This window comes from Paenibacillus sp. BIHB 4019 (assembly GCF_002741035.1).
In the GTDB taxonomy this organism is placed as follows: Bacteria; Bacillota; Bacilli; order Paenibacillales; family Paenibacillaceae; genus Pristimantibacillus.
Map to the genome: position 1 here is coordinate 173,015 of NZ_CP016808.1, position 57,537 is coordinate 230,551.

The 57,537-nt window shown below is 49.6% G+C and carries 53 protein-coding genes and 2 riboswitches (2 of these 55 only partly in view); of the genes, 14 read left to right on the forward strand and 39 right to left on the reverse strand.

Going from position 1 to position 57,537, the window contains the following annotated elements:
- The 7 genes from BBD42_RS00740 to metA all read right to left on the reverse strand — a co-directional run.
- On the reverse strand, positions 1–622 hold the 5' portion of the coding sequence (locus tag BBD42_RS00740) for a response regulator transcription factor (RefSeq protein WP_099516585.1). It extends 62 nt beyond the left edge of the window; only the first 622 of its 684 coding nucleotides appear in the window; its start codon is at positions 620–622; its stop codon lies off the left edge, out of view.
- A 165-nt stretch (positions 623–787) separates the two neighbouring features.
- The gene (locus BBD42_RS00745; protein WP_172455346.1) at positions 788–1,729 is read right to left on the reverse strand and encodes a putative sporulation protein YtxC; all 942 of its coding nucleotides are present in this window, start codon (positions 1,727–1,729) and stop codon (positions 788–790) included.
- A gap of 105 nt (positions 1,730–1,834) precedes the next feature.
- Positions 1,835–2,824 (reverse strand): DMT family transporter, encoded by a 990-nt coding sequence (locus tag BBD42_RS00750; RefSeq protein WP_056039542.1) that lies wholly within the window; start codon positions 2,822–2,824, stop codon positions 1,835–1,837.
- A gap of 132 nt (positions 2,825–2,956) precedes the next feature.
- A riboswitch (FMN riboswitch) is annotated at positions 2,957–3,105 on the reverse strand.
- Positions 3,106–3,457: 352 nt separating this feature from the next.
- Positions 3,458–4,594: a cyclic dehypoxanthinyl futalosine synthase gene (gene mqnC / locus BBD42_RS00755; protein WP_099516587.1), complete on the reverse strand. Its 1,137-nt coding sequence runs from the start codon at positions 4,592–4,594 to the stop codon at positions 3,458–3,460.
- Between the two features lie 293 nt (positions 4,595–4,887).
- The gene (locus BBD42_RS00760; protein ID WP_099516588.1) at positions 4,888–6,060 is read right to left on the reverse strand and encodes a trans-sulfuration enzyme family protein; all 1,173 of its coding nucleotides are present in this window, start codon (positions 6,058–6,060) and stop codon (positions 4,888–4,890) included.
- Positions 6,061–6,064: 4 nt separating this feature from the next.
- Positions 6,065–7,228 (reverse strand): PLP-dependent transferase, encoded by a 1,164-nt coding sequence (locus BBD42_RS00765; RefSeq protein WP_099516589.1) that lies wholly within the window; start codon positions 7,226–7,228, stop codon positions 6,065–6,067.
- A gap of 26 nt (positions 7,229–7,254) precedes the next feature.
- On the reverse strand, positions 7,255–8,172 hold the full coding sequence (gene metA / locus BBD42_RS00770; RefSeq protein WP_099516590.1) for a homoserine O-acetyltransferase MetA: 918 nt from the start codon (positions 8,170–8,172) through the stop codon (positions 7,255–7,257).
- Positions 8,173–8,273: 101 nt separating this feature from the next.
- Positions 8,274–8,380, reverse strand: a riboswitch (SAM riboswitch).
- Between the two features lie 387 nt (positions 8,381–8,767).
- Here metA and corA point away from each other — a divergent pair.
- Entirely contained in the window at positions 8,768–9,703 is a 936-nt protein-coding gene (corA, locus tag BBD42_RS00775) for a magnesium/cobalt transporter CorA (RefSeq protein ID WP_056039516.1), read from the forward strand.
- A gap of 490 nt (positions 9,704–10,193) precedes the next feature.
- On the opposite strand, the gene BBD42_RS00785 is transcribed toward corA, so the two are convergent.
- Entirely contained in the window at positions 10,194–11,447 is a 1,254-nt protein-coding gene (locus BBD42_RS00785; protein WP_237163314.1) for an MFS transporter, read from the reverse strand.
- Between the two features lie 249 nt (positions 11,448–11,696).
- Between BBD42_RS00785 and BBD42_RS00790 the strand changes: the two genes are divergently transcribed.
- From BBD42_RS00790 to BBD42_RS00800, 3 genes are all read left to right on the forward strand, one after another.
- On the forward strand, positions 11,697–12,599 hold the full coding sequence (locus BBD42_RS00790) for a LysR family transcriptional regulator (RefSeq protein ID WP_099516592.1): 903 nt from the start codon (positions 11,697–11,699) through the stop codon (positions 12,597–12,599).
- A gap of 37 nt (positions 12,600–12,636) precedes the next feature.
- Positions 12,637–13,446 carry a histidinol-phosphatase gene (locus BBD42_RS00795; protein WP_099516593.1) on the forward strand — a complete coding sequence of 270 codons (810 nt, stop codon included), beginning with the start codon at positions 12,637–12,639 and terminating at the stop codon, positions 13,444–13,446.
- 274 nt (positions 13,447–13,720) lie between these two features.
- Positions 13,721–14,575, forward strand: a complete 855-nt coding sequence (locus BBD42_RS00800) for an EamA family transporter (protein WP_099516594.1) — start codon at positions 13,721–13,723, stop codon at positions 14,573–14,575.
- A 141-nt stretch (positions 14,576–14,716) separates the two neighbouring features.
- Here the strand turns inward: BBD42_RS00800 and BBD42_RS00805 are convergent, their stop codons facing one another.
- On the reverse strand, positions 14,717–15,115 hold the full coding sequence (locus BBD42_RS00805) for a DoxX family protein (protein WP_099516595.1): 399 nt from the start codon (positions 15,113–15,115) through the stop codon (positions 14,717–14,719).
- A 203-nt stretch (positions 15,116–15,318) separates the two neighbouring features.
- Between BBD42_RS00805 and BBD42_RS00810 the strand changes: the two genes are divergently transcribed.
- Complete coding sequence (locus BBD42_RS00810; RefSeq protein ID WP_099521378.1) at positions 15,319–15,627, forward strand: winged helix-turn-helix transcriptional regulator; 309 nt, start codon at positions 15,319–15,321, stop codon at positions 15,625–15,627.
- A gap of 295 nt (positions 15,628–15,922) precedes the next feature.
- On the opposite strand, the gene sdhB is transcribed toward BBD42_RS00810, so the two are convergent.
- Genes sdhB through BBD42_RS00825 form a run of 3 tightly spaced genes read right to left on the reverse strand, consistent with a single transcriptional unit; the run spans position 15,923 to position 19,143 of the window.
- The gene (gene sdhB, locus BBD42_RS00815; protein ID WP_056039506.1) at positions 15,923–16,687 is read right to left on the reverse strand and encodes a succinate dehydrogenase iron-sulfur subunit; all 765 of its coding nucleotides are present in this window, start codon (positions 16,685–16,687) and stop codon (positions 15,923–15,925) included.
- A 2-nt stretch (positions 16,688–16,689) separates the two neighbouring features.
- A complete protein-coding gene (gene sdhA, locus BBD42_RS00820; protein WP_056039503.1) occupies positions 16,690–18,447 on the reverse strand; it encodes a succinate dehydrogenase flavoprotein subunit in 1,758 nt (585 codons plus the stop codon).
- Between the two features lie 24 nt (positions 18,448–18,471).
- Positions 18,472–19,143 carry a succinate dehydrogenase cytochrome b558 subunit gene (locus BBD42_RS00825; protein ID WP_099516596.1) on the reverse strand — a complete coding sequence of 224 codons (672 nt, stop codon included), beginning with the start codon at positions 19,141–19,143 and terminating at the stop codon, positions 18,472–18,474.
- A 216-nt stretch (positions 19,144–19,359) separates the two neighbouring features.
- Here BBD42_RS00825 and BBD42_RS00830 point away from each other — a divergent pair, with 216 nt between their 5' ends.
- A complete protein-coding gene (locus BBD42_RS00830) occupies positions 19,360–20,250 on the forward strand; it encodes a LysR family transcriptional regulator (protein ID WP_099516597.1) in 891 nt (296 codons plus the stop codon).
- A 65-nt stretch (positions 20,251–20,315) separates the two neighbouring features.
- Here the strand turns inward: BBD42_RS00830 and BBD42_RS00835 are convergent, their stop codons facing one another.
- Positions 20,316–20,978, reverse strand: coding sequence for a potassium channel family protein (locus BBD42_RS00835; protein WP_099516598.1), 663 nt, complete (start codon positions 20,976–20,978; stop codon positions 20,316–20,318).
- An 18-nt stretch (positions 20,979–20,996) separates the two neighbouring features.
- Positions 20,997–22,340, reverse strand: a complete 1,344-nt coding sequence (locus BBD42_RS00840; RefSeq protein ID WP_099516599.1) for a TrkH family potassium uptake protein — start codon at positions 22,338–22,340, stop codon at positions 20,997–20,999.
- Positions 22,341–22,681: 341 nt separating this feature from the next.
- Here BBD42_RS00840 and BBD42_RS00845 point away from each other — a divergent pair, with 341 nt between their 5' ends.
- A complete protein-coding gene (locus tag BBD42_RS00845; RefSeq protein ID WP_099516600.1) occupies positions 22,682–24,304 on the forward strand; it encodes a CPBP family intramembrane glutamic endopeptidase in 1,623 nt (540 codons plus the stop codon).
- 91 nt (positions 24,305–24,395) lie between these two features.
- Here the strand turns inward: BBD42_RS00845 and uvrC are convergent, their stop codons facing one another.
- Complete coding sequence (uvrC, locus tag BBD42_RS00850; protein ID WP_099516601.1) at positions 24,396–26,429, reverse strand: excinuclease ABC subunit UvrC; 2,034 nt, start codon at positions 26,427–26,429, stop codon at positions 24,396–24,398.
- 169 nt (positions 26,430–26,598) lie between these two features.
- Here uvrC and BBD42_RS00855 point away from each other — a divergent pair, with 169 nt between their 5' ends.
- A complete protein-coding gene (locus BBD42_RS00855) occupies positions 26,599–26,745 on the forward strand; it encodes a YqzM family protein (protein ID WP_099516602.1) in 147 nt (48 codons plus the stop codon).
- Positions 26,746–26,961: 216 nt separating this feature from the next.
- Here the strand turns inward: BBD42_RS00855 and BBD42_RS00860 are convergent, their stop codons facing one another.
- The 12 genes from BBD42_RS00860 to BBD42_RS00915 all read right to left on the reverse strand — a co-directional run bounded on the left by BBD42_RS00860 (position 26,962) and on the right by BBD42_RS00915 (position 39,802).
- On the reverse strand, positions 26,962–27,198 hold the full coding sequence (locus tag BBD42_RS00860) for a YezD family protein (protein ID WP_099516603.1): 237 nt from the start codon (positions 27,196–27,198) through the stop codon (positions 26,962–26,964).
- A gap of 40 nt (positions 27,199–27,238) precedes the next feature.
- Positions 27,239–28,120 carry a sulfate ABC transporter permease subunit CysW gene (gene cysW, locus BBD42_RS00865; protein ID WP_099516604.1) on the reverse strand — a complete coding sequence of 294 codons (882 nt, stop codon included), beginning with the start codon at positions 28,118–28,120 and terminating at the stop codon, positions 27,239–27,241.
- Positions 28,121–28,125: 5 nt separating this feature from the next.
- Positions 28,126–28,992 carry a sulfate ABC transporter permease subunit CysT gene (gene cysT, locus BBD42_RS00870; RefSeq protein ID WP_056039478.1) on the reverse strand — a complete coding sequence of 289 codons (867 nt, stop codon included), beginning with the start codon at positions 28,990–28,992 and terminating at the stop codon, positions 28,126–28,128.
- 43 nt (positions 28,993–29,035) lie between these two features.
- Positions 29,036–30,130, reverse strand: a complete 1,095-nt coding sequence (locus tag BBD42_RS00875) for a sulfate ABC transporter substrate-binding protein (RefSeq protein ID WP_099516605.1) — start codon at positions 30,128–30,130, stop codon at positions 29,036–29,038.
- Between the two features lie 401 nt (positions 30,131–30,531).
- Positions 30,532–31,461, reverse strand: coding sequence for an ABC transporter ATP-binding protein (locus BBD42_RS00880; RefSeq protein WP_099516606.1), 930 nt, complete (start codon positions 31,459–31,461; stop codon positions 30,532–30,534).
- Complete coding sequence (locus BBD42_RS00885) at positions 31,462–32,529, reverse strand: ABC transporter ATP-binding protein (RefSeq protein WP_099516607.1); 1,068 nt, start codon at positions 32,527–32,529, stop codon at positions 31,462–31,464. It lies immediately after the preceding gene.
- A 16-nt stretch (positions 32,530–32,545) separates the two neighbouring features.
- The gene (locus BBD42_RS00890) at positions 32,546–33,463 is read right to left on the reverse strand and encodes an ABC transporter permease (protein WP_099516608.1); all 918 of its coding nucleotides are present in this window, start codon (positions 33,461–33,463) and stop codon (positions 32,546–32,548) included.
- 2 nt (positions 33,464–33,465) lie between these two features.
- Positions 33,466–34,401, reverse strand: coding sequence for an ABC transporter permease (locus BBD42_RS00895; RefSeq protein WP_046228634.1), 936 nt, complete (start codon positions 34,399–34,401; stop codon positions 33,466–33,468).
- A 178-nt stretch (positions 34,402–34,579) separates the two neighbouring features.
- The gene (locus BBD42_RS00900; protein WP_099516609.1) at positions 34,580–36,250 is read right to left on the reverse strand and encodes a peptide ABC transporter substrate-binding protein; all 1,671 of its coding nucleotides are present in this window, start codon (positions 36,248–36,250) and stop codon (positions 34,580–34,582) included.
- Positions 36,251–36,880: 630 nt separating this feature from the next.
- The gene (gene dnaI / locus BBD42_RS00905) at positions 36,881–37,837 is read right to left on the reverse strand and encodes a primosomal protein DnaI (RefSeq protein ID WP_056039460.1); all 957 of its coding nucleotides are present in this window, start codon (positions 37,835–37,837) and stop codon (positions 36,881–36,883) included.
- A 19-nt stretch (positions 37,838–37,856) separates the two neighbouring features.
- Positions 37,857–39,365, reverse strand: coding sequence for a replication initiation and membrane attachment family protein (locus BBD42_RS00910; RefSeq protein ID WP_099516610.1), 1,509 nt, complete (start codon positions 39,363–39,365; stop codon positions 37,857–37,859).
- Between the two features lie 149 nt (positions 39,366–39,514).
- The gene (locus BBD42_RS00915; RefSeq protein ID WP_056039452.1) at positions 39,515–39,802 is read right to left on the reverse strand and encodes a YuiB family protein; all 288 of its coding nucleotides are present in this window, start codon (positions 39,800–39,802) and stop codon (positions 39,515–39,517) included.
- A gap of 162 nt (positions 39,803–39,964) precedes the next feature.
- On the opposite strand from BBD42_RS00915, the gene hemQ reads away from it, so the two are divergent.
- Positions 39,965–40,711: a hydrogen peroxide-dependent heme synthase gene (gene hemQ, locus BBD42_RS00920; protein ID WP_099516611.1), complete on the forward strand. Its 747-nt coding sequence runs from the start codon at positions 39,965–39,967 to the stop codon at positions 40,709–40,711.
- A gap of 98 nt (positions 40,712–40,809) precedes the next feature.
- Here the strand turns inward: hemQ and BBD42_RS00925 are convergent, their stop codons facing one another.
- Together BBD42_RS00925 and BBD42_RS00930 are read right to left on the reverse strand one after the other, a co-directional pair.
- Positions 40,810–41,076 (reverse strand): hypothetical protein, encoded by a 267-nt coding sequence (locus BBD42_RS00925; protein WP_056039445.1) that lies wholly within the window; start codon positions 41,074–41,076, stop codon positions 40,810–40,812.
- Positions 41,076–42,269, reverse strand: a complete 1,194-nt coding sequence (locus BBD42_RS00930; protein WP_056039442.1) for an NAD(P)/FAD-dependent oxidoreductase — start codon at positions 42,267–42,269, stop codon at positions 41,076–41,078. Before BBD42_RS00930 ends, BBD42_RS00925 begins: the two co-directional genes overlap by 1 nt.
- Before the next feature lie 279 nt (positions 42,270–42,548).
- On the opposite strand from BBD42_RS00930, the gene BBD42_RS00935 reads away from it, so the two are divergent.
- Entirely contained in the window at positions 42,549–43,565 is a 1,017-nt protein-coding gene (locus BBD42_RS00935; protein WP_099516612.1) for an NAD(P)/FAD-dependent oxidoreductase, read from the forward strand.
- A gap of 116 nt (positions 43,566–43,681) precedes the next feature.
- On the forward strand, positions 43,682–43,921 hold the full coding sequence (locus BBD42_RS31490) for a hypothetical protein (protein WP_150131491.1): 240 nt from the start codon (positions 43,682–43,684) through the stop codon (positions 43,919–43,921).
- 4 nt (positions 43,922–43,925) lie between these two features.
- Here BBD42_RS31490 and sda read toward each other — a convergent pair whose 3' ends face one another.
- The 3 genes from sda to BBD42_RS00950 all read right to left on the reverse strand — a co-directional run bounded on the left by sda (position 43,926) and on the right by BBD42_RS00950 (position 47,092).
- Positions 43,926–44,069 (reverse strand): sporulation histidine kinase inhibitor Sda, encoded by a 144-nt coding sequence (sda, locus tag BBD42_RS00940; protein ID WP_056039437.1) that lies wholly within the window; start codon positions 44,067–44,069, stop codon positions 43,926–43,928.
- Between the two features lie 314 nt (positions 44,070–44,383).
- A complete protein-coding gene (locus BBD42_RS00945) occupies positions 44,384–45,058 on the reverse strand; it encodes a YheC/YheD family protein (RefSeq protein WP_099516613.1) in 675 nt (224 codons plus the stop codon).
- Between the two features lie 126 nt (positions 45,059–45,184).
- Complete coding sequence (locus tag BBD42_RS00950) at positions 45,185–47,092, reverse strand: beta-L-arabinofuranosidase domain-containing protein (RefSeq protein WP_237163315.1); 1,908 nt, start codon at positions 47,090–47,092, stop codon at positions 45,185–45,187.
- Between the two features lie 139 nt (positions 47,093–47,231).
- Here BBD42_RS00950 and BBD42_RS00955 point away from each other — a divergent pair, with 139 nt between their 5' ends.
- The gene (locus tag BBD42_RS00955; protein WP_099516614.1) at positions 47,232–48,101 is read left to right on the forward strand and encodes a helix-turn-helix transcriptional regulator; all 870 of its coding nucleotides are present in this window, start codon (positions 47,232–47,234) and stop codon (positions 48,099–48,101) included.
- 214 nt (positions 48,102–48,315) lie between these two features.
- Here BBD42_RS00955 and BBD42_RS00960 read toward each other — a convergent pair whose 3' ends face one another.
- The 3 genes from BBD42_RS00960 to BBD42_RS00970 all read right to left on the reverse strand — a co-directional run bounded on the left by BBD42_RS00960 (position 48,316) and on the right by BBD42_RS00970 (position 52,185).
- Positions 48,316–49,341, reverse strand: a complete 1,026-nt coding sequence (locus BBD42_RS00960) for a dienelactone hydrolase family protein (RefSeq protein WP_099516615.1) — start codon at positions 49,339–49,341, stop codon at positions 48,316–48,318.
- A 254-nt stretch (positions 49,342–49,595) separates the two neighbouring features.
- Complete coding sequence (locus tag BBD42_RS00965; RefSeq protein WP_099516616.1) at positions 49,596–51,767, reverse strand: DNA topoisomerase III; 2,172 nt, start codon at positions 51,765–51,767, stop codon at positions 49,596–49,598.
- Between the two features lie 97 nt (positions 51,768–51,864).
- Positions 51,865–52,185 carry a YnfA family protein gene (locus tag BBD42_RS00970; protein WP_099521380.1) on the reverse strand — a complete coding sequence of 107 codons (321 nt, stop codon included), beginning with the start codon at positions 52,183–52,185 and terminating at the stop codon, positions 51,865–51,867.
- A gap of 154 nt (positions 52,186–52,339) precedes the next feature.
- Between BBD42_RS00970 and BBD42_RS00975 the strand changes: the two genes are divergently transcribed.
- Complete coding sequence (locus tag BBD42_RS00975; RefSeq protein ID WP_172455347.1) at positions 52,340–53,491, forward strand: metallophosphoesterase; 1,152 nt, start codon at positions 52,340–52,342, stop codon at positions 53,489–53,491.
- A 153-nt stretch (positions 53,492–53,644) separates the two neighbouring features.
- Here BBD42_RS00975 and BBD42_RS00980 read toward each other — a convergent pair whose 3' ends face one another.
- The 4 genes from BBD42_RS00980 to BBD42_RS00995 form a co-directional block, all read right to left on the reverse strand.
- Positions 53,645–54,193 (reverse strand): hypothetical protein, encoded by a 549-nt coding sequence (locus tag BBD42_RS00980; RefSeq protein WP_099516617.1) that lies wholly within the window; start codon positions 54,191–54,193, stop codon positions 53,645–53,647.
- A 25-nt stretch (positions 54,194–54,218) separates the two neighbouring features.
- Complete coding sequence (locus BBD42_RS00985) at positions 54,219–55,037, reverse strand: substrate-binding periplasmic protein (RefSeq protein ID WP_099516618.1); 819 nt, start codon at positions 55,035–55,037, stop codon at positions 54,219–54,221.
- 37 nt (positions 55,038–55,074) lie between these two features.
- A complete protein-coding gene (locus BBD42_RS00990) occupies positions 55,075–55,938 on the reverse strand; it encodes an SDR family oxidoreductase (protein ID WP_237163316.1) in 864 nt (287 codons plus the stop codon).
- 244 nt (positions 55,939–56,182) lie between these two features.
- Entirely contained in the window at positions 56,183–56,986 is an 804-nt protein-coding gene (locus BBD42_RS00995) for an alpha/beta hydrolase (RefSeq protein ID WP_099516619.1), read from the reverse strand.
- 226 nt (positions 56,987–57,212) lie between these two features.
- Between BBD42_RS00995 and BBD42_RS01000 the strand changes: the two genes are divergently transcribed.
- Positions 57,213–57,537: the start of a copper amine oxidase N-terminal domain-containing protein gene (locus BBD42_RS01000; protein ID WP_099516620.1), read on the forward strand. The gene runs 872 nt beyond the window's last position; only the first 325 of its 1,197 coding nucleotides appear in the window; the start codon lies at positions 57,213–57,215; the stop codon falls past the right edge of the window.

The window sequence follows — 57,537 nt, forward strand, 5'->3', positions numbered from 1 at the left end:
GATCGTACGCGGCAAAACGCTCCCTCAGACGTTTAACATGCGTATCCACCGCCCGTTCGTCGCCTTCGTAATCGTAGCCCCATATTTGCTCAATTAATGCATCGCGCTTGAACAGCTTGCCCGGATAGCTTGCCAGCAAAAACAGCAGCTCAAATTCCTTGAGCGGTATGGACTCACTTGAGCCCGTATCCTTATAGCGGATTTGATAGCTTGTTTTATCGAGCGTCACTTGGCCGAGCCTGACGATTTGCGAAATTGAAATCCGGTACCGTTTCAGCAGCGCCTTCACCCGCATGACCAGCTCCATCGGGTCAAACGGCTTCACCATATAATCGTCGGTGCCCAGCCGGAACCCTTTTATTCGCTCTGGCGCCTCCCCTTTGGCGGTAATCATCATAATCGGCTTGTCCCCCGCTTCCCGCACCCGGCGGCAAAGCTCCCAGCCATCCATCTTCGGCATCATGATGTCCAGAATAATGAGATCCACCGGCTGATTGCAAAAATAATCCCATGCATCCGCTCCGTTGCCTTGCTCTATAATATCCATGCCTTCATCCTCCAAATACAAACGGAGCAGCTGGCGGATATGCGGATCGTCATCTACTACGAGTATGGTCGTCATGCGGCTACCTTCTTCCCGATTTTAAGTACAGTTCTATGTCATAGTGTAATACACTTTTTTGTATTTTTTATGTATTGGAAGTGAAAAAAACTCGCCGTTGATCGGCGAGCCTGCAGCTAGTTTATTTGGCTAGTTCATCATGCGGATTCATATTGCTGATTTATTTTAAGGCTGGGTAACACCATCATTCCATCCCCCCATTGCGTGGGAGCACAACACACAATCACTGCACACCGACACCCGGTTGTCAAAAATCGTTTCAATCGTCCGGATAACCTGCATATCGACATGCTGCGTATGAACGACAATTTGCTTCGGTGATGCAGCAATTAGCGAGCTGATGACCATATCCTCAATGTTCATTTCCGTTTCCAGCATTTCGGCTACCAAGCGATCGGAATGCGGCTTCGGCTCAAACAATTGGAATTTGTCATTATACAAAATAAATTCATGGTTGCCTTTATGAACCAAATGGACCATGGCGACCTTCGATTGCTGCAGCCCCACAAAATATTTGAGCAGCGAAATAAACTCCTGATATTGCTTATCCAGCACATATTCATCCAAGGCATATTCCACAATATCGCCTAGCTCGTGTCGATATCCATGAAGCCTGAAGGTGGCGATACCGCCAAGGTCGAGCTGTGTATTTTCACTTAAATACAGTTCGATTTCCTCGGCCACCTTAAGCTTGCGGCGCTTTCTGTCCGCATCCAGAAACTTGGCATTCAACCCATCCAGATCGGTATCCTGCATCAGCTGGCTGCAATATTTTTCGATAACGGAGATGTCTGTGGAATGACCGCCCTGATATTTTTTCTTAATAATGCTGATAAGCATTTCCGATTCCAAATTGGTTACAACAAATTCAGCAAGCGCTTTGGCTGCGCTGTGGTACAGCATTTCTCCATGCTTATTCAGTTGAAAATAAGGCGTTGCCGACTGGCACATAATGGTGCCCGCAGGCTGCAGCTCGAACTGCACCAAACGCTCCTGCGATGCTGATTCAATATGTAGATCCTCATTCGTATATTGCGCCATTAAGGCCGCTAATCCAGCCGCCGTAGATTGAAGCTTGGAAGGCAGCGTAACGGTGAATAGTTCCATAAAAAAGCCAACCCCTTTCATTCCCCTCTGAACAGTATATGGTGCACGAAGCAACGATATACGATGAAGACATTGGGAATGAAGGGGGTTATAAATGTGCTGCATTTAAGCGGCAGCTTGTGGCTGCTGAACAGCCTGTTCATTGCTGCTGCGGCTCATAAGCCATAAGGTCAGCCAAATGAGCAGGAAGCCGCTAAGCTGCCCTAACGTCAGCGTCTGGCCAAATACGAGCCAGTTAATCAATACGCCGACGGCAGGGAAGGAAAGCTCAGCAAGCGTCGCGTATACAGCTTTAGTCGAGGAAAGCCCTTTGTAATACAGCAGCATGCTGATTAAGCCAGGGAAAAAAGCTTGAAACAATAAATTGACGGCAATGAGCGACAATTGGCTGCCCTCGGCATTGAGGCTCCATGCGTCGCCGCTTGCCAGCAAAATGACGCTGAGCAGCGGCAGCGCAAGCAGAAACCTGAGAGACGTCACAATGGAAAAGGACAATTTCTTTTGCAGCAAATATTTGCCCATGACGGTCGAGCCGCCCCACAAGGCCGCCGCAATAATCGAGAACAGGCAGCTGAGCAAAGCAAGGTCATGCAGGCCGACTAGCGGCGAGCCGAACCCGAAGGTCAGCAAATAGGTGCCTGCGAGCGCCGCCAGCAAAAAGACGAAAAACTTCCGCGGCAGCTTTTCCTTCAGCAAAACTCTGGCGAGCAAAATCGCAAATAACGGCTGGAGCTTCTGAAGCAGGAGCACCGCATTCGCGCTGCCATGCGAGAAGGCTGCGGTGAACAGCACCGTCGCTACAGCTGAGCCGCCCCAGGAAATGAACAGCAGCGCCCCGATGACGCCAATGGACAGCTTGCCGACTAATGTACGGCGGAATTTAAACAATACGGGAACTGCGTAAAAAGCGAGCAAAATATGCTCAATAAATACAATTTGTGCCGAGGTAAAGCTTTTGAGCAATAAAATTCGAAACAGCGGGTCAAGGCCCCAAAGTGTCGCGCCAAGCGCCACATACCATATCCCGTTAATGCCCGCAATGCGTGATGTTCGCCAGCCCGCTTTCTCGCTAGCCAGCTCTAATGTGTTCTGCAATTCAAAAACCTCCTGAGAAAGTTTTGAATTGAACCTTCTTTTCACTATGAAAAAGAAACAATGCCCCTGTCAGCAATCTGACAAGGGCATCATCAACAAACCTGTTAAATGATTATCATTTAACAAGCTGGTTCTGATCTTCTCCCGTCCGGACTATACCGTCGGCTCTGGATTCTCACCAGATCAGTCCCGGCTGCAAGCAGCTAGGAGTCGCGGGCTCTGGATGCTCCGAACGCATCCTTACCGCCGGTAGGGAATTGCACCCTGCCCTGAAGATTCATATTCGATTAAATCGTATTGTAACACAAAAGATTACAGTTTGAATAGTCTATTTGGTTGGAAAATTTGCATTTCCGATTAAATTTTTATTTTTCCGACCTCTTTTCTTGGTTTTCATCTATTATTCGACCCAATTTCTAACCAACCTTCATCCGTTCCTCGTCCCTTTGCTTTAACTTTGCAAGCAGAAAGTCATGCTGAATGCTGACTTCCTTAATGATGCTTCTGCCAAATGCTGCTATAGCGTCACAAAAAACGCTTGTCTACTATCTATCCTTTAACGGATAAAATAGTAGACAAGCGTTATTAACTTTAATTATTGAAAATAGCTCCGAATTAGCTGTGCACTAAAACCTAATTTTGCATTACAAAATCCTGCTCAGCCTTATCGCTTTCATTGTACATCCTTAAAATTTCATAGCGCGTATTGCGCTGCGCCGGAACTTTGCCCGCTTCGCGAATAAGCTTCAAAATCAGCTCAATGTTGACCTTATGCGTCGTACCCGCAGCGGACACTACATTTTCTTCAATCATTGTGCTGCCGAAGTCGTTGCAGCCATAGGCCAGCGAAAGTTTACCCATGTCAGGGCCCATCGTTACCCACGATGATTGCAGGTTGTCAATATTGTCGAGGAAAATGCGGCTTACCGCGACAATTTTCAAATATTCCTCCGGCTTCGCTTTCTCCATCGGCATTCTCGTATTGTCTGGCTGGAACGGCCAGGAAATAAAGGCTGTAAACCCTTCAGAGTCGTAGCCATTCGCTTTGCATTCATCTTGAACGTCACGAATGCGCAGCAAATGCAAGGCGCGCTCCTCCATCGTTTCTCCAAAGCCATAAACCATTGTAGCCGTCGTATTCATGCCATGACGATGGGCCGACTTCATCACGTCGATCCAGTCCGTATAAGAGCCCTTCTTGCGGCTGATTTTACGGCGTGTGCGGTCATCGAGGATTTCCGCGCCGCCGCCTGGCAGCGAATCCAGTCCCGCCTCATGCAGCTGGCGAACAACCTCATCCAGCGACAAGCCCTCTGATACTTCCTTCATCTTCTGTATTTCGGCAGGCGAGAAGGAGTGCATCGTAATGTCCGGGAAGCGCTGCTTGATTTCCTTCAGCAAATCCGTGTAATAAGTAAAAGGCAGATCCGGGTTCGTTCCGCCCTGCATCAAAATTTCGGTTCCGTTAACGTCAATCGTTTCTTGAATTTTGTTCATAATCGTCTCGTTATCAAGCACATAGCCCTCTTTGGAGCCTGGGGCACGATAAAAGGCGCAGAACCTGCAATAAACGTCGCACACATTCGTGTAGTTGACGTTTCTTCCTACAACGAAAGTCGTTACAGGCTCGGGATGCTTGCGCAGCATAATTTCGTTTGCCACTTTACCCATTTTCTCAATCTCGTCGGATTCGAACATAATAATACATTCTTCCAAGCTGATTCGTTCACCCCGCAGGGCCTTATCCAATATCTGGTCCAACGTTGCCATTACGCAAGACCTCCTTATCTATAGCTGTAGTTTTGATGTTGCGCTTTTTTTCACAAACTAATGAAGTATAGATTAATTTTATCATACTAAGCACTAATTCGTCATCTTTCGTTTACAGGCCATTACAGCCGCCGAGGTGAAACGGCTTTCGCCGTCCTCTGGCGGCGCGGCGCGTTTCATTCCGAGAAATATAGAGAAAGGATGGGAAAATCCTATCCTTCCCTATATTTTAAAAAGGAAAAACACGGCTTGTCAGTAATGACAGCCGTCTTTTCCTCCACTTTACGAGGTAGTTAGCCGCGCAAAGCCTGATCCAAATCTGCGAGTAAATCGTCGATATGCTCAAGGCCTACCGAATAACGGACAAGACCGTCCGTAATGCCGCGTTCATGGCGCACTTCCTTCGGCATTGCCGCATGCGACATCATCGCCGGATACGATAAAATGCTTTCTACGCCGCCTAGGCTGACAGCTACAAGCGGCAGCTTCACACGGCCAAGCATTGCTTTCGCCCGCTCGCCGCTGCCCACATCAAAGGACACGACTGCGCCATAGGCGGAGCATTGCTGTTCATGAACCTCACGGCCCGGATGATCGGCCAGGCCAGGATAATAAACCTTCGTCACTTCTGGATGGTCATTCAGCCATTCCGCCAGCTTGCGCGCGCTGCGCTCGCTATGCTCCATGCGCGCTTGCAGCGTCTTAATGCCGCGCATAAGCAGCCAGCACTCATGGGCGCTCAGCACGGCGCCGAGGCCATTTTGCAGCTGATACAGCCTGCGTCCCAGTTCTGGATCAGCCGTTACAGCAAGGCCCGCAAGCACGTCGCTATGCCCGCTCAGAAACTTAGTCGCGCTGTGCACGACTATATCTACGCCAAGCTCTAGCGGACGTTGGTAATAAGGCGTCATAAACGTATTGTCCAAAATCGTCAGCAGGTTATGCTCCTTCGCCCACGAAGCCACCTCCGATATGTTGGTGATTTTCAGCGTCGGGTTGGAAGGGGTCTCCATAAATACCGCCTTCGTATTCGCTTTATAGGCCGCTTTAACAGCTGCAAAATCCGTCATATCGACAAACGTCGTTTCCATGCCTAAACGGTTCAGCACTGTCGTAAGCAGACGGTATGTACCTCCGTACACATCCTCTGTCACAATTACATGGTCGCCCGCCGACAGCAGCAGGAACGTCGTTGAAATCGCCGCCATTCCCGATGCAAAGGCAAAACCGCGAGTACCGCCCTCCAGCAGCGCAATTTGATCCTCCAGCGCCTGCCTTGTCGGATTGCCGGACCGGCTATAATCGTAAGGCGGATTTTGCGTCAAATCGCTCTGATGGAACGTAGATGCCTGAAAAATCGGGGTACTGGATGCACCCGTCTGCTCATCAAATGATCCTTCAAAATGCAGCAATTTCGTTGCAAAATGACGCTTGGCATATTCCTCTTTGTTATGTCTGTCGCTCATGCTGCTATACCTCCCCAATCTCTTGCTTAGCTGCGGCAAGCGCCTGCTCCAAATCGGCAATCAGGTCATCTGCATGCTCAATGCCAACGGAGAAGCGAAGCAACTTATCATCAACGCCGACAGCACGGCGAATTTCTTCAGGAATATCGGCATGCGTCTGCACAGCCGGATAAGTCATCAGCGATTCAACGCCGCCCAGGCTCTCAGCGAATGCAATCAACTGGATATGGCGCAGAATGGGTTCAATGTAACGGGCATTCTTCACGCGGAAGGAGAAAATGCCGGTATTGCCCGACGATTGGCGGTTTTGCACCTCATGTCCGGGATGATGCGGCAAAGCTGGATAATAAACCTCTTCAATAGAAGGATGCTCCAGCAAGTAGTTGGCGATTTTAGTTGCATTATACTCATGACGCTCCATTCGCAGCGCTAATGTTTTCATGCCGCGCATTAACAGCCATGAGTCCTGCGGTCCGAGAACGGCGCCAATGGAGTTATGCAAAAACGCCATTTCCTGCGACAGCTCTTGTCCCTTCGTCACAATAAGGCCAGCGAGCACATCATTGTGGCCGCCCAAATACTTAGTCGCGCTGTGGACAACGACGTCTGCCCCCAGCTCAATTGGACGCTGGAAAAACGGCGTCAGCAGCGTATTGTCTACAATTGTCAGCAGTCCTTTGGACTTCGCCCATGAAGCGACACGCTTGATGTCGGTAATCATCATTAACGGATTGGTTGGCGTCTCGATTAGAACCGCCTTCGTATTCGGTGTACACAGCTCGCTCATCGCATCAATATCGTTCGTATCCACGTAGGATGCTGTAACGCCATATCTCGACATAATCTTCTCTAGCAGACGGTAAGTCCCGCCGTACAGATCAAGAGATACAATCAAATGATCGCCTTGGTGGAACAGGCCGAATACCGTTTGCAAAGCGGCCATGCCTGAGCTGCATGCGAAACCAGCATCGCCAGATTCAAGCTTGGCAGCTGCCTCTTCCAATACGGCACGGGTTGGGCTTTTTGTACGAGCGTAGTCAAAGCCTGTGCTTTGTCCAAGCTTCGGATGGCGGAATGCCGTCGCCTGATACACGGGGAAGCTTACGGCTCCGGTTTCCGTATCCTTTTGCGAACCAATTTGCGCTAATTCACTTTCGATTTTCAACATGGGCTATTGCTCCTTCTATTATATAGTTAGATGTTTGCTCCCAAATCAAATGGCGTCTGCTGGTACACATAATAGTTGAGCCAATTCGAGAAAAGCAGATTCGCATGCGCCCTCCACGAGGAGTACGGTATCGCTTCCGGGTTATCACCCGGGAAATAGTTTTTCGGCAATGCAATGTCGAGCCCTTTCGCCTTGTCGCGGTCATACTCGTTTTTCAGCGAGAAGGGATCATATTCCGAATGCCCGCTGACAAAAATTTGACGGCCATCCTTGGAAGCGACAATGTAAACGCCCGATTCCGACGATTCCGACAAAATTTCCAGACGTTCAACCTTCTCTATATCTTCACGGCGCACTTCCGTATGACGGGATTGCGGCACGAGGAACGCTTCATCAAAGCCGCGAAGCAGCTTGACATTCTGTTTCTCAATCGTATGATGAAACACGCCGAAAATTTTATCATCCAATTCATATTTCGGAACGCCATAATGATGGTAAAGCCCTGCCTGTGAGGCCCAACATATATGGAAGGTCGAAGTAACCCGCCGTGCGCTCCAGTCCATAATGTCCTTCAGTTCCTCCCAATAATTCACGTTTTCAAAATCAAGATGCTCGACAGGAGCGCCTGTAATGATTAAGCCATCGTAAAATTCATGGGAAATTTCGTCGAACGTTTTGTAAAAAGCATGCAGATGCTCGTAGGACGTATTTTTAGACGTATGCGTCTTCGGACGAAGCAGCACAACCTCCACCTGCAGCGGCGTGTTGCCGATCAAGCGAAGCAGCTGGGTTTCCGTCGTTTCTTTCTCAGGCATTAAGTTCAAAATCGCTATACGCAGCGGACGAATATCCTGATGATAAGCAACGCTTTCGTCCATAACGAAAATGTTCTCACTGTTTAATATTTCTTTGGCTGGCAAATGGTCGGGAACTTTAATTGGCATGCAGAATCACTCCTTTAATGAGATTATCAGCATTCCCAAATATAAAAAGACCCTTTCTGTCGAGAGAAAAGGTCGTTTGCTCAAAAAATAAGCGTTCGCCTCTCTCATCTCTCAGAAACATCGAAATGTCTCCGCAAGAATTAGCACCGTGCTTACGCCGGTTGCCGGGCTTCATCGGGCTAGTCCCTCCGCCTGCTCTTGATAAGAAAGTAGTTCTATTCAATTATGGAATTGCTGCTTATAAGCCTACTTTAATGGATTCGGGCATGCGCGTCAAGCCTGTGAACTGCATATAGTATCGAAGGCTGATCTTTCGGCTGCATTTACGGTTTTTTCGCTTGAATGTAAAGCTGCTGCGGGAGTATACTAGACAAGGATTGAAACGCTGAGTGAAAATATTGGTGTTTTTTATCCAAAAATTCACATGATAAAGGAGTGCATACGGACATGGAAGGCGACCGACCAAGGCCTGAACACAACCGAATATGGCGGCTGCCCAGCCACTGCGTAATGCGCCCTGTTTTTCTATAATTAACAGTGCTCTGTGCAAGCGGCAAAGGCGGCCTCCTGTCCATTTCAGAGAGGAGATGCACAGATGAAAATCCGTCTGGTTAACAACGGCTTGTTTACCCCTATTGAAGATATTGCTGATACGCTCATTCCATCGCCGGAGGGCTTTTATTGGATTGATGCCGATGTGGAGGATTTGGCTGTATTGCAGCCGCTGTTCCACATGCATGACCTCGCGGTAGAGGATTGCCTCACCGAGGAGGAGCAGCGTCCAAAAATCGAAATTTATGAAAGCCATTATTTTATCGTTATTAACAGCATTCGTTTTGATGATGAGGAAATTTTCCTGCGCGCGCTGAACATTTTTCTCGGCCGCCATTATATTATTACCGTTACGAAGCAAAAGATTAATGAACTGCGCTCCCTGAAGCCTGTCCTGTGGGAGCAGGAAGTCAGCCGCCCCGATTATTTTTTATACAATCTCGTCGATATCGTCGTCGATAACTACTTCCTCGTTGCGGATCGAATTGATACGCGGATCGAAACGCTCGAAGAAGATATACTGATGCACACGAAAAAATCGCACCTGAACGAAATTATCGGCTTGCGCGGTGAAATTTTGTGGCTCAAGAAGGTGCTTGGCCCGCAGAAGGACGTTATCGCTACGCTGAACAAACGCGATCTTAAGCTGATTGATGATCAGCTGCAAAAATATTTTAGCGATATTTATGAAAATGCCGTCAAAATCGCCGAGACATTCGATACGTTCCGCGAGCTGATGGGCAACTTGCGAGAAGCTTACCAATCCAGTATATCGGCGCGAGCCAATGAAATTATGCGCGTGTTTACCGCGATGACGACGATATTCATGCCGCTGACCTTCATAACCGGTATTTACGGAATGAACTTCGACTTTATACCCGGCCTGCACATGCGAGGCGGATCGTATATTTTGCTCGGCATTATGCTTGCGCTGGGCTTTGGGATGTTTTTTATTTTCCGCAAAAAGGAATGGTTGTGACCGTAGGGTACAACCATATAAATGCTATTAAGACCTTGTCGTAGAAGCCTGATGGAAAAGATCCGTCGCTGCGTAAAAAGTTTGGATTCCGGTCGCTGTTGCCTCTGCATTTTTCTGAATAATACCGCGCTGCGGTAAAAATGCAGATGCAAAGGCGAACGCTGCGCTCCTCCATCTCAAACCTTTTACTCCGCTCGCCTTTTCCATCAGGCTTCTACTTTTTTACGGCTTAAAAGCTTTTATTTGCTTTTGTTCCGGTTATTTATGGAGTGCATTTGCTTTTTTTACATAGGCTCATGGCCAACCTCGATTACAAAGCCATCGTACAAACACCATTTTTATGCTTTAAACTCCCTCCTGCTATGGAAAAATCATCGTGTCATGAATGTGTACTTAACTTTAGTTCTATAAAAGTTAGAACTGTTTGAAAATAAAACGCGAAGCCCGGCGGCCACTCCTCATCCTTGGATTAGCGCCGGGCTTCGTATGTTCACGCTTCAGCTGCCCCATCATCCCCTGCCAGCGCCTCTGCTCTGCCCTTCGTCAAATTGACGAACATAAGCAGCACAATGCCGATGACGAATAACGCAATTAGCGAGAGGATGGCAATACGGGTAGAGCCTGTAACCGTCGCGACCACCGAGAACAGCAGCGGCCCTACGACGGAGGAAAACTTGCTGGACAGCGAGAGAAAGCCAAAAAATTCACCCGACTTGGACGGCGGCACCATACCCGAATAAATGGAGCGGGAAATGGCCTGGCTGCCGCCCTGCACGACGCCAACCATAATCGCGAGCAAATAAAAATGCAGCGAAGTTGTCATAAAATAACCTAAAATGACAATAACGACATAGAACCATAACGACACATATAACAGCTTTTTCGAGCCAAAACGCGCGGCCAGTCTGCCAAATACAATCGTGCACGGAAAACCGACAAACTGCGTAATTAATAGCGCCTTGATCATATCATCCGTATTAATGCCGATCCCTTGGCCATAAATCGTTGCCATGATAACAACCGTATTAATGCCATCGTTGAAAAATAAAAACGAAGCCATATATTTAAGCAGCTCCGGATATCGCTTAAGTGTCCGCAGCGTCCCGCGCAATCTCGTGAACCCTTTGCCAAGAGCTGTGCCAAAGCCAACTTTGACTTTTTTCACAGGCTCCTTGACCGAACGAAGCAGCGGAAGCGAGAACACCAACCACCAGATGCCAACCGTAATAAACACCATTTGGGTCGCGAAGGTTTTGGTAGGAAAACCGAACAGCTCGAAATTTTGAATCATTAAAATATTAACGAGCAGCAGCAAGCCGCCGCCCATGTAGCCATAAGCGTAACCCTGGGCGCTCACGACATCTCTGCGCTCCATCGGCACGCCATCTGCCAGCAGCGCATCATAGAAGGTATTTCCTCCTGCAAACCCCATTGTTCCAATTATGAGCAGGATAGAGGCGAGCAGCCAGTCCCCTTCGCCAACAAAAGCCATCGCTGCACAGGATGCGGCTCCCATTAGCATAAACATCGTTAAAAATTTGATTTTGGAGCCCATATAATCGGCAACTGCGCCCAAAATAGGCGACAGCACCGCTACGAACAGCATCGCAATGCTTTGGGTGTATCCCCAATAGGCTTCCGCCTTCGTACCTGATAAATTAGACGCTGCCACACCTGAATAAAATATGGGCATGACAGTCGCCATCATCGTCGTCGCAAACGCCGAATTGGCCCAGTCGTACATGAGCCAGCCTCTTATTGCTTTCCTGTCCAGTCGTAACGCCTCCCTAAATATGTACCTTCGTCCAACACACTTCGACAACGCCACTTCATATCCTCTTTAAATAATACGTAAAGCTTCTTCTCCTTTTTGCCGTCGTGCCGGATTTGCTTTATAATAGTAAGCAAAGCTATCACGAGGAAAGGCATCTACGCCTGCAAGCCTATTTCAATAAGCGTGTAATCGCTTCATTTAACCTGGAGGGGGATTGTAGTGAATATTAGCCAACTTGAAACACTCCTCACCATTTCCAAAACGATGAGCTTCCGCAAGGCGGGCGAGCTGCTAAATTTGACTCAGCCTGCTGTATCCGCACAAGTCAAAACGCTTGAAGAGGAATTCAAGACGGTTCTGATTGATCGCAATCAGCCTGTGACCCTCACCGACCATGGACAAGTTTTTCTGGAGCATGCCGAGAAAATTTTGCTTATTGTTGAAGAGCTTAAAGCTAAGCTTTCAGACCTCAATACGACGCCTCAAGGCCATATTTTGCTCGGGACGACCTCTTCCATTGCGATTCAAATTTTGCCGCGGGTGTTATCCTACTTTCAAGACCAGTTTCCGCTGATCAAAACAACGATTCATACGATGCCATCATCGCAGGTGACCGCAAGCGTCGAAAATGGCACAATTGACATTGGTATTTCTTATTTATTTGAGAAAAATCCAAACCTGCACTCGTCCACTCTTTATTACGATACGTTTGAGCTTGTTGTATCTCCGGAGCATCCGCTGAGCGATTTGAAGCATACTACCGTAGAGGCACTCAAGGATATTCCTATGATCATGCTTGCACCTGACACACTAGGACGGCGCTTCGTGGACAAAATTTTTCGCCAGTACAACATTCAGCCGAACATTATGATGGAGCTTTCGAGCAGCGAAGAGGTTAAGCGCATGGTTGAAATTAATCTTGGCGCCGCCGTCGTCTCCAAGCTGTCCATTGCCGAGGAGCTGCGGCGGGGCTCGCTCAAGATGATTAAGGTGAATGAACTCGAAATCAGCCATCCGGTCGGCGTCGTCTACAAGTCCGGGAGATATTTAAATACGGCGATGCAGCAGTTTTTAAGCGATCTCAAGGGCATGCCGGAGCATCAATTTATTAGCAGCGAATAAACTGACAGCGCATTTTCAACTCAAGGAGGAAACAGCTATGAAATTTGATCTGCACACCCATCACGAACGTTGCGGCCATGCCGACGGAATGATTGAAGACTACATTATTGCCGCTTTGGACAGAGGTTTGCAGGCCATCGGCATTTCTGATCATTCGCCTTATTTCGGTCACAAGGACGACCGTCCTTTTCCCGGCATCGCCATGGCTCAATCCGAATTTGACAACTACATAAAGGAAGTACTCGAGCTTAAAGCAAAATATGAGGGGCGCATTGAAGTACTGCTTGGCATGGAGTCAGACTTTTTCCCTGAACGGCTTCCTGCTTATCGCGACGCCTATGAAGGCGTACCATTCGACTACATTATCGGCTCTGTCCATCAAGTAAGCGGAGTGAGCATTTTTAATCGCAATCGCTGGGAAAAGTTGACCGAGAAGCAGCAATTTGAGGATAAGCGCCGTTATTATGATTTGATCAGCCAATCGGCGCGCAGCGGCATGTTTGATGTGCTGGGACATATAGATGCAATGAAAGGTTATTACCCTGCTTTTTCGGATATTAAAGCCGATGCCGAAATTGATGATACGCTCCGCGTCATTGCCGAAAACGACGTTTCAATTGAAATTAATACGTCCGGCAGCACAAAATATGTAGGCGGCTGGTATCCGTCCGATGAAATTTTGGAGCGTGCCCATCATTTCGGCGTTAATGTGACCTTCGGCTCCGACGCTCACGTTCCAGCAAGGGTCGGGGATGATTGGGATCGCGTCAGCAAGCGCCTCAAGGAAATTGGCTTCAAAAAATGGGTGTTCTACCGCCAGCGCAAGCAGATCATCGTACCGCTATAAGCTGTCTGCTTATGGAATCTGCACAAATTCATGCTGCTTTGCTGTTTATCAGCAGAGCAGCCTCTTTTTTTGTATGGAGAACGTATGCGGAATGCCGCCATCGAACCAATGGACAAAAAAAGTGGACCTGCACCGAGCGCAGGTCCGAATTCGATATATTAAAAGGGGGTCTTGTTTATTATAATAACCGAGTATTGTAATAGGGGTATAACAGAATCATTTCATTTGTGTAACAAATGCAACAATACCGCAAACAATCAGGGAGTTGAACATCATGTGGCTAACGGTTGCCATCTCTAGCGCCATTTTATTCGGATTAGCCGGCTGGTGGATGAAAAAAAGCCAGATGAGCGGCGGTACGACCTCGGCGCTGCTGCTTGGGCTTTACGCCTCTGGTACAGCCGGGTTTGGCGTGCATGCCGCGTTTGAGGGATCGCTCGCTTCGTTAGCCGATTACCGAATCTGGATTGCAGGAGCAATCATTGGTGCAGGCTCGGCCATCGGCAACGCGGTCTTTATGAAGGCGCTGGACTATGGTCCGGCAAGCCTGACCTCTCCACTGACAAATATGAACATCGTGCTCGTCGTTGCATTAGGCACGCTTGTATATAAGGAACCTTTGCATTTTACGCAAGCTTGCGGCATTTTGCTGCTGCTGCTTTCCGTTGTACTCATTTCTTATAAAAAACAGGTACAAGCCGCTCCTGCCCAAAAACAGTGGTTTTTCTATGTTGGCGCTGCGGTCGCCTTCTTCACCTTCCGCAATGGCGGGCTCAAGGTGACGGAGGAATGGGGATTATCCAGCGCGCCGATTTTATTCGTGGGCTATTTGCTGTCTTTTCTATGGTTCGCCTTGTTGAGCAAAGAAAAAAACAGCAGCAACCGCAAGCCCGCCTATCGGACAGGCTTGCTTTACGGACTGCTCGCTGGCCTCTTCTCCTACGCCGGACTCCAGCTTTATGCAACTGCGCTGGCAACGGGGCCCGCTAATCTAGCCGCGCCGATCTTCGCCACGAACAGCCTCGTCGTCGCGGCAGGCGCCATCCTGATTTACAAGGAAAAACTAAATGCCGCCCAGTGGGCGGCATTCGCATGCATGATGATCGGGCTTGTTGTCATCCGCTTATAGCGGCTGGCAGCAAGCTTTTTTTAAATATAGGAAGTTTATGGTTTCGCCATACTTTCTCTATATTTCTCGGACTGAAACGCGCTACGCCGCCAAAAGACGGCGACAGCCGTTTCACCTTGCAATACAGAACTGCTTCTTCCCTTATTTAAGCAAGGCGTCGATGGACAATTCTCCTGCACCGGTCAAAGCAACACCGACAAATACGGCGATAAGCACCAGATTATATTCATAGCCGTTCTGTGTTGACCACAGCCCATTTACGCCATGCACCTTCACAATCGCCATAATCATTGGGATGATCAGCAGCACCGCGCCAACCCATGTCCACAGGCCTGCTGCAAACAACAAGCCGCCTACCGCTTCGCTTAATCCTGCTGCCAATGCCATCAGTACGCCTGGCTTAACGCCTATCGAATCCAGCCATCCCCCAGTTCCTTTCAGACCATAGCCACCGAACCATCCAAACAGCTTCTGCGCTCCATGACCAACCATCAACAAGCCTAATACTACCCGAATAATCAATAATCCTGTGTCCAACATTTTAACCTCACCCTTCGTCTTTTGTTTGTTTTCACAGCTGCAACACTTGCTCGCTGCGTTTCATGTACCCATCTTAATATATAAACTAACTTTTGTAAAGTATATATTTAAAATAAAGTTAATTGGCGATTTGGTGTTTATATGCACTTACTTTTCCAAAGTAGATATGTTATAATGGGTTAAGAAGAAACGGGGTGATCAGGTTGGATTATTCAACAATGTGCCCAAAGTATGAAGCAGCGGCCGAAATTTTAGGCAAGAAATGGACCGGTCTCATCATTCGGGTGCTACTAGCTGGACCAAAGCGGTTCAAGGAGATCAAGGAGCAAATTCCGGAGATGAGCGACAAGATGCTTACCGACCGGATGAAGGAACTTGAACAACTTTCCATTATTAAACGAACAGTGTATCCAGAGATGCCTGTTCGCATTGAATACGAATTAAGTGACAAAGGCCATCATTTGCAGCCTGTCATTGAATCGATTCAAAAGTGGGGCGAAGAGTGGCTGTAACAAGCCAGCTTTAAGAGCTACTAGTAGGAAATGCATAAAGGCAGCAAAAAAGAACCGTGAGAGCGGTTCTTTTTTGCTGCCTTTATATCGTATTCGCGGCTGAACATTGACAAGTGCCATAATCTCTTTTATTATTGATACTGATTATCATTATTATACAAGGTGAAACGGCTGTCGCTATTCTTTGGCGCGGCGCGTTTCAGTCCGAGAAATATAGAGAAAGGATCAGACAATCATATCCTTTCCTATATTTAATTAAAAAAGCCTTCCACCGCTCAGGTGGAAGACCATATATTTAAAATCCAAGCCATTTTTTGAACAGATGCTTCGTTGTATCTTTGTTGATGGCCGCAATTGACGTCGTAAGCGGAATGCCTTTCGGACAAGAGCGAACACAGTTTTGCGAGTTGCCGCAGCCCTCGATGCCGCCATCCTCCATCAAGGCTTCCAGACGCTCTTCCTTGTTCATTTCTCCCGTAGGGTGAACGTTGAACAAGCGAACCTGAGAAATAGCCGCTGGGCCAACAAAGCTGTTGCGATCGTTGACGTTCGGGCAAGATTCCAGACATACGCCGCACGTCATGCACTTGGACAGCTCGTAAGCCCACTGACGCTTCGATTCAGCCAGGCGCGGGCCAGGACCTAGATCATAAGTGCCATCGATCGGAATCCATGCCTTAACGCGTTTGAGGGCGTTAAACATGCGCTCGCGATTGATGACAAGGTCACGGACGACTGGGAAAGTGCGCATTGGCTCCAGACGTACCGGTTGCTCCAATTGATCGATCAGGGCGCTGCAGGCTTGGCGCGGCTTGCCGTTAATGACCATAGAGCAGGCGCCGCAAACTTCTTCCAGACAGTTGGATTCCCAGCATACTGGAGCTGTATTGCCGCCATCCGCCATCGTCGGATTACGCTGAATTTCCATAAGTCCGCTGATGACGTTCATATTCGGGCGATACGGAATTTCAAATTCCTCTTTGTAAGGCGCAGACTCCGGTCCATCCTGACGGGTAATGATGAACTTAACGGTTTTTGTAGCAGTAGTCGTATCAGCCATCTTTATTCTCCTTTCTTCTTGTTCGCTGTGTAGTCACGTTTACGCGGTGTAATCAGGGAAACATCGATGTCCTCGTACGAAATTTGCGGACCTTCCTTCGTCCAAGTCGCAATCGTTGATTTCATGAACTTCTCGTCATTGCGCTCTGTGAAATCCGGCTTGTAATGCGCGCCGCGGCTTTCGTCACGGAGCAGGGCACCCAAGGTCATAGCTTCGGACAGCTCGAGCATGTTCCATAGCTGACGAGTGAAAGCAACGCTTGAGTTGTTCCATTTCATCGAGTCATTGATGTTGATATTGTTGTAACGCTGCTTGAGCTCTTTGATTTTGTTAATCGTTGCTTCAAGCTTGTCATTGAAACGAACAACCGTCATATTGTTGGTCATCCATTCGCCAAGCTCCTTGTGCAGGACGTAAGCATTTTCTGTACCGTTCATGGCAAGAATGCTTTCGTATTTATCCGTTTGGCGTTTTTGCTCACGGTCGAATACGGAGGAAGCCACGTCAGCGGAAGCTTTCTTCATGCCTTTAATGTACTCTACCGCTTTCGGTCCTGCGACCATACCGCCGTAGATCGCCGACAAGAGCGAGTTCGCACCGAGACGGTTAGCGCCATGGTATTGATACTCGCATTCGCCTGCTGCAAACAATCCAGGGATGTTCGTCATTTGGTTGTAATCTACCCACATGCCGCCCATCGAATAGTGAACCGCAGGGAAAATTTTCATCGGCAGCTTCCGAGGATCATCGCCCATAAACTTCTCATAAATTTCGATGATTCCGCCGAGCTTCACATCAAGCTCCTTCGGATCTTTATGGGAAAGATCAAGGTAAACCATGTTTTCGCCATTGATGCCGAGCTTCTGGTCGACACAGACGCTGAAAATTTCACGAGTCGCAATATCACGCGGCACTAGGTTGCCGTATGCCGGATATTTTTCCTCAAGGAAGTACCAAGGCTTGCCGTCTTTGTAAGTCCATACGCGGCCGCCTTCGCCACGAGCTGATTCGGACATCAAGCGCAGCTTGTCATCGCCCGGAATCGCAGTTGGGTGAATTTGAATAAATTCGCCGTTCGCATAATTAACGCCTTGCTGATACACCGCACTTGCTGCTGTACCTGTATTAATAACCGAGTTCGTCGTTTTGCCAAAAATAATGCCAGGACCGCCAGATGCCAATATAACCGCATCGCCTACGAACGTTTTCACTTCCATCGAACGCAAATCCTGTGCAGATACCCCGCGGCAAATGCCTTCATCATCCAGAACGGCGCCAAGGAATTCCCAGTGCTCGTATTTCGTTACGAGGCCGGCTGCTTCCCAGCGGCGAACTTGCTCATCCAAAGCGTATAGCAACTGCTGTCCAGTTGTGGCACCTGCAAATGCTGTACGGTGATACTGTGTGCCTCCGAAACGGCGGAAATCCAGCAAGCCTTCCGGCGTACGGCTGAACATAACGCCCATACGGTCCATTAAGTGGATAATGCCTGGTGCTGCTTCACACATTGCTTTAACAGGAGGCTGGTTAGCGAGGAAGTCTCCCCCGTATACCGTATCGTCAAAATGCTCCCAAGGCGAGTCGCCTTCACCTTTTGTATTTACCGCTCCGTTAATGCCGCCTTGTGCGCAGACGGAATGGGAACGCTTCACCGGCACGATCGAGAACAGATCAACGTGCATGCCAGCTTCTGCTGCTTTTATCGTAGCCATAAGTCCGGCTAGTCCGCCGCCTACGACAATTATTTTATTGTTAGCCATCACGCTTCACTCCTTGTCTTCAAACTATCCGATAGTATTCCAAGCCAATGCGAGATCGGCTGCTTCCTTGAATTCGTCGCCGCGGAAGGCAACAAGCGAAAGAATAAACAATGCTGCTACGACTACAAAAACACCCATGCATACAATGGATGAAATCCGTTGTGCACGAGGCCCTACTGTAATGCCCCAGCTAATCAAAAATGCCCAAAGGCCATTAGCAAAGTGGAACGTAGCTGCCAGTACTCCGACCACATAAAATACAAAATAAAGCGGATTAGTCGCAATATTGTGCATTGTGGAGCCTAGCTCTTCATGTGTGATGTAACCCAAGTACACTTGAAAACGGGTTTGGTATACATGCCAGAACACGAAGATAAACGTGATAACACCCGTTATACGCTGTGCTGTAAACGCCCAGTTGCGGCCGTACTTGAAACGACCCAGGTTGCTGTCTGACTGATAGGCTACATATAAGCCGTACACGCCATGGAAAAGCAGCGGGAGGTAAATACCGAAAATTTCAAAAATCGGCAGCAATGGCAAGCTGTTAATGAGACTAACGCCGCTGCTGAACCCCTCTGCCCCCCTCTCGAACGATTGATAGTTCGTAAGCGCATGCACAACGATAAACATTCCAAGCGGAATGATACCAAGCAGCGAGTGAAGCTTACGGGAAAAATACGAATTTCCTTTCATGCCTTTGTGTCTCCTTTCCAGACTGTGGTTACGCTTTCCTCAAATGCTTGTCTACAAATCATTCTACATTTTACTCTTCGGTTCTTTCTCCGTCAACAAAAGTTGACACAGTTTAGTCACACTTCCCATCGTACTCCTTTTCGGCTTATAATGGAATTGCTTATTTTTTATAATTTGTTATAACCATTTAACATAAGCGGACTGGAGCTGGCTTTAATGATAGAAGAAATGCATATGTTTGCCGCCATCGTAGAGCAGTCCAGCATGAACAAGGCTGCAGCGCTGCTTAACCTGTCCCAGCCTGCCCTCTCCCGTAAAGTAGCCAAGCTTGAGCAGGATATCGGCTCGCAGCTGTTCCGGCGCATCGGCAAGCGGCTGGAGCTGACACCGATCGGCCAGATGACCTATGAATACGCACTGGAGCTTCGCCAGCTTCACCGGCGCTACCTGCAGAAGGTGGCCGATTATGAGTCGGCAGGGCGGACCTCCATTACGATTGGAGCGAGCCTGACGACGCTGCAAACGACGCTTCCCGATTTTATCAAGGCGCTCAATAGCAGCCATCCTGAATTCGATATTAAGGCGGTCACGGGCAAAACCCATGAAATTGTTACTTATGTAAGGGAAGGCAAAGCCGATATCGGCATTGTCGCCTCACGGATTGAAGATGCCCAGCTGCACTGCGTCCCGCTGTTCGAGGATCATCTGCTGCTTGTCCTGCCAAAAAGCATGGTGGTGACAGGCAATGGCATGCTCGGTATCCAGGACCTCAACAGCTTGCCGATTCTCCTCTTCTCCAAAGGAACCTGGTATCGCATGCTAACCGACGAGCTGTTTGCCAAATACAATCTCCAGCCAGATGTGCGCATGGAGATTGACTCTTTCGAGGCGATCGTCCGGCTTCAGCACACTTGCCGGGCTGCGACGCTGCTGCCCCAATCCTATGTGCGAGAACAGCTGCTGGCCGACAATGACCTCACCGTCATTCCGATCAGAGAGCTGGCGGAGACGAAGCGCACAACTTCGCTCATTCATGCCGACCCGGCCCAGCTGCATCCAGCCGTCCGTCTATGGATTGAGGAGCTTGCTTCCCGTTCAAAGTCCTAAGCAGCGAAACAACAAGAAGACAGCAGCGCAGGTGCGAATAACCGCATGCGCTGCTGTCTTTATTGTCACCTTGTTGCTTCCTCTTCAAACTGCTCAATCTGCTCATTCGTCCCGATAATGACCATAACATCACGCTCGTGCAGCACATCGGTTGCCGTCGGGGCAATAATAATGCCGTTTGGCTTATTAATCGCTACAATGCTGCACCCGAAGCGGGCGCGCAGGTCGAGATCGCTGAGCGTCTTGCCATGCAGTTTGCCCGTGACGACAATCTCGGCAATCGTATAATCTTTGGACAGCTCAATATAATCAAGCAGATTCGGCGATACCAGCTGATGTGCGACTCGAATGCCCATATCCCGCTCCGGATAAATAATGCGGTCCACGCCGATTTTTTCCAATACGCGCCCGTGCAGCTCGTCCACCGCTTTTGCCACTACGGTCTTAACGCCCAAATCCTTAAGCAAAATCGTCGTCAAAATGCTCGCTTGAATATCATTGCCAATCGCTACAACACCAACATCAAAATTCCTTACGCCAATCGAGCGCAGCGTCTCCTCGTCTGTGCAATCGGCTGATACGGTATAGGTGAGCTCATCGCTCAGCTCCTGAACAGCTTCCTCATCCTTATCAATGCCTAGCACCTCATAGCCTAGCTGAATTAACTCTCTGCCCAGACTTGAGCCGAAACGCCCAAGCCCCACGATGACGAACTGGTTCTTTTTCATAATAACTCCGTGTTTCCCCTATCCAATTGTAATTTTGCCCTCGGGATACCGGTAAAGCTCCTTGCCCGCTTTCGGATTGAGCGCATAAGCAAGCGTCAGCGGGCCTAAACGACCAGCGAACATCGTAATAGAAATGATTATTTTCCCGAAATCGCTCAGCTCTGGCGTTATGCCCATCGACAAGCCAACCGTCCCGAAGGCGGAGGTTGCTTCAAACAAAATTTTAATAAACCGCTGATCCTCGGTGGCGGATAATAGCATCGTTACGACGACGACCAGCGCCAACGACAGCATCGTAATCGTAAGCGCCTTGAGCACCCGCTCCTTGCCGAGGCGGTAGCGGAACAGTACAATGTCCTCTTTCCCCCGGAACATCGCGACAACCGCCCCTATGAGCGTCATAAACGTCGTCGTTTTGATTCCGCCCCCCGTTGAGCCGGGAGATGCGCCGATAAACATTAATATAATGGTGAAAAATAAAGTCGCCTGCCGCAAATCGGCATAGTTCAGCGTATTAGCCCCCGCCGTCCTCGGCGAGACGGACTGGAAGAAGGATGCCAGAATTTTCCCGCCCCAGTCGAGCGAGCCAAGCGTCAGCCCATTCGAAAATTCAAAAATAAATATAACGACCGCTCCAACTGCGATGAGCGAGCCAGTCATCACCAGCACCACCTTGCTGTGCAGGGACAGCCCTTTGCGGCGGCGGAATTCCAGCAAATCCGAAATAACGATAAAACCGAGGCCTCCGGATATAATAAGCAGCATGGCAGTCAGGTTCACAACCGGATCATCCACATACGTCATCAAGCTGTGATAGTCGCCAAAAATATCAAAGCCCGCATTATTGAACAGCGAGATGGCGTGGAACCAGCCGAAATAAAATGCCTTGCCGAGCGGCATATCGGAAGCGAAACGCAGCGTTAGCAGCAGCGTGCCGACGAACTCAAAGGACAACGAATAGACAATGACCTTGCGTATGAGCCGAATAATGCCTTCCATGCTGCCTTGGTTCATCGCTTCTTGCAAAATAAGCCTTTCCCGCAGCGAAATGCGCTTTTTCAGCACAAGCGCGAACAGCGTGCCCATCGTCATAAAGCCGAGCCCGCCAATTTGAATGAGCAGCATAATAATAACCTGACCGGCCACCGAAAAATAAGTGCCAGAATCCACAACTACAAGCCCCGTCACGCTAGTTGCCGAGGTAGCCGTAAACAAAGCATCCAGGAAACGCAGCCCGCTTCCGTCAGCCGATGCAAAAGGCAGGGATAGCAGCAGAGCTCCCAGCATAATAATAATCGCAAAGCCAACGACCAATATGCGTGGCGGAGACCATTTTAATAACGAAAAAAACGAAATGTTCATTGCATCCACCTTCATATTGCCTATTATTCTATTCACTTGAAGCAGCTGTATTTGCAATTTCCATTACACATGACTTAACGATTATAAGCTTAAAGCGCACTGTGTATAAAACAGCCTTTTGCAATAAAAACAGCTGATTTCATTCAAAAACAGCCCTGCGAGGAAGATAGCCGCCCATTAGCTTGCCGGATATCGTTATTTCTCTGTTTTATGAATGCGGACAACGCTGACAAGCCGCCTAAAGGGTAACCAAGCTGTTAGATTGGCGATGATATGGTTTAATATGGTATCGTATGAGTACTATGCTTAATTTTTCGATTAAACAGAAATTGAGGTGAGTTATGGTTGAATTTATTGCCCCACGCGAGTGGAAGAAATTTGTATGGGCCGCCGTTATTAGCGCTGTCGTTTTTATATTTTTGCAAATCATCCCTATGCTTGGCGGTCCAGATTCAGGCGCATCGGAATCACAGGGCAACGTCATTGGCAATGAAGCAGCCCTGCAAAAAGCAACGGAATTTGCCGCCATGCAATTCGGCGTTAACGTTACGGATGCTCATACAGTTTATCAAACGGACAGCGATGAAACCGGCTATTTGATCAAGGAAAAGCTGTACGAGGATTATGCGTCCAAATATATGCAGCAGTTTCCGCTCGACACCTATCAAACGCAAGTAACGCTCGATAATGGCAGCACCGCGTTCGTCTACCTCCATATGCAAAGCGGCAGCGTTGTCGCTTGGAATCTCATTGGAGCAGGCTCGGGCGTGAACACCATTAAAGGACAAAAGCAGCTTCTCGATGCAGCGGCCAGCTTTGCGACTACGCAAGGCTTTCAAGCCAAAGATTTGAATGACGCTGCCGTCAACTCGCTTGGTCAGGTCGTCATTCACCCAACAGGGTATGCAGCAGGCAGTTCGCAGCTTGAGCTGCGTGTAGGCTTTAGTCAAAATGGCGACAAAACCATCGTTTCGACTTATAAGCCAGCCTTTATTCCGCCTGCAGACTATGTAGCCAATATTGAGCAGCAAAAAAGCACGGCCGACGCTTTATCGTTGATCAGCCTCATTTACATGACTTTCATTACGCTGGTGCTAGCTATTATCTATGCGATATTATACCGCCGTCATACGACATTCAAACGCGGGATCGCCATCAGCCTTATTTTCACCGTTTTTTATATTATTAACAATCTAGGCATTATGGACGGCGTCATTGCCCAGCAAGGCGAACAGATAATGGGCGATGCCCAAGTGTCCTTTATGGCATGGTTTACTGCGCTTCTGCTCATCCCGGTTGGAGCAGCCGTCTATTTCTCCTTCGTGGCCGGTGACGGCATGTGGCGCTCGTGGAAACGTCCGATATGGCCAGGCTTCCGCGAAAAAAATTACGGCGAGCATGTTTGGCGCAGCATGGGACTCGGTTATTTGATCGCCCTTATTTTGCTAGGCGTGCAGTCGGTCATTTTTCTAGTGCTTGAAACGGCGATCGGCAGTTGGAGCACTAGCGATGCGACCCAGTCTCCCTACAACATCAAATGGCTGTGGCTCATGCCGATGCTGGCTTGGTGCGCTGCGATTTCCGAGGAAGCCATTTACCGGTTTTTCGGCATTGCCTTGTTCCGCAGATGGTTCAAAAATATTTATGTCGCCGCCTTGATTCCGACCATCTTGTGGGCGCTTGGACATGTCTCCTATCCAATCTTCCCATACTACACCAGGCTGATTGAGCTAATTATTATTGGGATGATTTTCAGCTACATTTTCCTGCGCTACAGCCTCATTACCGCCATATTCGTTCATGCGATATTTGATTCGCTGTTAATGGGCTTCTCGCTCATTTCTGTAGGCGGTGCTTTAAATATCGGAGCAGCCATCTTTTACGCAGTTCTGCCCGTTCCCATTGCCTATATCATTCGGTTATGGCATCGTAAGAAAAACGCCTGGCAGCGTCCTTCCTATTAGACGCCATCGTTTTGGCGAAACGTATAGAGAAAAGATGAGAACATTCATATCCTTTCCTATACGTCAAAAAAAGGAGGAAGGCCGCCGCAGCTTACGGCGACGCCTCCTCCCCAAGTGCCGCAATAATTTGGGCGGCAAGCTTATCTCCTATTGAAAGAGGCCGGAAATCTTCCACCGTGGCCTCTTTTATTTTTTTGATGGAGCCAAAATGCTTAAGCAGCAGCTTGCGCCGCTTCTCGCCAATACCCGGAATAGCATCAAGCTGCGAGACGACCATCGACTTGCCGCGCTGCTCGCGGTGGAACGTAATCGCGAAGCGGTGAACCTCGTCTTGTATGCGCTGCAGCAAATAAAACTCCTGGCTGTCGCGCGGCAGCGGAATAATTTCAGCGGGATCGCCGGTCATGAGCTGGGCCGTTCGGTGTTTGGCATCCTTGACGAGACCGCATACCGGGATAAACAGGTTCAGCTCATTTTGCAGCACATCAATCGCTGCGGAAATTTGCCCCTTGCCGCCATCGACGACGATCAGATCCGGAGCAGCCAGCTGATCCTTGAGCACGCGCTCATAGCGTCTGCGAATGACCTCGCGCATCGTCTCATAATCATCTGGCCCAACGACCGTCTTGACCTTGTATTTGCGGTATTCCTTGCGATCCGGCTTGCCGTCCGTAAATACGACCATAGCCGATACAGGATTCGTACCTTGTATGTTGGAGTTGTCAAATGCCTCAATTCGGGTAGCCTGCGGCAAACCAAGCCATTCGGCCAGCCCTGCCGCCGCCTTGACGCTGCGCTCCTCATCCCGCTCGATGAGCCGGAACTTGTCGGCAAGCGTTACCTTGGCATTCTCGGTCGCCATCGAGACGACCTCGCTCTTGCGTCCGCGCTGCGGCAGCAGCACCTTGACCTTAAGCCAGTGGTGCAGCGCAGCAGCGGCCTCCTCCGCAACGGACAGCTCCTTCTCTTTGGTCGGCTGGGCTTCTTCTTGCGACTCTTCGTCAATTACAACGATTAAGCTTGCTGCATCAACCATATCCTTTGCTGCTTCATTTGCGCTTGGCGCTGCTTCCTGGTCAAGCTGGGCTGCGGCCGTCTCCTGCTTTCCTGCTTCCTGCTTGCCCGCTGCCTGTGCGCTCTCCGCCTGCTCTGGCGGCAATGGCAGCAAAATCTGCTTCGGCAGCGCAGGATTTTCACTGTAGTATTGGGTTACAAAGGTCATAAAATCATCGTACTCTTCGCCATAATAAGGGAAGGTCGTACCATGGCGCTCAATAAGCTTGCCTTGGCGCATATAAAGAATTTGGACGCACATCCAGCCCTTCTCGACCGCATAGCCGAAAATATCGCGGTCCAAGGCGTCTGACATCGTAATTTTCTGCTTCTCCATTACCGCATCTATTGCAATAATCTGGTCGCGGTATTCCTTCGCCCGCTCGAACTCCAGCTGCTCGGCGGAAGCCTCCATTTTGCGCTGCAAATCTGCCCGCACCACATCATGGCCGCCATTGAGAAAACGGGTAATTTCCTGAACCATCGCCTCATAGGTGCCGGGTTCAATCTCATATTCACAAGGCGCAATGCATTGCCCCATGTGATAATACAAGCATACCTTGTCGGGCAGCGTCTTGCATTTGCGCAGCGGATACAGCCGGTCCAGCAGCTTCTTCGTCTGCTGGGCCGCATAAGCATTCGGATAGGGGCCGAAGTATTTCCCCTTATCCTTGGCCATTCTGCGGGTTACCTCGAGTTTTGGATGCTGCTCATGCGTAATTTTTATATAAGGAAATGACTTGTCGTCCTTCAGCAAGACGTTATATCGCGGATGATACTGCTTGATAAGATTGCACTCCAGAATGAGCGCCTCCATGTTGCTTTTCGTCAATATAAAATCAAAATCGCGGATTTCCGCAACGAGGCGCTGCGTTTTGCCATTATGAGAGCCATTGAAATACGAGCGGACGCGATTTTTTAATATTTTGGCTTTGCCGACGTATATAATTGTGCCTTCGCCGTTTTTCATTAAATAGCAGCCGGGCTGGTCCGGAAGCAGCGCTAGCTTATGACGAATTAATTCTGCTGCTTCAGCCGGGCTGGCCGCCTGTTTCCCCTCATGCTGATTCATTTCCAAACCTCCCTTGCGGACATTTGTTCCCATGCCTTATTGTAACATAGATTGGTGCCGGCAGCCGAGTCCTCAAGTTTACAATAGTTGCCGTGTTTTGCTTTACAATTATTCGGATAGTTGGGTATACTGTTGATAGCTAAATCGTTTTCAAGGGAGGACGCTTGTTATGGAGAACGTTAGAGACCCGCGCGAGCATTATAATGAAGAACCGCGCCACGACTTGATGGACGTAGTGTTCGGCTTCGGCGGCATGCTCGGTCTAATGACTGTCATGTTTGCTGCTGCTGTTATCGTGAAATTTATCATTTCGTAAACAAATAGCAAGCCTCGCCTCGCCGTTCTTTGGCGGTGCAGCGCGTTTCATTCCGTGAAATATAGGCCATTTATAAGAGAGAAACTTATAAATGACCTATATTAAAAAAAGAACCTTCGTGTCCGTTTCTAAGCGGATGATTCGAAGGTTCTTTCTCTTTATATGGCCGTTTTGTCATGGCTCAGCTCGCTCAAGGGCGAACGGCTTCCGCAAAATTCAGGCTGATTGGTGCTTGTTGCTGCTATTATTGTGGCTATTGCTTGCCTGCTGCTTGACGCTTTGGGATTCCTGCTGCTTGCTGGAGGGCTGATCGTAGCGCGTCCGCTCGGTCCGGTCAATCTGGACGATTCTGCCGTCATGCACCGTAATATTCACACTTCCATATTGCAGCCCGCCCACCTGGTCCGCAATCCGCTTAAGCCACTGCTGATCGATTTCCAAAGGTTTTGCCATTGTCTACTCCTCCTTTTTCTAATTCACTTTATCGTAAGTGTCAGACATTTTGGGCAGAAGCCCGCCTGTTCATTTGCCATTCCATCAGCGACTTGACGATAAGCGTAATAAACGCCAGCATGACGAGCAGCGATGCCACGGCAAATGAAGCTGAAAATTGGTACTCATTGTACAAAATCTCAATATGCAGCGGCAGCGTATTTGTCTGTCCGCGAATGTGGCCTGATACGACAGACACCGCTCCAAACTCGCCCATCGCCCGGGCATTACATAAAATAATGCCGTACAATAAGCCCCACTTGATGTTCGGATAGGTGACCCGCCAAAAAATTTGCCAGCCCTTTGCGCCAAGGCTTGCCGCAGCTTCCTCTTCTGTGACTCCCTGCGCCTGCATGAGCGGTATAAGCTCGCGGGCAATGAATGGCACCGTTACGAATACCGTCGCCAGCACAATGCCCGGCAGCGCGAAGACGAGCTGAATGCCATGGGAATCGAGCCAAGGGCCGAAGAAGCCTTGTGCGCCAAACATTAGAATATAGATAAGTCCGGAAATTACCGGAGATACGGCAAACGGCAAATCAATGAGCGTAATTAAAAACTGCTTGCCGCGAAAACGGAATTTGCTGATCGCCCATGCAGCGGATATGCCAAACAGCGTATTCAGCGGCACGGCGATTACGGCCACGAGCAAAGTCAGTCTCAATGCCGATAAAGCATCAGGATCGGTGATCGCGGCACGATAAACGTCAAAGCCCTTCTTAAACGCTTCAACAAATACAGAAACGAGCGGCAGCAGGACGACCAGCGCAAGGAAAATAAGCGCTACCGTTATGAGTACAACCCGCACGATTGCCGGTTCCGTAATATGCTTAGGCCGCTTGGAGGCCTCGCTCGATAAATGCGTTGTAATTGCTCCAGCCATCTTGCTTAGCCTCCTTCTACGACGCGGCGGTTAATCCGCCACTGCATGAAATTAATGAACAGCAGCAGCAGGAACGAAACGACGAGCATAACGAGCGCGATTGCGGTAGCCCCTGCGTAATCAAACTGCTCCAGCTTCGTCATAATGAGAAGCGGGGCGATTTCGGTTTTCATTGGCATATTGCCAGAGATGAATACGACGGAGCCGTATTCCCCAATTCCGCGAGCAAAAGCTAAGGCGAAGCCCGTAAGCAGAGCCGGCATCAGCTCAGGCAAAATCACTTTCCAAAAAGTTCGCATCCGGTAGGCGCCAAGCATAACCGCGGCCTCTTCTATTTCTTTATTGAGATCCTGCAGCACAGGCTGCACCGTACGAACGACGAAGGGAATGCCGATAAAGATAAGGGCTATAGTAATGCCCAGTGGCGTATAGGCCACCTTGAGCCCGAGCGGCTGGAGCAGCTTGCCTACCCAGCCATTCGGCGCATAAATGGCCGTCAGTGCAATTCCCGCTACCGCTGTCGGCAACGCGAATGGAAGATCAACGAGGCTGTCGATAAATTTTTTGCCGGGAAAACGGTAGCGGACCAGCACCCATGCAATGAGCAGGCCGAACACCATATTGACGGCTGCGGCGCTGAAGGCGGTGAAGAAGCTGATGCGATAAGAAGCCAGAACCCTTGGATTCGTTACCGTGCCCCAAAATTCGGCAAAGCTGAGTCCTGTCGTCTTAATAAATACGCTGGCCAGCGGGATTAGAACGATCAGGCTCAAATACACAATTGCAAATCCCATTGATAGGCCAAAGCCGGGCAAAACGTTTCGCGCTTTGCCGCCTCTGCTCCTTCCTTTGCTCCTACTGGAACCTTTCATGTGAAGTCAGCTCCATTCCACAATTTGCTGTGCCTAGCGATCATTACGAGCCTGGCGTGTAAATCTTCTCGAATATGCCGCCCGCATTAAAATGCTTCTCCTGCGCCACTTTCCAGCCGCCAAAATCTCCGTCGATCGTCAGCAGGTCCAGCTTTTTGAACGTATCTGCATATTTAGCCGCAATTGTCTCATTAATAGGACGGTAGTAATTTTTAGCAGCAATCTCTTGGCCTTCATCCGAGTACAAATACTCCAGGTAAGCTTTGGCTACTTCTGTCGTTTTATTGGCCTCGGCATTTTTATCAACGACCGCTACAGGCGGCTCCGCCAAAATGCTGACCGAAGGATAGACAATCTCGAATTGGTCAGGGCCAAGCTCCTTGATGGACAGGAACGCTTCATTCTCCCAAGCCAGCAGCACATCGCCAATTCCTTTTTCTACAAAAGTCGTTGTCGCTCCGCGAGCACCTGTATCGAGTACGGGCACATGCTTGAACAGCTGGGTTACGAACTCCTGCGCTTTCGCCTCGTCATTGTTGTTTTGCTTCAGCGCATAGCCCCATGCTGCAAGATAGTTCCAACGGGCTCCGCCCGACGTTTGCGGGTTTGGCGTAATCACTTCTACACCGTCTTTAATCAGATCATTCCAATCTTTAATGCCCTTCGGGTTGCCCTTGCGTACAAGGAACACGATTGTTGACGTATACGGCGAGCTGTTATGCTCGAATTTGGATTGCCAGTCTGCACTCAGCAGGCCCGGCTCCACCAAGGAATCAATATCGTAGCCAAGCGCCAGCGTGACGACATCTGCTTTCAGACCGTCAATGACTGCGCGGGCTTGCTTGCCTGATCCGCCATGGGACTGGCTAATCGTTACGTCCTGGCCGGTTTTATTTTTCCAATACGTTGAAAAAGCTTTATTATACTCCTCGTACAGCTCACGAGTTGGGTCATACGATACATTTAACAGCTTGACTGGTTCTGCTGGCTTCTCTCCTGCGGCGCCCGCTTCTGTTGATGCAGCTGGCGACTCTCCTGCTCCTGCTCCAGTTCCCTGGTTGCCTCCGTTTGCTCCGCAAGCGGATAAGATGAGCACCAATACGAGCAATAATGAAACCGACCATTTCCCCTTTAACATAAATCCTCACACCCCTGATTTTTTTCTTTTTGCTCCTGCAGTCCTGGATAAATGAGTAATGTTTTGCCGCCGGTGGTCCGGTAGATAAAATATTATTCCTACCCGCTTAGTTGGTTATGGAAGGATTCTACCAGCGGGATTTTGTTTAGTCAATAGCGTTTTCGAAATTAGGTTTATGAATTGATGTTAAAACCATTTTGGTAAAAAGATTGCTTTTTGTCTGCTGTTTCCGCCGCCCCTTCACCAAGGGAAAACGCTAGGAATCGAGAGCCTTGCACGCAAAAAAAGGACTGCCCTCAAACCAGCGCAGCCGTATGGCTTTACTGATTTGGAACAGTCCTTTCTACTAGAGCTGCAAGCTGTATTCATGCATGCTTTAAGCTGAGTGGCTTAAACCCATTTTAATGAGAAGCTTGCAGCTGCTCCAGCTCGCGTTTCGAGCAATACACAAAATGCCCAGGCTTCACTTCACGAATTTCCGGAAGGTCCTCTGGTGTATATTGGTGCACATTCGGATCATAAGATGTCCGTTTGCGCACGCGCTCCGTCTCCGGATCGGGAATTGGAATAGCTGACAGCAGCGACTTCGTATAAGGATGCATTGGATTGTTGTACAGCTCATCCGCAGAAGCAAGCTCAACCAGCTTGCCGAAGTACATCACGCCAATACGGTCGCTAATATATTTAACCATAGACAAATCATGGGCAATAAACAAATAAGTCAGGTTTTTCTCCCGCTGAAGCTTTTTCATCAGGTTGATGATTTGCGCCTGAATCGATACGTCCAGCGCGGAGATCGCCTCATCGGCAATAATAAAGTCAGGATCGACCGCTAGTGCGCGGGCAATACCGATCCGCTGGCGCTGTCCGCCGGACGCTTCATGCGGGTAACGGCTCGCATAGTCCTTGTGCAAGCCTACCGTCTCCAGCAGCTCATGCACTCTCGCCATGCGTTCCTTATTATTTTTCGCAAGCCCATGAAGATCAATGCCCTCGGCAATAATATCGCCAACAGTCATCCTCGGATTGAGCGAGGCATATGGATCTTGGAAAATCATTTGCATTTTGCGGTTCAGACGCTTCAGTTCGCTTCTAGACTTGCGTCCGTGAACATTCTCGCCGCTGAACAGCACTTGGCCGTCCGTCGCGTCATACAGCCGTAGAATCGTTCTGCCAGTCGTTGATTTGCCGCAGCCCGACTCGCCAACGAGACCAAGCGTCTCGCCTTCATAAATATCGAAGCTGACGTCGTCGACGGCCTTTACCATATTCGGGCGGCCTTCATTGAAATATTGCTTTAGGTTTTTGATTTCCAGCAGCTTTTTAGCCATTTAAGCCTCTCCTTCCGCAAGCACCGGCTTATCGAAAGACGCTGCCAATTTACGAACTCTCCGTTTAACCTGCTCCGGCAGCTCCACCTTTGGCGCATCCGGGTGCAGCAGCCATGTTTTGGCATAATGCGTTTCGGATACTTGGAACATTGGCGGCTCTTCCTCGAAATCAATCGCCAGCGCGTAGCGGTTGCGCGGGGCAAACGCATCGCCCTTAGGCGGATTCGTCAAGTCAGGAGGCGTGCCCGGTATGTCCAATAGCTCGGCTTTGTCTGCCATATCCAGGCTCGGCATGGACGCAAGAAGTCCCCATGTGTAAGGATGGCGCGGATCGTAGAAAATTTCATCCACAGTTCCAACCTCGACAATTTGCCCCGCATACATAACGGCTACACGGTCAGCTACATTTGCAACAACGCCCAAATCATGCGTGATGAAAATGACGGACATGCCGATTTTTTGCTGCAAATCTTTGATCAGCTCCAAAATTTGCGACTGGATCGTTACGTCAAGCGCCGTCGTCGGCTCATCGGCAATGAGCAATCTTGGATTGGCCGCAAGCGCAATCGCAATCATCGCCCGCTGGCGCATACCGCCGGAAAACTCATGGGCATATTGGTTAATCCGCGTCTCCGGCATCGGAATGCCGACGAGACGAAGCAGTTCTATCGTACGTTCTTTTGCAGCGGAGCCGGAAAGCTTTTGGTGCTTCTTCAGCACCTCCATAATTTGCGGTCCGATTTTCATTGTTGGATTAAGCGAGGTCATCGGATCTTGGAAAATCATACTAATATCCTTGCCCCGTACCTTCTCCATTTGCTTATCGGTTTTTTTCACCAAATCGTCGCCATCAAACAAAATTTCGCCATTCGTAATTTTGCCTGGCGGCATCGGAATGAGCTTCATAATCGTTTGTGAAGCGACACTTTTGCCAGAACCCGATTCCCCTACGATGGCAAGCGTCTCGCCCTTGTACAGGTCAAAGCTAATGCCTCTGACCGCCTGTACCTCGCCGCCGTGCGTACCGAAGGAAACGCACAAATCTTTTACTTCGAGCAGCTTTTCCATTTATGCTTCCCTCCTATTATTTGCGCATTTTCGGATCGAGAGCGTCACGCAATCCGTCGCCAATTACGTTAAATGAGAAAATCGTTACACAGATCATAATGGCCGGGAAGAACAAACGCCATGGATAATATTTAAGCGCAGGCAATCCATCGGATGCCATTGTACCCCAACTCGCAATCGGCGGAGTCAGGCCTAGACCCAAATAGCTGAGGAAAGACTCTGTAAAAATCGCCGATGGTATTGTCAGCGTCATCGTAATCAGAATAGGGCCCATCGCATTCGGAATCAAATGCTTTCTCATAATCCAAGGCATCGTTGCGCCCAGTGTACGAGCGGCTAACACATACTCGCGGTTTTTCAGCGACAACACTTGTCCCCGAACGATACGCGACATATTAATCCAGCCCGTTATAGTCATCGCGACAATCATCGTTCCCAAGCTTTGCCCGAATACGACCATCAAAATAATCGCAAGCAGCAAATAGGGAATACCGTAGAGAACGTCGGCAAAGCGCATCATGCCTTCGTCTACGCGTCCGCCCTTGTAAGCGGCAATTCCGCCCCAAAGGACGCCAATAAACAAGTCGATTAGTGCAGCCGCAAGTCCGATAAACAGGGAAATTCGAGCGCCTTCCCAGACACGGGCAAACATGTCGCGTCCCAGATCATCCGTGCCGAACCAGTGCTCAGCAGACGGTGCTTGATTTTTGTTGCCTAGATCGTTGGAACGGTAATCAAATTCGGTCATTAATGGGCCAAACGCAGCCATAAAGACCAAAATAACGAGCAACACAACCCCGACCATGGCTAGTTTGTTTTTTGCGAAGCGCCGAACGACATCCTGCCAGAAAGTAAGGCTTGCCTTCGCCACATTATCTGTCCCTTGCTGCTGCAAGCCTACCAGCTTAAAGCGGTCTTTAGATATTGGTTCCATCGTCAAGCCCCTTTCTTCCCGCGCCCAAGTTTAATACGGGGATCAATTAATCCATATAAAATGTCAACCAAGAGTACGCTAAAGAGAAGGATAATACTATAGAACACCGTAACACCCATAATAACCGTGTAGTCACGGTTGCCGATACTTACAACGAAGTGGGAGCCAAGGCCCGGTATGCCGAAAATACGCTCAATAACAAAGCTTCCTGTAATGACACCAGCCGACAGCGGCCCCATATAAGAAACGACAGGCAGCAGCGCATTGCGAAGCGTATGTTTGATTGTAATCATAAACTCGCTTAGTCCCTTGGCCTTAGCAGTCTTAATATAATCATTGCTAAGTACTTCAAGCATGCTGGAGCGCGTCAGACGAGCGATAAATGCCGTTGGCGTGGAAGCGAGTGCAATCGCCGGCAAAACCGTATGCATGAACGTTCCCCATCTTGCCACAGGAAAAATGCCAAATTTAATGGCAAGCACATATTGCAGCACCGTTGCCATAATGAAGGAAGGCACCGAAATGCCCGCCACCGCAATAATCATCGCGGTATAATCCTGCCAGCGATTATGCTTGAGCGCAGCAATCACACCTAGAATGACACCAACGGCAAGCGCCAGGAAGATCGCTTCCAAGCCAAGCACGAGTGAAACAGGAAAACCGGTATTGATTAAATCATTAACGGTCTGGCTTTTATACTTGAATGAAGGACCAAAATCCCATTGCAGCACTTTCAGCAAATAATCGCCATATTGCGCATACCACGGTTGATCCAGACCATAGTGAGCCAGCAGATTAGCTTTAATCTCCGGCGGCAGCTGCTTCTCCGACGTAAACGGGTTACCCGGAGCAAGACGCATCAAGAAAAAGGTAGCTGTAATAATCAGCCACAACGACAAAAGGATATACAGCAAACGTCTGCCAATATATTTCACCATAATAGTCTGGCACCTCCTATTAGTTTCGAGCTTTATTTACATATAAGGGGAGTATAGCCCCGCATTTTCATAACAAAGGAACACCCCGAACCACTTGAAAATGTGATCCGGGATGTTCCGCCCACCATACCGCTGCATCCGGTTATGGTCGACTATTCTTTTTTACATCCTACCCGTATTAAGCTTCAATATAGGCCCATTTGTAAGTTACGTCGCCTAGACCGCTGATTACAACGTTTTTCAATTTTTCATTTTGAACCCAGTTCATCGTATAGAAATAAATTGGCGCTACAGGCATATCTTCCATGAAGATTGCTTCTGCTTGTTTCAACATTTCCGTACGTTTCGCAGCATCTGACTCAGATGCGGAATCAATCAGCAATTTTTTGTATTCTGCATTTTCCCAGCCTGTATCGTTGTTGCCGCCATCAGCATCGCGGTACAGCTCAAGGAAGTTAATTGGATCATTGAAATCTCCAAGCCAGCCCAGACGGCCTACTTGGTAGTCGCCAGCATGCAATTTCTCGATATATACAGCCCACTCAGCGTTATCAAGCGTTACTTCTACGCCAAGGTTTTTGGACCACATGTCTTGAATAGCTTGAGCGATTTTTTGGTGCGCTTCATTCGTGTTATAAGAAATAGAAATTGGAGGAAGCTCAGATGCGTCTTTCAGGCCCATTTCTTTCAAGCCTTCAGCCAAAAATTCTTTTGCTTTCGCCATATCGTTATCGGCAAAATAACCTTTTTCGTTTTCAGCAAACATCGTCGGAGGCACAATCGCCATCGCTGGCAATTGCTCGCCTTGTGTAATGTTGTCGATCAGTTCTTGGCGGTTCATCGCATAAGCGAATGCTTTACGGATGTTTTTGTTGTCGAAAGGAGCCACTTTCGTGTTGAACTTGTAGTTGTACACACCAGCAATTGGTTGTGTATGCAAAGAGCCTTGGTCTTTCAAAGCTTGCATAGCATCAACTGGCAATTGGCCGTTAGGCTGTCCAGCCCAGTCCAGCTCGCCATTGTCAAACATCGAAAGCTCAGTATTGAAGTCATTGATCATCGAGAAGTTGATTTTAGTCAATTTCACGTTGTCTTTATCCCAATACGTGTCGCTTTTCTCAATAATAAGGTTGTCGCTGTGTTTCCATTCGGTCATGTGGAAAGGACCGTTTGTTGTGTATTGGTCGCCTGCATCGTTAGCCCAATCTTTGTTGGCTGCAGCAATTTTGCTGTTTACTGGCAGGTATGTGTAGAATGCTGTCAATTCAAGGAAGAAAGAAGTCGGGTTAGCAAGCGTAACTTCAAGCGTAGTGTCGTTGACCGCTTTAATGCCTACATCTTCAACTTTTCCTTTGCCGAGGTTAGCAGCCTCTGCTCCTTTAATATAATAAAGCTGATAAGCGTAATCTGCTGCGTTAGCTGGGTCGAGAACCCATTTCCATGCATATTCAAAGTCTCCGGCAATTACTGGATCGCCATTGGACCATTTAGCGCCGTCGCGAATAGTGAATGTGTATACCGTTTGGTCAGGAGAAACTTCAACTTTCGATGCTACTGCATTTTCAGGGTGACCGTCTTGTCCAATACGTGTCAAACCTTCGAACGTTTGGCGCAAAATCGTACCGGATGTGGAGTCGCTTGCTTTACCAGGGTTAAGTGTCGGGGGCTCAGATGCAATGTTCACGCTGATTTCTTGATTGTCAGCCAATTTCACTTCGGATGCGGTAGCCTCTGGGCTAGCCTCTCCCGGATTATTGGTGCCTGTGTTAGTGCCTGCATTGCCACAAGCGCTGATGATCAAAGTCATGACAAGCAACGTGCTGAGTAAAAACGAATACTTCTTTTTCATGCGTTTATTTCCTCCCAATTAATATTTCAATATGAATCTCTCTTATTCTTCCTTTGTTCCTTATACAGTGAACATACGTTCATGTTTGCGCAGAACCGAAATAAAAAAATATTATCCACTGAATGTAAGGATGAATATATATTTGGCATAAGGAATAATTATGAATAGTTTGAGATTCTCTATTTGATGCTAGAGATTATAGCATAAAATCAGACTTAATCAACTACCCATTTCGGTAAAACTGAGCAATATCACATACTACGGCTGTTTTGCGTAAGGTATTATGTCCGAAAATACGGCATTTGATTAAAAACGACACAAAAAATTAATTTAAAAATTTTTTAATGAAAACGCAAACATTTTTAATTTAAGTTACGTATAAATTAACAATTACTACCAATAATGCGTTTACATTTTTAGTCCGAAAAATCGCTTCATACACTTTTATTCATTCGCCATGAACCGTTGTATCCCAGTCTTTTGGGTATTGCCCCCTCAATTGCACCATCATTGATTATTCGTTACAAAAGTAAAACATTTATAAATGTTTACAGATGCAAAAAAACCTGTCGAATCGTTCTCGACAGGTTTAATAGAGTAACCTAAAGGCTAAAATTTTAAACAAATTTTTTATTTTAATCCTCGCTTATTGTCGCCTGTGACCATAATCACATCGACATAGGGCCGAATCCGGTCCATCAATCGCTGCCCTTTATACACTTCATCGCCATCCTTGCTTGTGAAGCTAAAATGCCGCTCCAGCCCGTCAAGCTCATAATTGGACGTATACAGTGTCGGCTTGCGGTTCATCCGATAATTCAAAATGGAGCCAAGCACATGATCCCTTGCCCAAGGATTCAAGTTTTCGGCGCCGATATCATCGAAGATAAGCAGGTCGGTTTCCTTCATCATCTCTACCGTCTCCCGCAGCTTCGCCGGCTCGTGCATCATCGACTTCAAATCCTCGACAAAATCAGGCATGTAGACGATGACGCCGGAATAATCGGCTTTCGCCAGCTCATGCAGCAGGTAACACATGAGAAACGTCTTCCCAGTGCCAAATTTCCCGGCTAAATACAGGCCGTTTGGCTGAAGGCCCTGCTCCTTCGTCCGGTCAATGTATTCAATGACGCGGTAAGCTGCTTCAGCCCGGGTAGGGTCCTTGTCCAAAATTTCGAGCGCCGAATAGCCGCTCTTGAGCGCCCGGTCGTCCACATAAAAGCTGCGAATCCGTTTCCTGATCCGCTCCTCGCTCCTGCGGGCAATCATTTTCTTGCAGGCCACTTTGCGGTCATGCAGCTGTACGCGCTCCTGCACGATATCGCATGAAAGCAGCGTATAATGGCCCTCAAAGTCATTCGGGCATTGGTCAAGCCCCGGACAGTTCGTACAGTTCCGATATTCCGTTACATATTGATAGACCCGGTTCAAATTAAGACGAACCGCCTGCTCATCCAGCTCGGGATGCTTCTCCCGCAGCCGATGCACAAGCGGATCGGCAAGCAGCTCTTCCAGCTTGCGGTCCGCCTGATCCGTTAATGACTTGCCCGCAGGCCATGCTTTCAGAAGCTCGCCCAGCGATTCCATTCTTAATCACCCCGCAATCTTATTTTCCATCCAGCTTCCTTGCCAGCTGCCGCATTTCTTCAAGCTTCTCGGGCGACACTTGGCTTGCCGCTTCCGTATCCTGCACAATCGGGATGCTTGGCTTACGGGAAGCACCGCCTCTGGCGCCAGCTCGGGAGCCCCCGCGGCCCGTTGCGCCCACAGAACGCGCATTTTCTTGCCGCTGCTCCTTGCCTTCTTCAACCTTCCCTTGCTCGCGCACGTAGCCAACAGCCTTCTCAAACGTATCTATCTGCTTGACGAGCATATTGGATACGACCGCTTCAACGAAGGTTTTCGTCATCCGATGGGCGTCGTTCATGCCAATAACATAATGAATGAGTACATTTATAACAGGAGCAGGCAGCCGATAATTGAGATCGATGCGTTCGAAGGAGCGTTCAATCCAATCCGGTACAGCCCCAGGGAAAAAGCGCTGCATAAAGCGGGTATGCGGCTCATTGCGCATCAGCATATTGTACTGATGAATGTCGCATCTGCCATCCAGCAAGCTAGGTACGCTTAAATAATATTCTTCCTGAACGCCAAACTCTTCAATATTGTCTTCAGTAACTTCCGCCTGGGACTGCTGCACGCGGGCAATCGTACGCTGGCGATCCCCTTCGCGCTTCTTGTCCTGGCGGTACATTTGATTGGCCCGCATTTGCAGCTCGTCAATGAGCAGCAGCCCGTCAGGCGCAAATACGCCATCCTCATCCAGCAGACGGCAAAGATCGCTCGCATTCAGGCTGTATTTGTAAGCGACGTAATTCAGCTGCCCAAGCTGCTCGCCATCGCCGCGCAGCCGCTCCACATAGCTGCGGTTCGCGGAATTGCGCGGAAACCGCAAAATAATTTCCCCATAAGGAATGCCTGCCGTCTCCTGTTTAAGCCTAGGTGCTGCTTGCCGAGATGGCGCAACCTCGCTTAATGCCTGCTCCAGCTCCGGGTCCACGGATTGGGGATTAAGCTGAAACAGCTCATAGAACGGTACGGAAATGTTCTCCTTGCTCAGCTGTACGCTGGCCAGCTCGTCCGGCTCCTGCGCGCCAAATGATTCTCTTAACGCAATTAGCGCGTATTTCCCAACCTTGTCACGAAGCAGCATAACCAAATGCTGGGTTTGAAAAAACTCGCCCGGCGTGAGCGGCTTAGCCAGCTCATATTCATAAATCAGGTCGCTTTGCTCCGGCAGTGCCAGCCGCGACGTTTGCAGCAGGCCAACTGCCTCGAGGCGCGACGCCTGCTCGACAAGATGCTTGCGGCCGCGCTCATTCATCTCAAGCCCTAGCCCGAGAAACAGCTTGCGCTGCGGCTCCAGCGAGGAATAGCCGGAAGCCCCATCCGATATGCCATGGTACAGCTGCTGGTACAACGCAACCGCGAAGGCGCCAATCATCGGCTGATAGATGAGCGATAATATTTTATAATCTAAACTGCTTAATGAAAAATCACGAAAAATATAATAGCGGTGATGCTCCGTAAACTGCAATAAGTTACCGATGCGCATGGCATCTACTCCATCCTGTCCATACTTTCTATCAGTTTAACACAAGGTGAAACGGCTGTCGCCATCCGTTGGCGGCGCGGCGCGATTCATTCCGTGAAATATAAAGAAGAATAGAAAAAATCCCCCAAGTGAGGGATTTGATTATACGCTTAAAACATCTTGTAGCCGCCCTTGCGCAGCGCTTGAATCGTCCAGCCGCTTAAATACGCGCCTATTAATGCGCCAAATACTGGCACTAAATCAATGAAAGTAAAACTCGTAAAGTTTTCAGAAGCGGAGAGCGTCTTATCCCACGTGCTCCACACATAGAACGGCACAAGAACAATAATAAACATATAAATGGGAAACCATGTTGTTTTCAATAGCATATTCAGAATAAATCCGATGCCGAACATCATGACCAAAAACAGCACCGTCGCAATAATCAGTTGAAGCATGTACGATTCCCCTCTCAGACTCTCGATAACATTTTAATGAAACCGCTTAAGGAAGTCAATTCCGATTTGCCAATTGTCACAAGTCCGACATTTGCCCTTCCGCCCTAAACTACGTTACAATGTTCACAGCAAAATATGCCAAAGATAGGGGTTATCGCTGATATGAGTGAAGTAGCTATTACACTAGAGGGCTGGTACTGCCTCCATGATTTCCGCAGCGTCAATTGGGCTGCCTGGAGACTGAGCACCGCTGAAGAGCAAAACCGCATGCTTGACGAGCTGAATACGTTTCTGAAGCAATGGTCCGATGTTGAGGAAAGCAAGCAAGGCAGCACAGCTGTCTACTCCATCGTTGGACAGAAGGCTGATTTTGTATTCATGCACCTTCGCGAAACGCTGGAGGAGCTGAATGAAATCGAGACGGCTTTCAATAAAACAGCGTTCGCTTCCTTTACAACGCCGACCTATTCTTATGTAAGCGTTGTGGAGCTGAGCAACTATGTGAACCAGCCAGGCGTTGATCCAATGGAAAATCCGGAAATTCTCGCCCGCCTCAAGCCGATTTTGCCAAAAGCGCGCCACATCTGCTTCTACCCGATGAACAAGCGACGCGATGGCAACGACAACTGGTATATGCTCGGGATGGACGAGCGCCGCACGATGATGCGCAGCCATGGCATGATTGGCCGCAAATATGCGGGCAAAGTGAAGCAAATTATTAGCGGCTCCGTCGGCTTCGACAATTGGGAGTGGGGCGTTACACTGTTCGCAGAGGACGCACTGCAATTCAAGAAGCTGATCTATGAAATGCGCTTTGATGAAGTCAGCGCGCGTTACGGCGACTTTGGCGACTTCTACGTCGGCAATTTGCTTGATTCGGCGAAATTCACCGCTCTGCTGAAAGTGTAGACCTTTTTTCTTCCTTCTGAAAATAACGCATAACCGCCCCGGCACGCTGACGAATGCTCGTCATGATGCCGGGGCGGTTGTTTGTTTATTCGCTTCGCCTAATCTTCTTCCTCGTCGTCCTCTTCATCAAGGCCTAGGCGCTTCGCTTCCAAATACTCCTGCGTCGCACGGTCGCGCTCGCGGCCCTTGTCCTTCAACCGTTCAATGGCCGGCTGGATAAGCAGATCGACTTCCTTTTGTACCGGATAAGCCAAATCATACCGATTTTGCGACTCTAGAAACGAGCCTACTTCCATTAGAGCATTATAGCGATCCAGCTCATCCCGCGTCAGCAACCCCCGAACCTGCACGCTGCAGTGACGCATTAGAAGAACTTCCCTTTGCGCAGAACGAGCGGAATGCCGCCGATAATGAACAGATAGCGCAGGTCGATCATTTTCTTCAGCCATGCCGCTACCCGGCCTTTATATTTTTTGCCAAAAGCAAGGCCGATCGCTTCGCCTTTGCCAAGGGACGCTACTGTACCTTTATTGCTGAACGCGAATGCTTTAAGCGGCTGGTTGCGAATCGAAGCAACCAAATTATGTGCGCACACGACGCCCTGCTGCATCGCAATTTGCGCAGTTGGCGGATATGGACGGCCTTCCGGATTAAACATGAGAGAGTTGTCGCCCAAAATGTAAATATTTTCATGACCTGGCGCGCGCAGCTGGTCGTCGATTTTCACGCGTCCGCGCATCGTTTCAAAGCCTGCATCCTCAATCAAGCGATTGCCGCGGATGCCGCCCGTCCAAATAACCGTTGCCGACTTGATCTCTTCCCCTTCGCCAACAACGACGCCTTCTGCCGTGCACTCTTTAATCGCTGTGCCAATTCGGAACGTAACGTTTTTCTTCGTCAGCACATTCATCGCATATTCGACAAGCTCAGGATCAAAGCCTGGCAGCGCCGTTGGAGCCGCTTCAATATTGTAGATTTTCACAAGCGCCGGGTCCACATCGAACTGCTTGCACAGCTCAGGAATGCGGTCGGACAGCTCGCCGACGAACTCAATGCCGGTAAAGCCTGCTCCGCCTACAATAAACGTCAAATAATCGGTGCGATGCGGCTCGCGCTTGAAGCGGGCAAATTGATATTCAATATGCTCGCGAATAAGGCGGACCGAGTTAATGCTGCGAATGTTCATCGCATGCTCGCCAAGACCAGGAATGCCGAACGTTTCCGGCTCTCCGCCCAGCCCCACAACCAAATAATCGTAAGACAGCGTACCGTCTTCCAAAATGACCTTTTTGTCCTGCGGGCGAATTTGTACAACAGTCGATTTCACAAAATCAATTTTAAATTCATCAATCAGCTTCGAGATGCTGACACGGGCATTTTCAGGATTATCGGTTCCTGCCGCCGGCATATGCAAATGTGTGGTAATGTAATGATAGTCATGCTTGTTTACCAATGTAACATCTGCTTCGTTGTAGTTAAGCTCCTTCTGCAAACGCAACGCCGTCAGTACTCCGCCGTATCCCGCACCCAGAATAACAATCTTAGGTATGTTGCTCATCGTATGATCCCTTCCATTCCTATGCGTTTAATTATATTGTGAAAAATTACACAAACCTCTTTCTACATTTATGATCTATGAGGATTAAATGTGCAACTTAGTCTCCCTTTAATTAGCCAATTTCCAGCTGTACCAACCTTAACATACAACAGACATACTACAGAGTTTTAAACAAAAGTTCAATGGCATTTTATACGAAAAAGTTTAGAAGGGCATACAAATTAGTTATTTCCTTCTTTGTCTCCGTAAGTTTATAATAATAAGGATAGATACAAATATATGGAGGTGCCTACGTTGTCTCAAACTGAACTACCTGAAAACATTGTCGATATCGCAATTATTGGCGGCGGTCCCGCTGGCCTGTTCGCTGCTTTTTACGGCGGCATGCGCCAAGCATCCGTTAAGCTTATTGAAAGCATGCCCCAACTTGGAGGACAACTGGCTGCTCTTTATCCAGAGAAATATATTTATGACGTTGCAGGCTTCCCGAAAGTTACGGCGCAAGAGCTTGTTGACCGCCTTGTGGAGCAGCTCAACCATTTCAAGCCTGAGATTTGCCTGGAGCAAAAAGTTACACAGGTCGTCAAAAAAGATGAGCGCCTGTTTGAAATTACGACTGATACAGAAACCCACTACGCGAAGGCCGTTATTATTACAGCTGGCGTAGGCGCTTTTGAGCCGCGTCGTCTGGAGCTTCCAGAGGCTGCCGCTTACGAGAAGAAAAATCTGCATTATTTTGTCGGCGACCTGCAGCGCTTTAAAGACCAGAACGTCCTGATCAGCGGTGGCGGCGACTCCGCGGTTGACTGGTCGCTTATGCTCGAGCCGATTGCAAAGAGCGTGACGCTCATCCATCGCAGAGACAAGTTCCGTGCGCATGAGCACAGTGTAGAGAAGCTGATGAATTCCAAGGTCAATGTGCTGACTCCGATGGAAATTACCGCGCTGCATGGCGAGGACCAAATCGAGAAAGTTACGCTTGCCCATGTGAAAACGAAAGAAACGACAGAGCTTGATGTTGACGCCGTTATTGTCAACTTCGGCTTCGTATCCTCCCTCGGCCCAATTGCCGAATGGGGCATTGAAATTCAGGGCGGCTCCATCGTCGTAGATACGCGCATGGAAACGAATATTCCTGGATTGTTCGCCGCAGGCGATATTACGACTTACCCAGGCAAGCTCAAGCTGATTGCTGTCGGGTTTGGCGAAGCGCCAACAGCGATTAACAATGCTAAAGTATATGTAGATCCGGAAGCGAAGCTTTCCCCGGGCCACAGCAGCAATATGAAGCTGTAAGCCGGAGACGCTCGCAGCCTTCCATACATGCAAGGAAGTAAATACACACAAATAAGGGTATTCTACCTTGGAGCGATGCATAGCATTAAGCGGTGCATGCCAAGGAGGATACCCTTATGTTTTGTCCAGTCTGCAATGGCATCAAGAGAGTGGAAGTAAATTGCGACAAGTGCAATGAAGCGATGAACGATTGCGGGCGTACGCTGGAATGGAGTGATCCTTATGCTCCATACGAGCCTGTATCCATCTCCGGTTCCGCTCGCAATCAGATAGGCGATGCAAGTTGTTTACATACGGCACTGTGCCCAAGCTGCGCGCATACGATAGAAGTGTGCATAAGTGAATGGCAGGAATAACGTCTCAGGCTGTAATGCGCACATCCTCGTCTGTCAATTGCCTTCGCTTCATTTCATAAAGCAGCATTTGAATAAATTCCTGATCTAGCTTAGACTGGACCGCCGCATAGTAGGTGTCCTTAAGAAAATCGTCGGACATAAGCTCCATAATCGGCACTTCCTTTCTTGGCTTTTCTAATGCTTCACCATATTATCATGGGTGTAAACGATAGAACAACCGTTCGGGTTATACACAGCTGCTTGTGGACAGGGTGTGCATGGCATGTGTATAAACGTCGAATCTTGAGGATTCGCGCTGTGTACATTGTGGATACGGTTATACACAGTCACAAATTTTACCATTTCCATAAAAAACTTTAATTACAATCTCTTAATCTATCAATCTTATCGTTTAATGCCATTAGTTAATTTTTCCTCTTATGGGAATTCAATCAGGAGACAAAAAAATAAACCCTTTCGGGTTTATTGCGGCCGCGTATTTACTTCGAAAATCCATATCTTCCCGCTCTTGTCGATGCCATAATCGAAGCCCAGCTGTCCGATGCCCGGAAACCGGCTTTCCAGCAGCTGTGTCGCCTGCACCGTCAATTCTCTCATCTTCGATTTTTTTGCCCGAACGGCTGTACCGGAAATCGAGCGCCTGATGCCTTCTGCCGCGCTAACCATCGTTCCGCCTCGACAAAGGTTCGTTACGAATAAGCCCTCTCTAGCAATTCTTCCTACCATGGAGCGATAAACCCAGCCTCTATCGGTCTTTACATATTTCACGCGGTAATCGATCGGCCTGCTGCCGACGGACGCAAGAAGGATGCCTTTTTGTATAATATAAGCCCTTCTCTTGCGTTGTTTATCAAGTGCGCTCTTCAGAGCGTTAAAGCTGCTGAATTGCTTTTTCTTTGCATAGTAGGTGTAAGAATAGCTTGCGCTTCCATCCTGCGTCACCTTAATAACCCCGTGCCCGCCTGCTCCGCAAACCGGCTTGATGACAACCATTCGATGCGTTTGCAGCATGCTCCTCAAGTTTTCCCCAGTATACCGTCTGGTAGGGGGAATATGCGGGGCAATACCCGCGTGTGACAATAATACGGCCGTCTTCGCCCACTTGCTCGCCAACTGCCTGCCCTGATGTTCGCTCAAAAGCTACCAGCTCCTTTCCTGCTTCCTCCTCCATAGCATATGTCGGCAAGACGTCTGTCTCTTGGATGATTGACGCAGGTAAGAAGCCCCTCTTGTAAAGGCTGCGAATGCCAGTTAGGCCTTTATTTAGTTTGGCTTCATTGAAAAATAAACCGTATACGCCTCGTCCTTAACCTCGTACAGCGGGATGAACCGAAACCCGCGGTCGATGCCTGCCGTCCGGTAATAGCCGCTATTCCACCAGCTGTGATTGCGCTCGCGGTCAGGCGTCAGCAGCGTGGCCGGATGGGCTGGATCACCAGCAAGATGGCGCTCCTCCGCTGTCAAGCCTGCAAGGACGACAGGACCATCGAGAAAAGCAACTTTTCCTTCGCCGCCCGGAAGCGGCTCAGCCTTCAGCGCCTTCGGCAGCTCCACCGTAATGCTATCTCCATCCTCCCACTGGCGGGCCAGCTTCACGAAGGTGGAAGGTGCATATAAGCCCGCTTCGGCTGGGCGCCCATTAATAGAAATGCTCGCTTGCCCGCTCAGCCACCATGGCATGCGCAGCTTAAGCGCGAAGGTGACGGGCTGCTCCGTGCGGATAGTCAGCGTATACTTCATGCCATTCGGGCGGTGAATGGGCAGCGGCGGGGTATTTACCTTCGTGATGGCCTCCATCCCCGTAACCGACCAATTATTCAGCGGATAGTCCCCATATTGACCATCTTGCTCAAGCTGAAGACGAATGGCACAGCCCTCCCATTCGCAGGCCAGCTCGGATGAAAGCCACTGGCATACCGATATCCCCTCCTGGTCTGCCAGAAAAATTTGCGAAGCGTATGCAGCATTGGCCTGCACCAGCGTCCCGTGGCAGCACCAGAAATGCTGAGTGGGTGATCCCCACGCCTTTTGACTGCCCGCTCCCAGGCCAAGAAAATAGGAAACCATGCCGGTATCGCCATGCTGGTGCGCCAGAACGCCATTTACAAAACGCCGTTCCCAATAATCGGCATACGCTGCCTCACCGGTCCAGCGCAGCAGCGTATGGGCCAGCCGCATCATATTGTAATTGCAGCAATGCTCTTGACCGACGCCAAGCCTTGCCCCCATGTCTCCAGCAGGCATCCACAGCTCGCCATTATCACCCGCACCCGTTGCTACATACCCTCTATCCGTTACCGCGTTTTTCCAGAAGGCTTCAACTATTTTGCGATATTTTGCCTCGCCCGTTACCTCCCATGCCCGCGCAGCACCCAATATTTCAGGAATTTGCGTGTTGGCATGCTTGTTCGTTAGCACGTCCTGCCCTTCAAGCAGCGCATCGAAAAATCGCCGCCGTTCATATTTTTGAATGAGCGCCAGATGCTTCGGATCACGAGTAATGCCATACAGATCAGCCCATGCTTCCAGCATGCCGCCCGTCTCCAAATCAAGCAACTCGTCCATTTCCTGCTCGGAAAAGCGTGCCGTCCATTGGTGGAACCATGCCGCCAAGCCATTCATAATGGCCAATGCCTTCTGATTGCCTGTCAACACGTACATCTCGTGCAGTCCCATAAGCAGCTTGTGAAGGGTATAATGCGGCGCCCACACAAATCTTCCTTGTGCCATGCGATTCATATACGTCTGGGGAAAAGCAGCCAGCCACTGTCCATCATTCGCCTGCTGGCATCTTTCAAGCTCCGCTACAATAAAATCGGCTTTCGCTCTCACCTGAGCATCTCCCGTCTGCGAGTAGATCCGGGCAGCTGCAGACAGCCAGTGCCCCATCATATGTCCGCGCAGCTCGCAGGTTGGCGATTCCCAGCCCCAATGCCAATGCTCGGGGCCATCGCTGCTCGTCGTTGTCGCGCTCGTTGTACCCCCATTCCCGCTATAGCTCCACAGCCCGGCTTCCAAATAAAAATTGCGGAGCAGATTCTCATCCGTGAGGCTCATTATATATTTCTTGTTCAGCTCAAAGCGGGCTTTAAGCGGCCCCGGAGATAGCTTCACTTTGCCAGCGGCAAATTCGCTCAGCGCATGCATGGCGGATAAGTTCCTCTTATTCATCGTTTGCACCCTTCCAGCACAATATTTGTTTTTCCTTCTTAGTCTAAAACGATATAATAAAAGGCGTACATGCACATCGATTAGTAAAACCTATCCTTTTTTTGTGTCAAACAAATATATCTAACATATGGAGGCTTCTATGGATGCCCACCTTGCTTTAACGGCTGACCGTTTTCCATTAGTACGGGACATTGGCTGGAACCAGACAGAGGAGCTATACACGCATCCCGATCGCACGCTGGATTATCATGTTTTTTTGTACGTGGCAAGCGGCAGCATGCAGGTGGTGGAGGAGGCGGTGCCCTTTCTAATCCAGGCGAAGCAATATTTATTTTTGAAAAAAGGGCTTCATCATTGGGGACGGCATGAAACGGCTGCGGGTACACAGTGGTATTGGATTCATTTTAATATGGAAAATGGTGGTAATTATGAAAATACACCTTACAAAGAAAGGGCCCCGCTGCCGGAGCTGGCCCTTTATTATCCCGATCATTATCAATATAGGCTCACCCTGCCAAAGCATGGCACTGCCTTTCCGGGCATGGAAAATCGTTTGAATGCGCTGATGAAGATGCCCCAGGAGGGGCGATCTCATCAAATGACGAGAACTAGCCTCAGCGTATACGAGCTGTTTCTGGATCTTCACCAAGCGTCTACCCTGGAAAGAAAAAGCACAGGGGCTGAGGAAATTTCCGAGCGGATTATCGCTTTTCTGGGATCGCATAGCTGCGAGCCTTTTTCAGCCCGTCATTTGGCAGCTGCCTTAAACTTGAATTACAGCTATCTTTCCGCTACATTCAAGCGCGTAACCGGACAATCCATCATTGAGGCGCATACCCGATTAAGGCTCCAGCACGCCGTAGCGCTAATGCGCAGCAGTTCCTTAAACATTTCTGATATTAGCGATCGGCTCGGGTATCAAAATCCATTTTATTTCAGCAGAGTGTTCAAAAAAATGTACGGCGAATCTCCCTCCTCTTACCTAAAGCAATTGTACCGTCCCTATTAAAGGCAATGTCGCTGGTATAGTCCATCCACCGCAGGACGGCTTTACGCATGTAGGCATGTACGCATGTAGGCATGCAGCCGCTATTCACTGGCTGGCGGAAAGAACAAAGAGGCTGCCCGGCGGCAGCCTCCTTGTTCTTTCTAAATGGTTTATTTTGATGGGCAGGATAGCATTATTCGCTTTTACTTTGCCTATATTCCACTTTCACCCTTCCCTATATGGAAAGCGTTTCTCGCAGCCAATTATAGGAAACCCGCCCGCTAATTTCATGGACACCCGGGAAAATATCGGATTGCAGCTGCCCCGGCACGCCTTCGCGTTCATAAATGGCCTGCAGCTCTGCTGCCGCTTTTTTAAAGCCCTCAACCGGGAAAATCGGATCGTTTTGCCCTGATTCCAGAAACAGTGGACGCGGCGCAATTAGCCCGATCAGCTCGGGAAGCTCGGCGTGGGCCAGCAGGCCTGGCGTATAATTGTCGATACAGTGATGCACCGCAAATATGCTTTCCTTAAACGTATTCGTAAAACCAGTCAAAACAACTGCTTTTATTCGTTCATCCAGCGCTGCGGCTACATATGAGATAAGTGCTCCGCCGGAAAAACCCATCGCCCCTATGCGGGCTGCATCTACCTCTGGCCTGCCCGCCAAATGGTTAAGCGCTTCCAACACTTCAGCTGTCCGAAGGCCCGTTAGCGTTTTGCCCAGCATCATGAGCTGGGTAGACAATCGATAGCAGGAGCTTGGGGCATCGGGATTTTCCTGCAAATCCGCATCCAGCCTCCGTTCACCGAAGCCGACGACATCGGGCGCAATAACCACCATGCCTCGCTTTGCCAGTTGGACGGCAAAATGCTGATGAATGTTAGGCTCGCCATGGTCTTCCGCCCCGTCCGGGAGCAAACCGACGATTTCCCTGCTGCCATAACCATGCCCATGCACTGCCAATACACCGGGCAGCTGCCCGCTCTTTGCGCCATCTGGAATAAGCACATACGCTGCGAAGGACAGCCCCGGTGTAGCGGACAGCTCCACCCGTTCCCTCGTATATCCATCGCATTGGACCCGTTCCAGCACGACAGGCTCATGCCCAGGGTTTGATTCAAAAGAACCTATCGCTGATGCAAGCTCGCTCTTTAATTGCAGCCTTCTGCCTTCCCTGCTCTCTGCTTCCGCCGCTTCACGATGCGCTTCAACCGCTTCCTCATAAAGCCGATTTAATAGCTGGTCTGCTTTCCACATGAACGTTCCTCCTGCCACTGCCAAAATAGTTGCTTCACAACCGCGTTCTTCCTCAAAGAAAACGCTTACGAAAACGATTATACTCCCTATGCCCCTATAACGCTAAAGCCAACGATAACACTAGTCAAGCCTATTTATAAGAAAAAAGCTTCCAGCCTGCTTTTTTATCGCAGGCCGAAGCTTTTTGGGGTTATCCCCATACTTAGTTGCTGGCTATCTAGTGTATTAGCTTGCTCGCTAACGTGCTTGATTCCTTACTTGTCGTCTTCCTGCTTGCTCATAGCTGCTTTGAGGGCATCCGCCAAGCTGTTCGAGAGCGACACATTATCGCTGAATTGATTGATCAGTTTTTTCTCCTGATGCTTATTAATCCGGCCGCCCTGCTTATCGCCCAGCATTTCAATGACGTTGCATGGTCGGCACTGTGCATATTTTCCGGCTTTGCCGTCATGAATTTCCATCTTCTTGCGGCATTGCGGGCAGCGCTTGTTCGACAGCGCCGGCTCAGCCGAGCGGCGATAGCCGCATTCCCGATCTGGGCATACAAGCGACTTGCCGCGCTTGCCCTTCACTTCCATCAAGTGCTTGCTGCATTCCGGGCAGCGCGAATGCGTCAGATTATGAGGCTTGTATTCCTTTGTCTCATTTTTCACCTCTGCCACCCATTTGCTCGCCTGCTCGCGAATGCCCGCCATAAATTTCGCTGGGTTGCCCTTGCCAAGCGCAATCCGCTCCAGCTCCCGCTCCCACTCAGCCGTCAGCTCCGGCCGACGAAGCTCCTCGACGACAATTTCGATCAGCTGCCTGCCTTTTCCCGTTGGCGACAGCTGATTGCCCCGACGCTCAATGGTGTCGGTTCCGAGCAGCTTCTCAATAATATCCGCGCGCGTCGCTGGCGTACCCAAGCTATGCTTCTCCATTCGGCCAAGCAGCGATGCTTCCGTATATCTTGCAGGCGGCAGCGTCCGCAATTCCTTGAATCGGGCTTGCTTAATCGGCAGCGTCTGCCCCATGCTCATGGCCGGCAGCAGCTGCTCCGGCTGGCGATCCGCCTCGCTGCGTGCTTTATCGTCGTCTTCATCGTCATCGTCGCTAAAGCTTCCGCTGCCGGTTCCTCCCCCGCTGTAAAGCTCTTTCCAGCCGCTTTCCTTCTGCACCCGTCCTTTGGCGTACAGCTTATCGCTGCCAACTGCCAGCGTAACGCTCGTCTCATCATAGCGGTACGCTGGCGAGAACAAGGCTAGAAAACGGCGGACAATCAGATCATACAGCTTGCGCTCCTCCGCGCTTAAGGCAGACAAATTAACGTATTGCTCCGTTGGAATAATCGCATGGTGATCGCTCACCTTGCTGTCATCAACGAATCGCTTCGTCACAGTTAACGGGCCGCGCAGCAGCTTGCGGGCAAAAGGCGCATAAGGCCCGACTGCCACGCTTTCCAGCCTGCTTTTGAACGTCGGCACGATGTCGCTCGATAGATAGCGCGAGTCGGTACGCGGATAAGTGACGATTTTATGCTGCTCATACAGCTTCTGCAGCACATTGGACGTCTGCTTCGCCGAGAAGCCCAGCCGCTTGTTCGCGTCGCGCTGCAGCTCCGTCAAGTCATAGGCGCCCGGATGCGGCTCCGACTTTTCGACTGTACGCAGCTTGTCGACCTTCGCGCCCTTTCCCTGCAAGCGGGCGACGACTGCGCCGGCTTCATCACGGCCCCATACACGTCCATCATGGCCATCTTGCTCGCGCCATACCGCCTGGAAAGTGCCCATATCGGCAGATACCGTCCAAAACGGCTGGGACTGGAACTGCTCAATTTCCTTCTCCCGGTCCATCAGCGCAGCGAGCGTCGGCGTCTGCACGCGTCCTGCCGCCAGCTGTGCATTGTATTTAGTCGTCAAGGCACGGGTGACATTCAGTCCAATTAGCCAGTCTGCCTCGGCACGGCATACCGCGGATGCATACAAATGGTTATATTCCGCTCCCGGCTTCAGCCTGCTAAAGCCATCCTTGATCGCTTTATCCGTCTGAGACGAAATCCAGAGCCGTTTAAACGGCTTGCGCCAATGCACCAGCTCCATAATCCAGCGGGCAACGAGCTCTCCCTCACGCCCGGCATCCGTTGCGATAATAAGCTCGCTAATATCAGAACGCTTGCACAGCTGCGCTACCGCCTTGAACTGATGCGACGTTTCCTTCATCACCTTCAAGTTCATTTTAGCGGGCAGCAGCGGCAAATCCTCCAAATTCCAGGTACGGTATTTCGGATCATATTCCTCCGGCTCTGCGAGGGTAACCAGATGGCCAAGTGCCCAGGTTACCACATATTTCGGGCCTTCTATGTAGCTTTTATTTTTGTTCGTACAGCCGAGCACACGGGCAATTTCCTTTGCCACGCTTGGCTTTTCCGCGAGCACTAATGATTTCATCTCTTCCATTCGCCCCATTCGTCCAGCTTGTAAAGCTATATTATCCTTACAAATGCTAATGTTGTCAAAAATAGTTCAAGCATGGCGCCTAAGCAAGCTATCCTCGCGGCGCCCACAAAATAATCGATACGCCGACCAGACATACGGCAGCGCCAATCCAATCGTAAAGATCTGGCGTCCGCTTGTCTACGAGCCAGCCCCAGAGCACCGCCATTGCGACAAACACGCCGCCATATGCCGCATATACTCTGCCAAAGGTCGGAAACGATTGCAGCGTAGGCAAAATCCCGTACAGCACCAAGATCCCACTGCCCAATATGCCGTACCAATAAGGCTTTCCTTCGCGCAGCCAAAGCCACACCAAATAGCCGCCGCCGATTTCTGCAAGTCCAGCAGCAATAAACAATAAAATTTGCATGATTAAAGGCAACACCAAAGCACCCCTTTTTTCCCTCTAGTCTATGACTCTATTTTACCTGACAATTGCCGTTATGCTATAGTATTGTCACCATGAAGGATAATAGATGCTTTGAATTAATCTCATGCACAATGATAATGACTGGGGAGTGCAAATGTTGAAACCGCGTTTGATCGGTACAATCGCTTTAGTATTATTTATTTTTGTGGCTATTAACGCTTATATCGGCTGGAATGGATGGCTTTATTTATCGGCCTTGATTTCTCTGGATAATCCTCTGCCATATGCCTTCGCTGTTGCCATTATTTCTATCTCTTATATCATTGGAAGACTTCTTCAACCAGTAGCACCTCTGCGCAAAATAGGGCGTGTGTTCAAGCTCATCGGCTCCTACTGGCTCGCGGTAATGGAATATGCGGTGCTGCTGCTTCCTCCAGCAGATTTGATTTATTGGCTGCTGACGAAGCTGGATATCCCCGCCTCTACAGCTCTGCTTGCAGTAGGCAGCGCAGTCGCCGTTATCATGTTGGCCATTTTGCTGCGCGGGAGCTGGAATGCCTGGTCGCCGGTCGTTCGCACTTATTCCATAACGATTGCCAAGCCTGCAGGAACACGCACATCGCTGCGTATTGGAATGGCCTCTGACATCCACCTCGGCACCATCGTCGGCAAACGCCATTTGGCGCGGCTTGCGAAGGCTATGGAGCATATGAAGCCCGATTTGATTTTGCTGCCTGGCGACGTCATTGACGATGATATTGCCCCCTATTTGGATGACAATATGTCCGAGGTCATGAAGCGACTGCAAGCTCCGCTCGGCGTCTATGCTGTGCTAGGCAATCATGAATATTATGGCGGTCACATTGCCCGCTTCATAGCGGAGATGGATGCTGTCGGCATACGCGTCCTGCTGGACGAGAGCGTGAAAATTGATGACGGCTTTTACATCATTGGCCGCAAGGACTTAAGCGCGAAGCGATCAGACCCCGAAGGCCGTCAATCCGTGAAGGAACTCGTCGCAGCGCTTGACGCTTCCCTGCCGCTCATCATGATGGATCATCAGCCCTCCGATCTGGAGCAGGCTTCGCTGCAGGGCATTGATCTTTCCTTGTCCGGCCATACCCACCGCGGTCAAATGATGCCGAACCACCTGTTCACAAGACGGCTGTTCGAGCTGGACTGGGGCTTTTTGAAAAAAGGACAGCTGCATGCCATCGTCTCCTCCGGCTTCGGCACCTGGGGACCGCCGCTTCGCATCGGCAGCCGCGCAGAAATTATTCAGCTCAACGTCGAATTTCGTCCATAAGCAACACTGGCTTGCCGCTATACTTTACCTGCTTGATTTTGCCTGATGGATTGCTGCTGGCTTTAGCAAAAAAACAAAAAGACTGGCGATGACCTTATCGGGTGCCTTCTTGCACAGCCCGATGCGTCGCCAGTCTTTTTTATGCCCATGCGTTTATTGGTTGTTTGTCCGAACCTGTTGAAAGGTGCGTCCCACCCAGCCAAAAATAACCTGTGTTTTAATGATTAACAGTAAGCCTAGCCCCAGCTTCACTATGCATTCCATTATGACAGCCCAGTTGGAATAAAGAAACGGCTGCGTTACTGTATAGCTCGTTTCATTAACTTGCAGAAGCTGAATGATCGTTGACGCGAGCGTAGGCAAGGTTAGCACAATCAGGATGACGCCTGTAAGCGACAACGCAAGCTTGTAAAGCTCGCCGCTGGCGAATCGGGTAGCTGGAAGCGCCTCTGCGGCGTCTTCTACTTGGCCTTGCGTAATACGCAGTACGAGGCCTTCTGCCTTCGACCATAGCAAAACGCTTGCCGCCACATATACGAGGCCCGGCATTACGAGAGACAAATACGCCCACGCCGACACATGAGCATCGCTGCCGCTCAGCATAACAGGCGCTACTACATCCATCAGCCTTCCAATACCTGCTACCAAAAAATAAATCGCCAACACCCGAATAGCTGTAAAAGCAAATTGCCGTTGTTTCATGTGTGTTCCTCCTTCGCTATTCCCATTATTGCAGCCATTTGCTGTACAGCACATCCGCATCGCCATTTTCCTGCAGCCTGTGTATGACCTGATTGACGACCTGAAGCAATTCGGTCTGCCCTTTGACGACAGCTATCCCGAAGCCTTCTTGGGTAAATGCGCCGCCTACCAGCTCCAAGTGTGCCTCGGGATAATGCTGATTGTAGCTGACCTGCTTTAAATAATCGTTAAATACGATATCTACTTCGCCAGAGCGCAATGCTTCCATACATTCCGCTACCGAAGCGTACGATCGTATTTTAATTTCTTTGCCCTGCGCAATAAGCGCTTCTGCTTCCCGCTCGCTGGTCGCCTGCGTTTTTACACCGATCGTCTTGCCATTCAAATCATTAAGCGAGCGTACCGAATGGTCGCCCATCCGCTTGACGATTGCCATGCCGGAATCCAAATATTTATCCGACATATCGACGGCCCGTTCCCGCTCTTCGGTAATATACATGCTGGCTATAACCATGTCGGCTTTACCCAGCTGCAGGGCGTTAAGCAGCTCAGAAAATGGCATTTTTATCCATTCAATGTCTACGCCAATTTCGTCTGCAATCGCTTGCGCCAAATCCACATCGTACCCTATAAACTCGCCTGTCTCTTCATCCGTATATTCAAACGGGTAATTTTCGGTTGTGGCAATAACCAGCTTGCCCGACTGTTTAATGATTGGCAGCCATTGCAGCATGGCAGGATTGCTTCTCTCAGGCCTCGGCGCATCCTTCGTACAGCCAGCAAGCATGAGGCTAAACAACGCAAGCAGCGCGATAGCCGACTTTACAGCTGCTTTCTCAAACATTCAAACAACCTCCCACCATAACGCCCCCCAGCTCGCTTTATTTCACTTGTTTTCTGTGTTGGGCCTGCTGCTCGCTCCATTCCCAAAGCCGCTTGGCAGCCTGCTCATCCATTGCTTTAGCAGACACTTCCTCCCTTTTTTGCTTATAAAAATAGTGCCCGCTTACCGCTCCGCCTTCCTCCGAGCTCGCCAAATACAGCGCCGTCTGCGCCCCCTGCAGCGAAGTTAAGAAAAAAGGCCGCAGCAGCGCATGCATGCTTTTGCCAAATCCCGTCTGGCGGTTAACGCCGAGCGACGTTCCTACCGCTCCTGGATGAAGGCAATTAACCGTCACCTTCGTATGCGCCAGCCGCCTGGCCAGCTCCTTGGTAAACAAAATGTTGGCCAGCTTCGATTGGGCATAACCCTTTACTACACTAAAGCCCCGAGTCAGATTTATGTCTTCAAAATGGATTTTTCCCGCTTTATATGCGCCCGAGGATACATTGACTACTCTGCCCTGCGGTGATCGCTCCAGCAGCTCCAATAACGATGTCGTCAGTAAAAAATGGCCCAGATGATTAACGCCGATCATGCTTTCATAACCATCTTTGGTTAGCTCGCGCTTCAGCGATACAACGCCTGCATTGTTCAGCAGCACATCCAGCCGGTCGTACCGCTGCTTGAAAGCTTCGCAAAAGGCAGCAATGCTCGCAAAATCTCCAAGATCGCAGACCATCAGCTCGATATGCGCGGCACCGCTTGCGGCAAGCGCCTGCTGCCGTGCGGCTTCTCCGCGCTCCAGGCTGCGGCAAGCCATAATAACTTCCGCGCCGGCCTTCGCCAGCTCCGTAGCTGATGCCAATCCCATGCCCGCATTTGCTCCGGTAACAAGTACGATTTTCCCACTCATTTGCATCATGCTTCTCAGCTCCACTTCCCTGTCTATATCGTCATAAGCCGTTTATAAGGGTAGCACTTATACATGCTTATAGTTATAAAAAGGTCTCCGGCTTTGCCCGGAGACCCTGTGACTGCTGCTGCACCAAATGCCCAAGCCCATATCAGCAGGCCAGCAAGCCCTTAGGACCAATCGTCAGATTGAATGAATAATTCGCTGCTGCGCCCTGCTGCTGCACTCATGCTGTTCGCTATTGTAGCTATCATTATTGCATCTCTAAATCTTCCGTAAAGCCGCGTTTTTTCAGCCAGTTGCCGCAGCATAAACTCCAAGTATGCGCTTCAGGATGGTCATAGGCAAGGCCGATGCCATGTCCGCCGCTCTCATAAATGTGCATTTCATAAGGCACGCCGCTGCTAGCAAGCGCTGCTGCAAACATTAGACTGTTCTGGACAGGAACGGCCCCGTCATCTGCGCAATGCCACAGGAAGGTCGGCGGCGTCTGCTCCGTTACTTGCAGCTCGTTCGACAGCTCCCGGCGAAGCTCCTCAGGCGCATCCTCTCCAAGCAAATGGACCAGTGAGCCATGGTGACGGAACTCCCCTAGGGAAATCACCGGATAACACAGTACCATCGCATCTGGGCGGCTGCTTGCGCGTTCAATCGGATCGGTACTGCTGCTGTCTCCGGCATCAAAATGCGTGCCGACTGTGGAAGCCAGATGACCGCCAGCCGAGAAGCCGAGTATGCCAATACGCGTAGGATCAATGCCGAATTCAGCTGCCTGGCTTCTGACGATCCGCATGGCGCGCTTCGCGTCGCCGAGCGGAATAGGGTGCTTATGCGGAGCTACACGGTAATGCAGGACAAACGCATGCAAGCCCAGATCATTCAGCCATTTAGCAATTGGCTCTCCTTCATGATCGGCACGATAGCGATAACCGCCGCCTGGAAGCACGATGACTGCTGCTAGTGGCTTACCCGACTTGATAAGATGAGGCACTAAATACGGGCGCTCGCCTTCCACATTTTCATAAGCTGATTCTGGCCATAATGCTATTTCCGTCATATGCGAAACCTCCGAATTAACATTTTATGCCAATGATAGCCCTTGCTTCAAAGCCATTATACATGAATTCCACTTGGAGTATGTCAATTCCTTCATCACGTTAGACAACTAAATCGAAATTTATTCAGCCAAAATTGTAACTATTTGTAGTGTGGCTGCGTCTTTAATTTTAGACTAAGCTTAGAAGGCATGGCAATAGCAACGACCTTAAACAGGAGGAATAAGGATGAAACGTTTACGCACTGCTTTTACAGTCATTCCAGCAATCAGCCTCGCAGCTTCGTTAATGGGAGCGCCTCTTGCATCAGCAGCACTTCCAGCAAGCAGCAGCGATTACATAACAGCGGCGGCAGTTGCGCCAGCCGCCAAGAAAATAACGCTTAAGGTGAACGGAAACTCCTATGTGACCGAATCGGCCCCTTTTATATCACAAAACTCGGTGTATATGCCGCTTCGCGAGGTTGGCGAGCTGCTAGGAGCCCTTGTGTCTTGGGATGCAGCCGCCAAAACCGTCACGATGAGCTACCCGGGACATCTGGTTACGTTGAAGG

Excerpts from the sequence above, each read along its gene's own strand:
- BBD42_RS31490 (WP_150131491.1), top strand. The coding sequence starts at position 43,682 with ATGTTTTGTCCAGTCTGCAATGGCATCAAGAGAGTGGAAGTAAATTGC.
- BBD42_RS00745 (WP_172455346.1), bottom strand. The coding sequence starts at position 1,729 with ATGGAACTATTCACCGTTACGCTGCCTTCCAAGCTTCAATCTACGGCG.
- sdhB (WP_056039506.1), bottom strand. The coding sequence starts at position 16,687 with ATGGCTGATACGACTACTGCTACAAAAACCGTTAAGTTCATCATTACC.
- BBD42_RS00935 (WP_099516612.1), top strand. The coding sequence starts at position 42,549 with ATGGAGGTGCCTACGTTGTCTCAAACTGAACTACCTGAAAACATTGTC.
- BBD42_RS00955 (WP_099516614.1), top strand. The coding sequence starts at position 47,232 with ATGGATGCCCACCTTGCTTTAACGGCTGACCGTTTTCCATTAGTACGG.
- BBD42_RS00930 (WP_056039442.1), bottom strand. The coding sequence starts at position 42,269 with ATGAGCAACATACCTAAGATTGTTATTCTGGGTGCGGGATACGGCGGA.
- BBD42_RS00880 (WP_099516606.1), bottom strand. The coding sequence starts at position 31,461 with ATGGCTAAAAAGCTGCTGGAAATCAAAAACCTAAAGCAATATTTCAAT.
- BBD42_RS00990 (WP_237163316.1), bottom strand. The coding sequence starts at position 55,938 with ATGATGCAAATGAGTGGGAAAATCGTACTTGTTACCGGAGCAAATGCG.
- mqnC (WP_099516587.1), bottom strand. The coding sequence starts at position 4,594 with ATGGCAACGTTGGACCAGATATTGGATAAGGCCCTGCGGGGTGAACGA.
- hemQ (WP_099516611.1), top strand. The coding sequence starts at position 39,965 with ATGAGTGAAGTAGCTATTACACTAGAGGGCTGGTACTGCCTCCATGAT.
- dnaI (WP_056039460.1), bottom strand. The coding sequence starts at position 37,837 with ATGGAATCGCTGGGCGAGCTTCTGAAAGCATGGCCTGCGGGCAAGTCA.
- sda (WP_056039437.1), bottom strand. The coding sequence starts at position 44,069 with ATGGAGCTTATGTCCGACGATTTTCTTAAGGACACCTACTATGCGGCG.
- BBD42_RS00965 (WP_099516616.1), bottom strand. The coding sequence starts at position 51,767 with ATGAAATCATTAGTGCTCGCGGAAAAGCCAAGCGTGGCAAAGGAAATT.
- BBD42_RS00975 (WP_172455347.1), top strand. The coding sequence starts at position 52,340 with ATGTTGAAACCGCGTTTGATCGGTACAATCGCTTTAGTATTATTTATT.
- BBD42_RS00845 (WP_099516600.1), top strand. The coding sequence starts at position 22,682 with ATGGTTGAATTTATTGCCCCACGCGAGTGGAAGAAATTTGTATGGGCC.
- BBD42_RS00890 (WP_099516608.1), bottom strand. The coding sequence starts at position 33,463 with ATGGAACCAATATCTAAAGACCGCTTTAAGCTGGTAGGCTTGCAGCAG.
- BBD42_RS00765 (WP_099516589.1), bottom strand. The coding sequence starts at position 7,228 with ATGTTGAAAATCGAAAGTGAATTAGCGCAAATTGGTTCGCAAAAGGAT.
- BBD42_RS00915 (WP_056039452.1), bottom strand. The coding sequence starts at position 39,802 with ATGCTTCAACTGATTATTGCGACGGTGCTGTTTTTGGTCATGATGTTC.
- BBD42_RS00835 (WP_099516598.1), bottom strand. The coding sequence starts at position 20,978 with ATGAAAAAGAACCAGTTCGTCATCGTGGGGCTTGGGCGTTTCGGCTCA.
- BBD42_RS00795 (WP_099516593.1), top strand. The coding sequence starts at position 12,637 with ATGAAATTTGATCTGCACACCCATCACGAACGTTGCGGCCATGCCGAC.
- BBD42_RS00950 (WP_237163315.1), bottom strand. The coding sequence starts at position 47,092 with ATGAATAAGAGGAACTTATCCGCCATGCATGCGCTGAGCGAATTTGCC.
- BBD42_RS00785 (WP_237163314.1), bottom strand. The coding sequence starts at position 11,447 with ATGTACGACTGGGCCAATTCGGCGTTTGCGACGACGATGATGGCGACT.
- BBD42_RS00825 (WP_099516596.1), bottom strand. The coding sequence starts at position 19,143 with ATGAAAGGAAATTCGTATTTTTCCCGTAAGCTTCACTCGCTGCTTGGT.
- BBD42_RS00840 (WP_099516599.1), bottom strand. The coding sequence starts at position 22,340 with ATGAACATTTCGTTTTTTTCGTTATTAAAATGGTCTCCGCCACGCATA.
- BBD42_RS00910 (WP_099516610.1), bottom strand. The coding sequence starts at position 39,365 with ATGCGCATCGGTAACTTATTGCAGTTTACGGAGCATCACCGCTATTAT.
- BBD42_RS00885 (WP_099516607.1), bottom strand. The coding sequence starts at position 32,529 with ATGGAAAAGCTGCTCGAAGTAAAAGATTTGTGCGTTTCCTTCGGTACG.
- BBD42_RS00855 (WP_099516602.1), top strand. The coding sequence starts at position 26,599 with ATGGAGAACGTTAGAGACCCGCGCGAGCATTATAATGAAGAACCGCGC.
- uvrC (WP_099516601.1), bottom strand. The coding sequence starts at position 26,429 with ATGAATCAGCATGAGGGGAAACAGGCGGCCAGCCCGGCTGAAGCAGCA.
- BBD42_RS00985 (WP_099516618.1), bottom strand. The coding sequence starts at position 55,037 with ATGTTTGAGAAAGCAGCTGTAAAGTCGGCTATCGCGCTGCTTGCGTTG.
- BBD42_RS00895 (WP_046228634.1), bottom strand. The coding sequence starts at position 34,401 with ATGGTGAAATATATTGGCAGACGTTTGCTGTATATCCTTTTGTCGTTG.
- BBD42_RS00980 (WP_099516617.1), bottom strand. The coding sequence starts at position 54,193 with ATGAAACAACGGCAATTTGCTTTTACAGCTATTCGGGTGTTGGCGATT.
- corA (WP_056039516.1), top strand. The coding sequence starts at position 8,768 with ATGAAAATCCGTCTGGTTAACAACGGCTTGTTTACCCCTATTGAAGAT.
- BBD42_RS00960 (WP_099516615.1), bottom strand. The coding sequence starts at position 49,341 with ATGTGGAAAGCAGACCAGCTATTAAATCGGCTTTATGAGGAAGCGGTT.
- BBD42_RS00860 (WP_099516603.1), bottom strand. The coding sequence starts at position 27,198 with ATGGCAAAACCTTTGGAAATCGATCAGCAGTGGCTTAAGCGGATTGCG.
- BBD42_RS00760 (WP_099516588.1), bottom strand. The coding sequence starts at position 6,060 with ATGAGCGACAGACATAACAAAGAGGAATATGCCAAGCGTCATTTTGCA.
- metA (WP_099516590.1), bottom strand. The coding sequence starts at position 8,172 with ATGCCAATTAAAGTTCCCGACCATTTGCCAGCCAAAGAAATATTAAAC.
- cysT (WP_056039478.1), bottom strand. The coding sequence starts at position 28,992 with ATGAAAGGTTCCAGTAGGAGCAAAGGAAGGAGCAGAGGCGGCAAAGCG.
- BBD42_RS00995 (WP_099516619.1), bottom strand. The coding sequence starts at position 56,986 with ATGACGGAAATAGCATTATGGCCAGAATCAGCTTATGAAAATGTGGAA.
- BBD42_RS00800 (WP_099516594.1), top strand. The coding sequence starts at position 13,721 with ATGTGGCTAACGGTTGCCATCTCTAGCGCCATTTTATTCGGATTAGCC.
- BBD42_RS00900 (WP_099516609.1), bottom strand. The coding sequence starts at position 36,250 with ATGAAAAAGAAGTATTCGTTTTTACTCAGCACGTTGCTTGTCATGACT.
- sdhA (WP_056039503.1), bottom strand. The coding sequence starts at position 18,447 with ATGGCTAACAATAAAATAATTGTCGTAGGCGGCGGACTAGCCGGACTT.
- cysW (WP_099516604.1), bottom strand. The coding sequence starts at position 28,120 with ATGGCTGGAGCAATTACAACGCATTTATCGAGCGAGGCCTCCAAGCGG.
- BBD42_RS00970 (WP_099521380.1), bottom strand. The coding sequence starts at position 52,185 with ATGCAAATTTTATTGTTTATTGCTGCTGGACTTGCAGAAATCGGCGGC.
- BBD42_RS00925 (WP_056039445.1), bottom strand. The coding sequence starts at position 41,076 with ATGCGTCACTGCAGCGTGCAGGTTCGGGGGTTGCTGACGCGGGATGAG.
- BBD42_RS00875 (WP_099516605.1), bottom strand. The coding sequence starts at position 30,130 with ATGTTAAAGGGGAAATGGTCGGTTTCATTATTGCTCGTATTGGTGCTC.
- BBD42_RS00830 (WP_099516597.1), top strand. The coding sequence starts at position 19,360 with ATGATAGAAGAAATGCATATGTTTGCCGCCATCGTAGAGCAGTCCAGC.
- BBD42_RS00805 (WP_099516595.1), bottom strand. The coding sequence starts at position 15,115 with ATGTTGGACACAGGATTATTGATTATTCGGGTAGTATTAGGCTTGTTG.